This is a genomic window from Pseudoxanthomonas sp. 97-1-1, from assembly GCF_057773125.1.
In genome coordinates this window covers 1349972-1407473 of record NZ_JBYMTJ010000001.1, presented here as the reverse complement: position 1 = coordinate 1407473, position 57502 = coordinate 1349972, and the positions used below count along the sequence as shown (strand labels likewise).

The following is a 57502-nucleotide window of genomic DNA, read 5'->3' as shown; positions in this document are numbered from 1 at the left end:
CTCGTCCAGTCCGCCCGGGTCGACTCACAGTAACGCCTATACTTCACCCGTCTTCGTGGTTGGATGGAGTGGAGTGATGGGAAACCTGCGCGTCGTCCGGTCGTCCGGAGAGCGGATTCATGAGTGAGGGCGACATCCTCGTCGCCCGCGGGCGCCAGAGTATTCCGGCATCGCGTCTGGCCCGCCTGTGGCGCGCGCCCATGGCCTGGTGGCGCGATGTACCCATCGCCGACCCGGTCGACAGGCGCAATGCGCCGATGCTGCAACTGATCTCGTCGCTGCTGGCGGTGCTGCCTGCGCTGGCGTGGGCGTATCGTGCCTTTGCGGTCGATATCCCATGGCGGCCGGGCGAATTGACCAGCATGGCGCTGAGCCTGTCGGTGTGCGCCGCTGCCGCCATCAGCTTCGCGCTGATCCGGCATGGACGTTTCGCGTGGGCTTCGCGGCTGTTGCTGGTGGTGTTCGCCGCCTCCGTGGTGCCTGCCTATCTGGCCACCGGGTTCGGTGCCCAACGCTTCGAGCAGCCCGTGCTGGTCATCTGGATGGCGATCGCGGGGCTCGTGGTGGGCAGGGCGGCGCTCTGGCTGATGTTCGCCTGCATCGTGGCCGCGTTCTTCCTGGGCATCTCGGTGGATGTGTCCCGCCAGGGCGACGCCGCCGCGCTGTACGGCGACGCCGCGTTCAGTGCCGCCATGTTCCTGATGATCGCCATCGTGCTCGACCGCAGTTCGGCCGCGTTGCGCCAGAGCCTGGGCGAAGCCACGGAGCGAGGGAACCAGCTCGCGGCGGCAAACCAGCGCCTGCTGCAGGAGATCAACGAACGCGAGCTCGCACAGGAGCAACTCATCCACGCCCGCAAGGTCGAGGCGGTGGGTCGACTGGCGGGAGGTGTGGCGCACGATTTCGGCAACATCATGGCCGTGATCAGCGGTTATGCGCGCAAGGGCCTCAGGGCGGGCCAGGTCGAAGACGGCAGGACATCATTCGAAGGCATCGAGGCGGCGGCGCGCCGGGCGACGCTGCTGACCCACAAGCTGATGACGTTCGCGCGCCAGGACGACTACGCGGAAGAGACCTTCGATGCCGCCAGCGCCCTGGCGGACGTCCAGTCCATGCTGCGCCAGTTGCTCAAGCCCGAGGTGGAACTGCGGTTCGCCCTGGGCGATGCCCCATCGCCGATCCGGATGGACAGGGACCGGTTCGAGCTCATGGTCCTCAACATCGCGGCCAACGCGGATCATGCAATGCCCCATGGTGGCGTCTTCTCCATCGGCGTCGCGCAAGGTGACGACGGTGGCAGCGTGCTGGAGTTCGCCGATACCGGCGCCGGCATGGGGGAAGAGGTGCTGGCGCGTGTCTTCGACCCCTTCTTCACCACCAAGCCGGCGGGCGAGGGCACCGGTCTTGGCCTATCCGTCATCCGCGACCTGGTGACACGGGCAGGCGGTGCGATCACGGCACAGAGCCAGGTGGGCGTCGGGACCACGTTCAGGGTCGTACTCCCCGCAGCGGCAGGATGAAATGCCTGCCGGGGCGATCCCGGCAGGTGCTGGCCCCGGCCAGTGGGATCCGGGCCGGACGTCGCCCCTGAAAGCCGCGGAACGTCTTCACCCGTTGTCCAGCAGGCGGGGCAATCCGGAGGCCGCGGCGTCGGCTGCATTGCTGACCAGTGCGAAGCTGGTGTCGCGCACCGACCAGTACCGCGCCAGCAGGTCGCCATCGCGGCGCTGGCCTTGACCACGCAACTGGCCGCGCGGACGCAGGTAGAAGCCCACGCGTGCGCCCGATCCATCCTGATAGACCAGCATCGCGGCGGCGCCCTGTTCGGTGGAGAGCAATCGCCCGCCCATCAACCGGTAGCCGGCCGCGCGCAGGTCGGGCACCCGTCCCGCTTCGCCGAAATGGCGGTGCAGCCAGCGCTGCAGATCGTCGGCGCGGCTGGCATCGAACTCCATCGGCGGCGCATCGGCATCCACGTATTGGCGATACGCGGCGACGGCATCCGCCATCGGCAACGCGGCCTGCCCCGGCCGCATGTCGCGCGCCTGCCAGCCCGCGCCGCCACCCACGCCGAAGGCCAGCAGCATCGCCGCCGCGATGCCCAGGCGGGCACGCCTGCGCGCGCCGAGCCGGCGGCGCACCTGGGCCGGTTCCAGCGCCGCGTTCGAGCTCCAGTGCTCCGGGTGTGCATGCAGGGTGCGCAGCCGCTCGGCATCCTGCTTCCAGCCTTCCACCTGGACGGCATGCGCCGGGTGGGCGGTGAGCCAGGCTTCGACCTGGGCCCGGCGTGCAGGGGGGAGCCTGCCATCCACGTAGGCATGCAGCTCGCTGTCGTCGGGGGAGGGGTGCAGTGCATCGATGTTCATCGCAGGGCCCTCAGCACGGGAGCGGCAGGGTCGTTTTCGTCGTCCATCGCACGCAATGCCTGCCGCGCCCGCGACAGGCGCGACATCACCGTGCCGATGGGAATGCCGAGGACTTCGGCCGCTTCGCGATATCCCAGGCCCTCCACGCTCACCAGCATCAGCAGGGCGCGCTGGTCCGCTGGCAGGCGCGTGAACGCGGACAGCGACGTACGAGCGTCGAAGACCTGATCCGGCATTGGCGGGCGATGCGCGTCCTCGGTGGCGAACAGGGATGCGATGCGCTTCCAGCGCGCCGCGCGCCGATGGTCGTCGACGAACTGGCGGTACAGCACCGAGAACAGCCAGGGCTGCAAGGCGGCTTCGTCGCGCCGGGTGTCGCCGCGGGTCAACGCGCGTTCCAGCGTGGCCTGCACCAGGTCGTCGGCCGCTGCGGGGTCGGTCGCCAGCGAGCGTGCGAACCGGCGCAGGCGTGGGATCAGCACGCGCAGGGTGTCATCATCCAGTGGCGGTGAAGCAGGCATGGGGAAGCACGCGGTGCGGGGTCCGGGATGGGACGCATGGGCAGGCCGGATTATTCCGCATGGCCCGTGACGAGGGGGCGCGACACCCGCGGCAGCGGGAATAAATCGCGCCACGCGGCGTCCTACCGTCATCCCACGCTGCAGGAACTGCCCATGTCGAGCCCTCCCCCCGATCCGCTCCCGCCGACAACCTCCACCGCGCCGTGGCCGGCCCTGGTCGCCATCGCCACGCTCCTCCTGGTCCTGGCCGCGGCGTTCGCCTGGGTGGGAGGCTGGATCGGGAGGGATCGCCTGACAGCGCCGCGCCTGGTGGATGCCATCGAGGGCGGCAAGCCCTACCCCGGCTTCCGTCGCGCGCACAGCAAAGGCGTCTGCGTGGCCGGCTATTTCGAGCCTTCAGCGCAAGCCGCGCGGCTGTCGCGTGCGCGGGTGTTCCATCAGTCACGCACGGCGGTGCAGGGCCGGCTGTCGATCGGGGGCGCCGATCCGCATGCGCCCGACGCGCAGGCGCGGGTACGCAGCCTGGCGCTGTTGCTGAAGACCGACGATGGACAGGAGTGGCGCATGGCGATGAACAGCTTCCCCTTCTTCGCCGTGGCCACGCCGGCCGGATTCCACGCGCAGTTGCTGGCATCGCGTCCGGATCCGGCAACGGGCAAGCCGGATCCGGCCAGGATGGCGGCGTTCCTTGCCGAGTATCCGGAGGCGAAGCGGTTCCAGGCGTGGGCGAAATCCGCCGCCTGGTCGAGCAGCTGGGCGAACACGGCCTACAACGGGGTCAACGCGTTCCGTTTCATCGATGCCGCCGGACGCGAACGCTTCGTGCGCTGGTCGATGCAGCCACAGGCGCCCTTCGAACCCCTGGGCGATGCAGAACGCGAGCACGCCGATGCGGACTATCTGCATGAGGATCTCCAGGCGCGCCTGCAGCAGGGTCCGCTGCGCTGGAACCTGGTCGTCACCGAGGCGGCAGCCGGCGATCCGGTCGACGATCCATCGCAGGCCTGGCCCGAAGACCGCCCGCAGCACGTGGCCGGCGTCCTGGTGCTGGAGCGCAGCCAGCCGCAGGCCACCGGCCCGTGCCGCGACGTGAACTACGACCCGACGGTAGTGCCGGAAGGCATCGCGCTTTCCGGCGATCCGATCCTGGCGGCGCGCGCGGCGGCCTATGCGGTGTCGTTCAACCGTCGAGAGCGCGAGACCGCCCGGGGCGATGACGGGGAGGCCGCGCGATGAATCGCCACGGACATTTCGATGCGCTTGCCCGTCTGCTGCATTGGGGCATGGCCGTCCTGATCCTCTCGATGCTGTTCATCGGCGTGGGCATGGTCGCCTCGTTGGCACTGCGCCCCGTGCTGATCGATCTGCACCGGCCGCTCGGCATCGCCATCCTGCTGCTGGCGCTGGTGCGGCTGTACCACCGTTGGCGCAGTCCGCCGCCTCCGCTGCCTGCGGACCTGCCACGTCCGCAGGTGATCGCCGCGAAGGCCTCGCACGGGTTGCTCTACGCGTTGATGCTGGCCATGCCGCTGCTGGGCTGGGCGACGGTGTCGGCAGGCGGTTATCCGGTGCAGATGGTCGGCACGCTGGCGTTGCCTGCGCTCGTCCCGCACGACCCGACGCTCTACGCCTGGTTGCGCGGCGCGCATGGCGTGCTTGGTTACGCGCTGTTCGCACTGGTGATGGCGCACCTGGGCGCCGCCCTGTATCACGCCTGGGTACGTCGTGATGGCGTATTCGAAGCGATGGCGCGGAGTGGTGCGCCACGGACGGTGCCGGCACGGGACGCGACGGCCATGCGGGAATCCGATGTCGCGGAAGACTGAATTCCCGCGTGGCGCCGCCATCCGGAGGGCAGCGCAGGTCCGGGATTCATGACCAGCACGCGGGCGATGGCCCCGATGCTTCGCATGCTCTCCGGAACAGCCGACCGGGCGTCACGCGTTGATGCCCATGCGCGGCATGGCAGGTACAAGCCGGTGTCTGCCCTTGTGTGCGGATTGAACGGATGGATGAGACCGCTTGTTGCAGGAAGGCGTCGGGCTGTACGAAGATGTCCCGCGTGATCCTTCTCAAGCAAAAAGTGCGTCCGCAAGCGAGTCACTGACGTCTCATGCGCGGATGAATGTCGGAACACGCAACGGCCCGCCAGATTCATCCGGTTGCAGGCCTACCAATCCCTGGTGAATGGTCAGCAGCGACAGGATGGGCTGAACGTGCGTATTCCGCGCCTGGAGCGGGCGGAGCGGACTTTTCGCTGGCCTGTGCTCCGCGCCATCGCCCCGCCTTCCGGTCCATGCATGCAAGCGATGTCGCGAATCCGTTGGAAAACCGGCACCCTGCTGCTGATCCCGTGCGCCGCCGCGATGGCGGCGGATGAGCAGCGGGTGGCTGCAGCGACGCTTGACCGCATCGTGGTCACCGCCACGCGCCTCGAATCGGTGGATGCCTTCGACGTGCCGGCCTCCGTCGATACCGTGGTGTTGGGCGATGGCGGTGCGCGGCCTCTTTCCGCATTGTCGGAAGCGCTGGACGGCATCCCCGGATTGCGTGCGCGCGAACGGCAGAATCTGGCGCAGGACACGCAGCTTTCGATCCGCGGCTTCGGCGCGCGCTCCACCTTCGGCGTGCGCGGACTGCGCCTGTACGCCGATGGCGTGCCCGCGACCATGCCCGACGGGCAGGGCCAGGTATCCCACTTCAACATGCAGGGCGCGGATCGCGTGGAAGTGCTGCGTGGTCCGTTCTCCGCCTTGCATGGCAACTCTTCAGGCGGCGTGATCCAACTGTGGAGCGACATTCCCGGGGAGGGTCATGAGGCCCGAGTGCAGGCAGGCGCGGGCAGCCACGGCAACCGCGTGCTGGGTGCACGGGTGCGCGGTGCCGGCGATGTGGCGGGTTACAGCGTGGCGGCGTCGATGCTGGAGACGGACGGCTACCGCGCGCATAGCGCCGCGCGCCGCGAATCGCTGAATGCGAAAGTCCGGTTGAAGCCCGGCCGTGCCACGCTGGACCTGGTCCTCAATCATTTCGACGCGCCCGACGCCAAGGACCCCCTCGGCCTCACGCGTGCGCAGGCGTGGCAGGATCCGCGCCAGGCAACGTCGGTGGCGACCCAGTTCGACACGCGCAAATCCGTCCGGCAGGACCAGCTGGGCACCGTGTACGAATGGCCTTTCGCCAGCGGACACCTGTTGCGGGCGATGGCCTATGGTGGACGCCGCGACGTCGAGCAGTATCTCGCGTTGCCGGGCGCGGCGCAGGCCAATCCCCTCAACGCCGGCGGCGTGATCGATCTCGACAACGACTACGGCGGAGCCGACCTGCGCTGGTCATGGACGGGCGAGCTTGCCGGGCGTGCGTTCGAGGTCAGCGCAGGCGCGAATGCCGATCGGCAGCGCCAGCATCGTCGCGGCTACGAGAATTTCGTCGGCCCGGCGCTGGGCGTGCGGGGCGCGTTGCGTCGCGACGAGCGCAACCAGGTGTGGAATGTCGACCAGTACGCGCAAGCCTGGTGGCAGTTCGCATCCCGCTGGTCCGTGCTGGCCGGCGCGCGCCACAGCCGCATCGCATTCCGCTCGCGGGATGCCTACATCACGGCTACCAATCCCGACGATAGTGGCCAGGTGACGTACGAGCGCACCATGCCGGTGGCGGGGCTGGTGTACGCGCCCATCGATGCGCTGCGGTTGTACGCATCGACCGGGCGCGGCTTCGAGACGCCGACGTTCAACGAGATCGGCTATCGCGCCGATGGCGGGGCCGGGCTGGCGTTCGATCTGCGACCGGCGATCAGCCGGAACATGGAGCTGGGGATGAAGTGGCGTGGCGGGCAGGGCGCCCGCATCGACGCTGCGCTGTTCCGCGCCGATACGGACGACGAGCTGGCGGTCGCACGCAACGTGGGTGGCCGGAGCAGCTACCGCAACGCCGGCGCTGCACGGCGCCAGGGCGTGGAACTGCAGGCGGGCCTGCAGCTGCACGCCGCCTGGCAGCTGCAGCTGGCCTACACGTGGCTGGACGCGACGTTCCGCGACGGCTTCCCCATCTGCACCTCGAGCGGTTGCACCACGCCGGGAGTGCAGGTCGCGGCCGGCACGCGCATCCCCGGGGTCGCCCGGCAGCAGGCATCGGTGCGCCTGGGCTGGCAGGGCGGGCAGTGGAGCGCGGCCGCCCAGCTGCTGGGTGTCGGCGCCGTCACGGTGAACGATACCGGCAGCGAACGCGCCCCCGGCCATGGCCTGCTGAACCTCGAACTCGCGCGCGATTGGCCGGCGGGCAGCGGGCGCCTGCAGGGCTTCGCCCGCATCGACAACGCGCTGGACCGTTTCCATATCGGTTCCGTCATCGTCAACGAAGGCAACGGCCGCTTCTATGAGCCCGGGGCCGGGCGCACGTTCACCGTGGGGCTGCGCTGGCATTGGGCGGACCGCTGACGGCGCATCGGTCTCCTGGCGCGCCTACGCCGATCGATGGGGAAGATGGACACTGGCGCGCAGGCCCCCGTCGCGGCGGTTCGACAGCGTCACATCGCCACCGTGGGCGAGCACGGTGGATTTCACGGATGCCAGGCCCAGCCCGATGCCGCCCGTGCTGCGGTTGCGTGAGGCATCCCCGCGCACGAAGGGCATGAACAACTGCTCTTCCTGCGTGGAATCGATGCCGGGCCCCTCATCGTCCACCTGCAGGCGATAACCTTCCGGCTCCGCCGTCAGCGTGAGCTGCGCGCGTTGTCCGTACTTGAGCGCGTTGTCGACCAGGTTGGCGACCATGCGCCGCAGCGACAACGGGTCGCCTTTCATCGGCGCGGGCGGGCCGTCCGCAAGCTGCACGTCGTGCCCGGTATCGCGCAGGTTGTCGACCACGCTTTCCACCAGCAGGCGAAGATCGAGTGATTCTTGCGCGCGCAGACGATTCTGGTCGTGGATGAACTCCAGCGTGGCATCGATCATCTGCGACATCTCGTTGATGTCGGCGGATGCCTTGCCGCGCGCATCGGGAGGCAGCGCATCCAGCCGGAACGCCAGCCGTGCGAGTGGTGTGCGCAGGTCATGGGCGATGGCGCCCGCCATCTCGCTGCGTTCCTTCAGCAAGCGGTTCAGTCGCGCCTGCATGGCGTTGAAGGCGGTGGCGGCGCTGGCGATCTCGCTGGGACCCGTGAGGGGGAGGGGCGGGGCATCGGCGTCACGGCCCATCCGGTTGGCAGCACGCGTGAACTGGTGGATCGGTGACGCCAGCGCACGCGAGAACCACCATGCCAGCGGCGTCAGCGCCAGCACGCCCGCGAGGAACAGGGTGCCCAGCCTTGCGATGAAGGCAGCACGATTGCGCGTGTTCTCGACGACCCGCCAGCGCCCGTCAGCCTGACGGTAGGCCGCTACGAAATCGCCGCGAAGGGGAGCGTCGGGGTGCCAGTTGGGCGGGAACGGCGGCGGGCCGCCTTTCACGTCGACGGCTCCCTGCGCTCGTCCTTCCCCCGGCATGCCTCCGGGCGGGGGAACGGGAGGTGCTGACGCAGGCGGCGCGGGAAACGGCGCGAGCGAGAAGGGTGGCCGGGGGCCTTGCAGGTGGAAGAAGCGCACCCGTTCCACTTCGCTGCCCAGCCATTGGGCGAGCAGTGCGGAGAACGGCGGCGAGGCGCGGTAGCGCGCAGCGTCGGGCGACGGCGCCTGGTCGGCGTAGGAGACCTGCAGGTCGGGGCTGGTTGCGGGCATGCGCGAAGACAGCAACGCCGTCAGCTCGCTCAAGGCGATGCCATCCGCGGGCGGCCGGTACAGCAGTACCGCCATGCCGACGGTATACGCGACCACCAGCGCGACAAGCAGGAGGAGGAATGTCCGTGCGAAAAGCGGCAGGCGCCGACGGTTCGTCATCGGCGCACGACGGAAGGCAGCAGCATGTAGCCCTCGTTGCGCACGGTGCGGATCATTTCCGTGCCGCCACGCTCGTTGAGCTTCCGGCGCAGCCGACTGACCTGGCTGTCGATGGCCCGGTCGTATACGTCCACGTTGTGGCCGCGCGCGTAGTCCAGCAACTGGTCACGGCTGAGCACGCGCTGCGGATGTTCGATGAAGGTGCGCAGCAGCGCGAACTCGCCATCGGAAAGATTGATGTAGGTGCCCGCAGGATCGCGCAGTTCACGGCGGGCCACATCCAGGCTCCAGCCATCGAAACCGAAGACGGTAGCGCCGTTCGGGCCGGTACCGCCATCGCCGGCGGGAGACCGACGGCGCAGAAGCGCGCGCACGCGGGCCAGCAGTTCGCGCGGATTGCACGGTTTGGCGAGGTAATCGTCGGCGCCGACTTCCAGGCCGATGATGCGGTCGGTATCCGTGCCGAGCGCGCTGAGCATGATCACCGGAGGGCCGGACTCGCTGGCCAACCGGCGTGCGGCGACCAAGCCATCCTCGCCCGGCATCATCACGTCCAACACGATCAGGTCGGGTCGCCGCCGCGCAATGGCATCCCGCATCGCGGCCGTATCGCCCACCTCGTCCACGCGATAACCGTGCTCGCGCAGGAAGCCGCCAATCAGCGTGCGCAGTTCGGGGTCGTCGTCGACCACCAGGATGTGGGAGCTCAGGTCCATGGCGCGGGGGCGTGCAGCGTCCGTGAGAAGTATGCGTCATTCCCCGGTCCTTCCCGACACAGGGGAAAAGAGCCGCCATGAGGGATGGCGGCAGGGGATTTCCAGGGGAGAGTACAAGGTTGGTCTGTCGCCAACGCCACCGCAGGGTGCAACGCGTTCTTCGCGCCGGTATGTCGTCGTGTGTCGCGACGTGGCACTGCCCCCGGCACGGGATGACACATGACGACATAGTCAGGCGACACGGCGCGTCCATCCTCACCACTCCCCGCCGTCGATGTTCGCCCATGCCATCCGTTCCGCCTTGCAGGGCCAGGTGGCGGCGGCCGCAGTTCCATGCGTGCGACGGATTCATCCGCTGCGGAGCCTGCAGACACCATGCCCGCCAACCCCCTTCTCAAGGAGCTTCCTTGTTGCTCGCCACGCCCTCCCGCGCCGCCCTGTTGGGCTTGCTGGCCTTCGGGCTCGCCGCCTGCTGCTCGCCGCCGCATCTGCATCGTCCACCGCCGCCTGTACCTTTCGGTCACGACGGACCGCCACATCATCCGCATGCGGATGGGTATAGCGTGCCGCCGATGCCGGATCCGGAGCTCAGGGACGCGATCGCGCGCTGCGCCGACGAGCTCGACCTGCCGTTTCCTGCCGCGGATGCCTCGCAGGAACCGCCCCTGCTTGATCCGGAGCAGCACGACCTGCTGGACGCATGCCTGGAAGACCAAGGGTATCCACCACCCCCGCCGGCAAAGAGCCACTGGGACGACCCGGTTTGATCCTGCCGCTGCATAGGCTGTCCGGCTTGCCCCGGCCACCACCGCGTGAGCTCCTGCATTGACTGGCGCAACCGCGACAGGTCCGCGACCGCGCGCCGCAGGCCACGTGTGGCAGGTGCCGGCCGATGCCAAGGACCGCCTGATTGCGTGCCTGGTGAGCGTCATCGTCCTGGCGCTGACCGCACGCGTGCTGATGCTGCACCGCCCTGTCGTGCGTGCGGAGGCATCCGAATCCACGCTGCAGATACGCTTCATTGCACGCGCGACCGTGACACGGGCCCCGCGCGCGTCAGCGCGTCCGTTCCGCCCGGACCAGGACGAGCAGGGCCTGCCGTCGGCGCTGCGCAGGACCGCGTCACCGGCCACGTCCTCGGTGCGGGTCCATGCGGACCAACGCGTCCCACTCGTGCTGTACGGACGCGATGGACGCTTGCTTCTGCCGGAAGATGCGGCAGGGCGCGCCGTGCCGGTGCGGCCGCCACCGGGCGCGGGAGAAGGTGTGGCGCGCAACAACGCGCCGGGTCCCTTCGACCGTCGCAATCCCGTTGATTACCGGGAGACCCGGTTCGACAAGGCCTGGCTCGGGAAAGGCACTGCCGGAGACAGCCTGCTGGAGAACGCGCACGGAACCGTCACCGGAACGGTGGTCATTCCGTTGGGGACGCGCGATCAGCCCGCACGCGCGCGCCCACCACCTGAGGTCCGCTTCAATCCCGCATACCACGAGCGAGTGGCGGATCTCGGCAGCGAAGCAACAGGAGACGCCTACAAGGCGGCGCCCATCGCGTCCGAACCGGCTCCTGGCCTGGAAGGGGCCGCGAGCCGCGCGATCAGGGCGCAATTGGCGGCACTCGGTGCGGATTTTCCGCATTGCCGGAAGTCGCTGTATGCAGAACTGCTGCGGCCCATCCAGCAGCACCTGTCGCAGTTGGAGCGCGTGGAGCATGCGTTCGCGAACGGAGCCGACCCGACACGCGTGGAACACCTGTTGCCACGGGAGGCCGACATGGCCTACAACCTGGCGCGCCGCGCCGCTTGGCATGCGCGCGCGATGTTGTCGTCGTGCCCGCGCTGAACGGGATGCCCCGTCGAGCGTTTATCGCAGGCGGAAGTTCATGGCGTGGCGGCGCGCGTGCTGCCGGATCGCGACGCATGCGCAGGCGATGGGCGTTCCAACGCGACGTGGCGCATGATGTCGATGAAGGGCGCCACCCAGTACACATCCGGATGGGCAGCCAGGTGCCGCAGCAACGCTTCGTGTGCGTCGTTGGAGACGGCCAGGTGGTCGCCGCCGATGCCATGGAAGGTGAAGTTGACCATCGTGCCCCGTCGCGCGGCCTCTTCGACGCGTGCGATCAGCGCTTCGCCGGTCACCTCGACCGGAACGTCCACCGGCACCGCCATCGGATCGAGTGTCGCCATGTCCGCGACCACGCCACCCTGCCCCAGCTTGATCGCCACGAATGCCGATGCGACGGCGTCGACATAGTTTCCGTCGCGCGCCTGCGTATCACCGCAGGGCACGGTCATGGTCCGTTCGTGCCGGCCATCCAGTGCGGTCAGCATGACATTCGCCAGCAGCACCTGGTCGCGCATCTGCGCCACGGTGACGCTGTCGAGATCGCGGTGTGCCTCCACCCAGTCGCGATCAGGCCGGGCGCCCGAGCATTGGTGGAACAGGCTGTGGTTCCCGAGCTCATGGCCGTTGCGGGCGGCGGCCACCCACTCCCGTTGCCGCGTACGCAGCGTGTCGGAGGACAGCGTCAGGTAGAACGTGCCCTTCAGGCCGTGGCGGTCGAGTGCGGGGATCGCATTGTCCAGCTGCGACGGGACCGCATCGTCGTAGGCCAGGCTCACGGCAGCACGACGTCCGTCGGGCCACACGAAAGCATCCGCGGCGGAGGTGGGTGCGCCCGGCAGCAGCAACAACAGGACAAGCAACGGACGCATGTCGGACTCCCCGCAGCGGTGTGGTCAGTTCACCAGTGTCTGGATTGCGCGTGGCGGGATGGTCACCATCGCCGACGCCTGGCCCACGTAGAAGTTGTACGTGATTTCCTTGTCGGTGGGATTCATCACCACCGTGGCCAGTTGCCCGTCCGGATTGACGAAGGCGGTCGCGAGCAGCGTGCTTCGGCTGGTGGCAGCGCTGACGCGGCGCGCCTGCGGGCGGATGAACTTCGAGAAATGACCGATGTAGTAGTAGCTGGGCGTGTAGATGAGCTCCCCCGTGCGGGTGTCCGCATGCAGCGGGGCGAAGCAGTAGTTGCCCACGTGGTTGGGGCCACCCTTCTCGTCCAGCAGCATGTTCCAGTCGGTCCAGCCGACAGCGCCGTTGTTGAGATCGTGGATCATCGAAGTCCCGTAGCGTTCGGCATTCGGCCAGTGCTGGTAGCGCGCGGGGTCGAACTTCTCGACCGCCGCCTCGGTCAGCAGCACCGGCTTGTCGGGAAACGCCTGCGTCACTGCCGCCACATTGCGGTACATCGGGTCGAAACCCGCCCACGTCTCGTACCAGTGGAAGCCGAGGCCCCAGGCGTACTTCGCCGCCTCCGGGTCGCCGAGGATCACCTGGGCGCGGTACAGCATCATGTCGCGGTTGTGGTCCCACACGATGATCTTCTTGTCGGCATAGCCGGCCGCGTGCATGGTCGGGCCGAGGTGCTGCTTGAGGAAATCCCGCTCTTCCTCGGCCGTGTACAGCATCGATTCCCAGGTCTGCGTGGCCATCGGCTCGTTCTGCACGGTGATGCCCCAGATCGGCACCCCTTCCTTCTCGTAGGCCTGGATGAACCTGACGAAATAGTTCGCCCATGCCTGCCGGTACTCGGGCAGCAGCGCGCCGCCGCGCAGCATGTGGTTGTTCGTCTTCATGAAGGCGGGCGCGCTCCACGGGCTGGCGAACAAGGGCAGCTTGCCGCCGGAGGCCGCGATGGCCTGCTTGATCATCGGCAGGCGAGCCTGGCGGTCATGATCGATCGAGAACGTCTCCAGCGCCTTGTCGCCTTCCTTGATGTACGTGTAGCTGGCCGAGCTGAAGTCGGAGCTGTGGATGGTGGTGCGCGCCAACGAATAGCCGATGCCTTCCCGCGTGTCGTAGTAGGCACGCATGAACTCGGCCTGTTTCGCGGGCGGGAGCGTGGCGTAGACCTCGGCGGTCGAGTCGGTGATGGCGCCGCCGATGCCCAGCAATGACTGGAACCGCACGGCGGGATCCACGAAGACCGATGTCTCCACTTCCGTCAGCGTGTGTCCCGGCTTGAGCACGGCAGTGCCCGACTCGCTGAGGCGCTGGCGGGAGTCCTGGGCGGTCGTGTAGATGGTCACCTTGGAGGCGGGTTGCATGGAGGTCTCCGGGGGTCCGGCGGCACCTGCGCCCACCATTCCGGCAGCCATGGCAACGCCGAGCGTGGCGGCGGAGAACAATCGGATGGAATGCATGTCGGTGCCTCTTGGAGAAGAGTGCAGCCGAGCGCCCCGCTGGACGGCATCGGATGCACGGTAGTTGACAGCGCTGTCATAGCGTTGCTACATCTTGCTGTCAACCGATTGTGCGTCGGTTGCCGGAAAGACGGGATGCATAGCGCGTTCTTTGTGCGTGCGCATCGGATGTGTGTTGCCATGCAGCAACGGTTTGCGCGTGATCGCCGCCTGTCACTGGTTTCCACCCGCGGGGTTTGCGGCATGTCGTACCTGCCGCCGGTCGCGCCGTGCGGTATCCAAGCGGCGGGCATCGCTGTCAGAATCCGGCGTCGTGCCGGGAGGGTGGGCGGAGTGGATCAGGAGCATCCCAATGCGTAGTCGGATCGAAGACGTGGCCGCAGTGGCAGGCGTGTCCATGAAGACCGTGTCGCGCGTGCTCAACAACGAGCCGAACGTCCGCGAAGAAATGCGCCAGCGGGTCATGAAGGCGGTCGACCAGCTGCAGTACCGTCCCAACCTGTCGGCGCGCAGCCTGGCCGGGCAGCGTTCGTATGTCATCGCGCTGGTCTACAACAACCCGTCGCGCAACTACCTGATGGAGATCCAGAGCGGCATGCTGGATGCCTGTCGCGACAACCACTACAACCTGGTGCTGGCGCCGGTCGGCGCGCCGAAGCAGCGCAAGGCCGACGACCTGAAGGTGGTGTTCGAGCACTTCGCGCCGGACGGCGTGGTGCTGATTCCCCCGCTGACGGACGACCCCGTGGTGCTGGAATTCCTCGAACAGCACGAGGTGCCGTTCGCGTGCATCGCGCCCAAGCACCCGGACGATCGCATCGGCGTGATGATGGACGAGACCGCCGCCGTGCGCGAACTCATCGCAGGGCTGGTGGCACAGGGCCATCGCCGCATCGGCCATATCAAGGGCCCGCCTGCGCATGGCGCCTGCCAGTGGCGTTACAAGGGCTACAAGGACGCGTTGCGTGCGTCGGGCCTGGAGTACGACGCGGATCTGGTGGTGCAGGGCGCCTTCTCGTTCGAGTCCGGCATCGAGGCCGGCAATCGGCTGCTCGACCTGCGCCGGCCACCGACCGCCATCTTCGCGGCCAACGACGACATGGCCGCCGGCGTCATCCGTGCGGCGTGCGAGCGCGGGCTGGCGGTACCGCGCGACATCTCGGTGTGCGGCTTCGATGACACGCCCATCGCGCGCCATATCTATCCTGCGCTGACGACGGTGCGTCAGCCCACGTCGGAAATGGGCAGGCTGGCCACGCTGCAGCTGCTGGCGCGCATCCGCACGGCCGACGCGGGGAGCATGGTGCACGTCGAACATGAAGTGCTGTTCCGCGAATCGACACAGCCACCCGCGCGCCGCTGAAGCGGGCGCGTTCCTCATTTGCATCGGCCCTGGATTCCAGTGGCGCTACGCCCGTCCGGAAGGATGGATGCCGCGCGCGCATTCCATACCAATAGAAAACCTTCCGTGTGGTTGCGCAGGTTTTTTTCAGTTTCCTTGCGGCGACACGCAGGAAAGAAAACGGTTTCAGCTGCGACGCAGCATGAAGAATAGTGCTTGAAACAAGCCTTTTTCTTCAAATCACTAGTCGAATCACAGAAAGTTGACAACGCTGTCAATCGCGCGTCCAATTCGGCCCAACGTGAAAGGGGACAGGGGCCTCGAGCACACACACCAACGCCATTCGTGAATTTCCGGAGAGGGGAAAGTCCATGAAGCAAGTGCAATCCGTTCCAAGGAAGCGGGTGCTTACATCCGCATTGTTGCTCGCACTCGCAGGGCCCGCGTGGGCCCAGCAGGTCGAGACCCAGGGCAATGCCGATCCGGCGCCCGCAACCACCGGTGAGGTGGATCCCGCCACGCTGGATACCGTCGTGGTCAAGGGCATCCGCGCGAGCCTGGAATCGTCGATGAACCTCAAGCGCGATGCGCAGGGCGTCGTCGATGGCATCGTCGCCGAGGACATCGGCAAGTTCCCCGATACCAACCTGGCCGAATCGCTCCAGCGCATCAGTGGTGTGTCGATCGATCGCACGTCCAGCGGCGAAGGCTCCAAGGTCACCGTGCGCGGCATGGGCCCGGACTACAACCTGGTGCTGCTCAACGGTCGCCAGATGCCGGCGTCCAACCTGGGCAGCGGTGGTGCGGGATCCTCGACGTCGCGCTCGTTCGACTTCGCCAACCTGGCCAGCGAATCGGTGTCCGAGATCCGCGTCTTCAAGACCGGTCGCGCCGACAATCCGACCGGTGGCATCGGCGCCACCATCGACGTGCGGACGGCGCGCCCGCTGCAGGCCGAACCGGTCGCGACGTTCGGCCTGAAAGCAGTCAACGACAGCTCCAACGGCAACCTGCCGAAGACCATGCAGGGCAACGATTTCACCGGCGAGATGTCCGGCATCTTCAGCCAGACCTATGCCGATGGCCGTTTCGGTATCGCGCTCAGCGGCAGCTACCAGGAGCGCGATTCCGGCTTCAACCAGGCGTCGGTGGCCGATGGCTGGCTGACGTTCTACGGCGACAACTCGAACAGCTGGCAGCGCCTGCCGCTGCCCGGCGAGACGTACTACGACCGCATCGACAATCGCCCTGGACCGGACGATGTCTACGCGCGTCCGCAGAACACCGGCTACAGCGTCAACGGCGTGCAGCGCCAGCGCACCAACGGCCAGGTGACGCTGCAGTGGGCGCCGACCGACAACGTGACGACCACCCTGGACTACAACTACATCGAGAACAAGGTGCAGCAGCAGCGCAGCGAGCTGTCGGTGTGGTTCAACTACGGTCCGGGCGACAGTTCATGGACGGATGGTCCGGTTGCCGCGCCGATCATCTATTCCGAAGACATGACCAACGCCGACCTTTCGATGGGCGGCATGCAGTTGGCGACCAAGACCACCGGCGATTCGTTGGGCTTCAACGTCGAGTGGGAAGTCAACGACAACCTCAACCTCGAGTTCGACTACCACAATTCCACCTCCGAATCGAAGCCGGACAGTCCGCTCGGATCGGCCGGCGTGCTCGGCGTAGCTGCGTATGTGCGTGGCACCACCACCGTCGACTATAGCGGCGAGATCCCGATCGTCAACGTGCAGTTGCCGCCCGGCCAGACCGAAGTGCTTGCATCGCAGGCGCTGGTGACCGGTTCGGTGTTCCAGAACAGTTACAACAAGTCCGAGGTCGAACAGCTGCAGGCCAAGGGCCGCTTCGAGTTCGGTGACTACTCCGGACTGGACTTCGGCGTGTCGGCCATCGATGTACAGAACCGCTCCGCGTCGTCCGTGATGCAGCGCGATACCTGGGGTGGCGTCGGCACGCCGGCGGACTATGACGACAGCATCTGGTACGTCGATCACATGTCGCGTTACTTCGAGGCCTTCGGTAACCACAACAACCCGAACTGGACTGATGCGTTCCTGGTGTTCGACTTCGAGCGCCTGCGGAGCCGTGCGGGTGAGGTCGTGGGGCCGGGGCCGAACTTCGATCCCGCGTGCCCGACGTGCTACCAGATGCCGACCGAGTTCACCGACGACATGCGTACGACGGAGAAGTCGAAGAGTGCCTATGTGCAGTGGACGACGATGTTCGACTGGTCCATGCCGCTGCACGTGGCCCTGGGTGTCCGCTACGAGAAGACGGAAGTCGTCTCCACTGCACTGGAGCGCGTCGGCGAAACCATCACCTGGGTGGCCGCCAACGAACTTTATGTGGACTACGCGGGCGAGCGCGCCTTCGCGCGGCGCGAGGGAGACTACGATTACTTCCTGCCTAATCTGGACCTGAAGCTGGATCTCAGCGACAGCATGGTGCTGCGCGGCAGCTACAGCCAGACCATCGGCCGTCCCGGCTGGGGCGCCATACGTGGTGGTCAGCAACTGGCCAACGTCGTCCGGATCACCGGCGGTGACGGCAGCCGCGGTGATCCGGCGCTGGAGCCGCTCCTGTCTGACAACTTCGATCTGTCGTTCGAGTGGTACTACAGTCCGGGGAGCTACTTCTCCGTGGGCTACTTCCGCAAGGACATCGACAATTTCATCAGCGACACGATAGTTCGTGAAGAGCCTTTCGCGCTCCACACGCCGGTGGGTGGTACGTACTGGAACAACGCGCTGGCGGCTGGCTGCCTGCCGACGGATGGCGATTGCATCCGTACCTACATCTTCACCAATCACGCAAACGATCCTGGCGTCGATGTTGCGAGAGGTCGCATTACCGGTCAGCCTGGTGATCCCATCGCCGGGTTCAACATCACCGTTCCAGCCAACCAGCGATCGGACACGCTCGATGGTTTCGAGATCAACGTCCAGCACCTGTTCGGCGACAGCGGCTTCGGCCTGGCGGCGAACTACACCAAGGTGGATTCGGGCCTGACCTTCGACAACACCGACCTGGGCGACCAGTATCCGCTGGTCGGCCTGAGCGATTCGGCCAACCTGGTGGCGTTCTACGACAAGGGGCCGTGGCAGGTCCGCGCGGCATACAACTGGCGCGACGAGTTCTTCAACGGTGTCGGCGGTCAGGGCAACAACCCGAACTACGTCGAAGAGTACGGCCAGTTCGACATGAACGTGAGCTATCAGGTGACGCCACAGCTGACGATCAGCCTGGAAGGCATCAACCTCACCGACGAGACGATGCGTACCCACGCCCGTCACGAGAACATGGTGCGGTTCGCCACCCAGACCGGCCCGCGCTACATGTTCGGCCTGCGGTACAAGTTCTGACCGCAGCGGTGCGATCCAGGGACGGAGTCGTCGGCAGGTCCGGCGGCTCCGTCTTTCTTTGCCCCATGTGATCGGGCACGATGCCACGGGTTGCGCTGTTCCGCCCGGTAGCCTGCGAGAGCCGATGAGCCAGCACGTCCTGTTGAACAATATCGAGCACCGGACGCTCCGCGTGCGGGCCGGTCATGGTGCCGCACTCGGCGACGCCGTGATGCGGGCGCTGACATTCCCTGCCGAGTTCCGCGACGTGCAGGCGCACTACCCGATCGTGTTCGCGCGCGACGGCGAGGGACGCTTCATTCCGCTGGCACTGTTCGGCCTGCAGGAAGGCGAGAACCTGTTCCTCGACGGGGAGCGCTGGGATGCCACGTATGTCCCGCTGTCCGTCAGGCGGCAGCCCTTCCTGGTCGGGGTATCCGGCGAAGAGCGTTTGCTGCATGTCGATCTCGAGCACCCGCGCGCCCGCGACGGAGGCGGTGAGCCGCTGTTCCATGACCATGGCGGCGCCACGGAGTTCCTGGAGCGTGTGAAGTCCGTGCTGCTGGCGCTGCATGATGGCGTCGTCGCCACGCCCGCCTTCATTGATGCCCTGCTGGAGCACGATCTGCTGGAATCATTCGTGCTCGACGTGAAGCTGGATGATGGCTCGCACAACCGGCTGGCCGGCTTCCATACCATCGACGAGGCGCGGCTGCAGGCAGTGTCCGGGGATGCGCTGGAACGGCTGGCGCGCGATGGCCATCTGCTGCCCGTCTACATGGTGCTGGCATCGATGTCGCGCTTCCGCGATCTGATCGAACGGACCAACCGGCGCCGTGCGTCCGCTCGCTGAGTCCATCGACGAGATCGCTGGCTGCAGTCCGCAGTCGCTGCCGGAGGCTGTGCTGCTGGGGGCACGGCCGGTGGTCCTGCGAGGGCTGGTCTCGACCTGGCCCATGGTGCAGGCGGCACGTGCATCGGCGGTGGCGGGCATCGACTACCTCAAGCGGTTCGACCACGGCGGCATGCCCGTCGTGGCCACCGTTGCTCCACCCGAGGTGAAAGGACGCGTGTTCTACAACGAGGACCTGAGCGGCTTCAACTTCCGTCGTGAACAGGTGCCGCTGTCCGTCGCGCTCGACACGCTGCGCAAGTATCTCGATGCAGCAACGCCACCTTCCATCTATGTGGCCTCCACCACGCTCGACACCTTCCTGCCGGGCTTCCGTGCCGAGAACGACGTCGATCTCCGTCCGCGCGATCCACTGGCCAGCATCTGGATCGGCAACCGCAGCCGGATCGCTGCGCATCAGGATGTGCCGGACAATCTCGCTTGCGTCGTCGCGGGTCGCCGCCAGGTAACGCTGTTCCCGCCGGACCAGTTGGAGAATCTCTACATCGGTCCGCTGGATCACACGCCTGCGGGGCAGGCGGTGAGCTTGGTGGATTTCTCTGCGCCTGACCTCGCGCGTTTCCCGCGCTTCGAGGAGGCGCTGAGGCATGCACGCACCGCAGTGCTCGAACCGGGCGACGCGGTGTTCATTCCCAGCATGTGGTGGCACCACGTGGAGGGCCTGGACGCGTTCAACGTGCTGGTGAATTACTGGTGGCGGCAGTCGCCCGCGTGGATGGACACGCCGATGAATGCGCTGATGCTGGCCATCATGAGCGTGCGCGACCTTCCCGCGCACGAGCGCGCGGTGTGGAAGGACGTGTTCGACCACTATGTTTTCGACTACGACGAGGAACGGGATGCCGGCCATGTGCCCGAAGCGGCACGGCGTGTGCTCGCGCCCCTCGACGAAGCCCGTGTCCGCCACCTGCGCGCGCTGCTGCAGCAGCGCCTCAACCGTTGAGTGAACCTGCATGCAGACGTCGCAACCGATGACCAGTCCCCGCACCGTCAAGCGTGTCGTCATCGCCGGTGGCGGCACCGCCGGCTGGATGGCCGCTGCCGCGCTGTCCAAGACGCTGGGCAAGACCCTGGACATCACCCTGGTGGAGTCGGAAGAGATCGGGACGGTCGGTGTGGGCGAGGCGACGATCCCGACGCTGGTGGTCTTCCATCGCCTGCTCGACATCAAGGAGCAGGATTTCATGGCGGCGGTGCAGGGTACCGTGAAGCTGGGCATCTCCTTCGAGAACTGGAAGGACGTCGGCCACCGCTACATCCACTCGTTCGGCACCAGCGGCAAGGACCACTGGTCGGCGGGCTTCCAGCATTTCTGGCTGCGCGGGAGGGCCGAAGGCCTGGCGAGCGAGTACAGCGACTATTGCATCGAACTGCAGGCCGCGCTGCAGGACCGCTTCTCCCATCTGCCGCGCTACCATGTCAATTACGCGTACCACATGGACGCGGCGCTCTACGCCCGCTTCCTGCGGGGATTCAGTGAGCGCCACGGGTGCAAGCGCGTCGAGGGCAAGATCGTCGATGTCGGCACCGATGCCGAAGGCGGCATCTCCTCGATCAAGCTGGAGCGCGGCGAGGTGATCGAGGGCGACCTGTTCATCGACTGCACCGGCTTCCGTGCGCTGCTGATCGGCAAGACGCTGGGCGTGGGTTACACCGACTGGTCCCGGTGGCTGTTCAACGACAGTGCACTGGCCACCCAGACCACCGCGGTGCGCGATGCCGTGCCCTACACGCGTGCCATCGCCGGGACGGCAGGGTGGCAATGGCGCATCCCGCTGCAGCACCGGGTGGGCAACGGCATCGTGTACTCCAGCCGCCACATCAGCGACGACGAGGCGCGCGAGCAGTTCCTGTCCAGTGTCGAGGGCGAGGTCATCAAGCAGCCATGGCCGATCCGGTTCAAGCCGGGGCAACGGCAGCAATGCTGGGCGAAGAACTGCGTGGCCCTGGGGCTGGCCGGCAGTTTCATCGAGCCGCTGGAATCCACCACCATCCACCTGATCCAGCGCGGCATCGTGCGCTTGCTGCAGACCTTCCCGCATACGATCACGCAGCCGGCGATCGACGAGTACAACGCCCGTCTGGACGAAGAGCTGCAGCACGTTCGCGATTTCGTGGTGATGCACTACGCGGTCAGCGATCGTCGCGACACGCCCTACTGGCGCGACATAGCGGAGATGGAAATCCCCGCGACGCTCCGGCACAGGATCGAACTCTTCCGCGAGACGGGCACGGTCTTCCACGTACCCGGTGAGTTGTTCGGCGAGAATTCGTGGATACAGGTCATGCTGGGACAGGGCGTGATCCCGAAGGGCTATCACCCGACCGCCGATGTCATGTCGAAAGAGGATCTCCAGCGCTTCCTCGACGACATCCGCAGCAACGTGCTGGGTACGGCACGGCAGATGCCCGCCCACATGGATTACCTGCGCAGCTATTGCCCCGCGCCCAAGCCGTGAAACACGGAGCCGGCGGCATGGCCTAAGCTGCCGGCATGGGCGATCCACGACTCCAAGCCTTCCTGACCGGGCACCGGCGCTTGTTCGTCCTGACCGGTGCAGGTTGCAGCACCGGCTCCGGCATTCCCGACTACCGTGATGAGCACGGCGCCTGGAAGCGCACGCCGCCGGTGACCTATCAGGCGTTCATGGGCGACCATGCCACGCGCCAGCGCTACTGGGCGCGCAGTCTGCTCGGTTGGCCGCGCATCGCACGCGCCCGGCCGAACATCGCGCATCACGCACTGGCGTCGCTTGAAGCGCGCGGCCTGTCGGAAATGCTGCTGACACAGAATGTGGACGGCCTGCACCAGGCGGCCGGCAGCCTGTCGGTAGTCGACCTGCACGGTCGGCTCGACCAGGTGGTGTGCATGGGGTGTGGCGCGGGTTCTGCGCGTGCGGAAATGCAGACCCGCCTGGCGTCCGCGAATCCCGACTGGGTGGCGCTCGATGCTGTCGCGGCACCCGACGGCGATGCCGACCTGGACGGGCGCGACTTCAGCGCGTTCCACGTACCCGCCTGCGAAGCGTGCGGCGGACTGCTCAAGCCCGATGTGGTGTTCTTCGGCGAGAACGTGCCGCGTGCGCGCGTCGACCATGCCATGGCGCATCTCCGGCGCGCGGATGCGATGCTGGTGGTCGGCTCGTCCTTGATGGTCTACTCCGGGTTGCGCTTCGTGCATGCCGCCGTGCGTGCGGACATCCCGGTGGTCGCCGTCAATCTGGGGCGGACGCGCGCCCATGAGTTGCTGCGGTTCCGCGTGGCGGCCCCTTGTGGTGACGCACTGGGCTTCCTGCTGGAAGACCAGGCGCGCCTTTCGCTCACTCCATCGATGGTTGCAGGCTGATCCAGCGTTCCAGCGAGTGCGGGGACAGGGGACGCGAGACGTAGTAGCCCTGCAACAGATCGCAGTTGAGCGAGGCCAGCACGGCGCGTTGCGCCGCATTCTCGACACCCTCGGCGACCACCTTCAACGCCAGGCTTTCGCCGATGCGCAGGATGGACGTGGTGAGTGCACGGGCGGACTCGCTGTGCTCCAGGTCGCGCACGAAGCTCATGTCGAGCTTCAGTTCGCTGATGGGCAGGCGGTGGAGATGGCTCAGGCTGGAGTAGCCGGTGCCGAAATCGTCGATCGACAGGCTCACGCCCATGCGGTGGATCGCATCGATGTTGGCCAGTACCTCGGGTTTCTGCGCCAGCATGACGCTCTCGGTCACTTCCACCATCAGCTCGGACGGGGAAAGCCCGCATTTGCCCAGCACATTGCCGATGAAGGTCGGCAGGTCCTGCTGTTCGAAGTTGATCGCCGACAGGTTGACCGAGACGCGCGGCACCGGCACGCCGCGCCGCCGCCAGTCCGCCATCTGGGTGCAGGCTTCTTCCAGCGTCCACCGGCCCAGCTCGTCGATCAGGCCGCACTCTTCGGCCATCGGCACGAAGGTGGCGGGCGAGATCTCGCCGATTTCCGGATGGCGCCAGCGCAGCAACGCTTCCACGCCATGCAGGCGGGCATCGTCATCCAGCGCGACCTGCGGCTGGTAGTGCAGGCGCAATTGGCCGCTGCGTACCGCCTCGCGCAGCGCATTCTCCAGTGCGAGCCGCTCCTGCATCGCCTGGTTCATCTCCAGGCTGTAGAACACGATGCGCGCGCCGCCCTCGGACTTGGCGCGGTACATCGCGATATCGGCATGGCGTACCAGCGAATCCACATCCCAGCCATCGGCGGGGAACATCGCCACGCCCACGCTGGCCTGCGGCGTCAGCATCATCCGGCCTGCGCTCACCGGTTCGGACAGCCGGGCCATCAGGCGATCGGCCAGGTTGGCGGCTTCCTCCGCACTGCGGTCGGGAACGGCCAGCACGAATTCATCGCCGGCCAGTCGCGCCACCACGTCGCCTTCGCGCAGCTCGCTGCCCAGGCGTTTGGCCAGCTCGCGCAGCAACGCATCGCCAGCCGTGTGGCCCTGGGTGTCGTTCACGATCTTGAAGCGGTCGATGTCGATGAACAGCAACGCCACGGCGCTGTCGCGTCGCGCGGCGCCCAGCAGCATCTGCTCGACCTTGCTGTTGAACAGCGCACGGTTCGGCAGGCCGGTCAGAGTGTCGAAGAACGAGAGCTGGTGCATGCGCGCACGTGCGCGCTCGCGCTCCATCGCCAGCGCGCACAGATGCAGGCAGACATCGACCACGCGCTGGTGGAAATCGTCGGGCGCCCTGTTTTCCCAGTAGTACAGCGCGAACGTGCCCAGCACGCGGCCATCATGGGCCTTGATCGGACTCGACCAGCATGCACGGATGCCCAGTGCGAGGAACGGGGCGTTGTACGCCTGCCAGCGCGGGTCGCGTTCGATGTCGCTGCATTCGACGGGCTGCCCGCTCCAGGCGGCCGAGCCGCAGGCGCCGACCATCGGACCCGCGAGCTCGCCGTCGATCAGCGCGCCGATGGCGTCGGGCAGGCTGGGAGCCGCGAGCGGGCGAAGGCGGCCGTAGTCGTCCAGCGCGATCACCGACGCCACGGCTTCCGGCATGACCTTTTCGACTTCGCGGCAGACCAGCGTCAGCACCTCCTGCAGCGGCTGCTCCCGGACGATGGCGCCCAGCACCTTGCGGTGCAGCTCTTCGTGCAGTTTGCTGTGGGTGATGTCGGTATAGACGCCGAGCAGGTAGCGGACGTTGCGCTCGGGGTCGAAGACGGGATTGACGACCGCAGAGATCCACAGCGGCACGCCGCTCTTCGCGTAGACCAGCAGTTCGGTGCGGTAACCCTGTTGGACATTCAACTGGCCGCGCACCCATTCGACCGTTTCCGGATCGGTGTGCGGGCCGGCCAGGAAATCGCTGGGGCGGCGGCCAGCGGCTTCCTCCAGCGTGTAGCCGAGCATGCGCGTGAAGCCCTGGTTGATCCAGGTGATGTGCGCTGCGTCGTCGCAGACGACGACCGCGTTGTCGCTGTGGTCGATGACCCAGGATACGTCGGGCGCGCCATTGGCGAAGTGCGGCGGCATGGCGATGGCAGTGGGCCTCACGGTCAGTTCTTCCCCAAGAACGGTTTCCGCCTGATGGACCGGGTTCGCCACGGCACTCCCTGCTCAGCCATCCCCGAAACGGGGAGATACGATGCGGTATCGGCCCCTGATCGCCGCACTTTACCTGAAGTTTCACGTGGCGCGGGGGTCGACCCACCTGCAAACGCTTACAGCCCGCCCGCCAGGCCGCAACCCGCCTTCGATGCCGCCATCGCGCGCATTCGCAGGGCAACTCCCGAGCGGAAGTGCCGGGTGCGAGGAGCGGTGTCGAGGGTGGGCATGGCCTGACGCACCGTCGTCATGATCGCCGCCTAGGCTTGCCGCCCGCATGACAGGGGTGGACATGAAAGCGAAACGGACGTGGATGGGGGGCGGGTTGCTGCTGTGCCTGGCAGGGTGCCAGGGCGCATCCGCGCCCGACGCGGAACAAGGCGGAGCAGCACTGCCGGTCGCGGTGGACACTCGGCCGGACGCAGCGGCGCCCGCAACGCACTACGCGCGGGCGACACAGGCACTGGCGGAAAACCGGATGCTTGTCCCGGCGGGAGACAACGCGGTGGAACACTACCTGGCGGCGCGCGCCGAAGCGGCGGAGCGCGTACGTGCGCAGGCTGCGCTGTCGGAACTGCAGCCTTATGTGCTGATCGCCGCCGAACAGGCGATCGCGCGTGGCGATGCAGGGGAGGCGCAGCGCCTGCTGGGTCTGATCGAACGCATCGATGGGCGGGCGCCTGCGCTGCCGCGACTGGGCGCCGGGGTGGCGGCATTGCTGCGCGAGCAGGCGTTGCAGGCTGCCGCAGCTGACGCGGCGGCAGCACTGCCGGCCATATCCCCCGCGTCCTCGACCCTGGAGGCATCGCCGGCACAGACAGCGCGTGCGCCCGCGCCTGCGCCTGCGCCCGCAGTCGCCGCCGCACCGGTTGTCCGCGCACCCGATGTCGCTCCTTCGCCTGCGCCGCTCCCTGCGCGACAGGAAGAAGCACCGGCCACCAGCCCTTCCGTTGTGCCGTCGCGCGTCGTGCAGGAGAACCGGGCGCCGCGCCTGCTGCAGGACGCACAGCCGCGATATCCGCTGCCTGCGCTGCGCGCGCGCGTGGAAGGGCAGGCGGAAGTCGCTTTCACCATCCAGCCCGACGGCAGCGTGCGCGACGTGCGCCTGGTGTCATCGACGCCTGCGGGCATGTTCGATGCGCCCGCGCTCGCGGTCGCGCAACGTTGGCGTTTCGAGGCGACCGGCCAGGCGCATGCATCACGCCGCACGGTGCGCTTCCGGTTGCCTGCCGCAGGGGCCAGCGACGGCTGATTGGTGTCCGCCCGCGTCTGCGGCGAGAATGGCGGCATGACGACCTCCTCCGCTTCTCCGATCCTCGATACCGTCGAACAGGAAACCGGCCCGGCGCCCCGGTGGTCCGTGCTGTGGTTGCACGGCCTGGGTGCCGATGGCCACGACTTCGCCCCGATCGTGCCCGAACTGGTGCGCCCGGAATGGCCGGCGCTGCGTTTCGTCTTCCCGCATGCGCCCGTGCGCGCGGTGACGATCAACAACGGCGTCCGCATGCGTGCGTGGTACGACATCGTGGGCATGGACTTCCCCACTCGGGCGGACAGCGCCGGCATCGAGGAGTCGCTGGTGCAGGTGGAGGCATTGATCGCGCGCGAGCAGGCGCGGGGCATCGCGCCGGAGCGGTTGCTGCTGGCGGGATTCTCCCAGGGCGGTGCCATCACCCTGGCGGCCGGCCTGCGCAGGCAGGTGCCGTTGGCGGGGCTGATCGCGCTCTCCACCTACCTGCCGGGCGCGGCGCAGGCTGCCACGCACCTGGTGGCTGCGGCCACCGCGCAACCGGTGTTCATGGCGCACGGCACGGGGGATCCGGTGATCCCGCTCATCCATGCCGAACAGAGCGCCCGCGCACTCGGTGACTTGGGTTTCGACGTGCAATGGCACCGCTATCCGATGGCACACCAGGTGTGCGCGGAGGAAATCCGTGACCTGGGTGACTGGATGAGCCGGCGGTTTGCGTTGTAATCCCCACGCGCCCCCCGAAGGATGACGCATGGCGCCGCCATGGGTAACCTAGGACGCGGGGGATCACGCCAACGTTCACCGAGGACGCCTTTGCCGTGAAAGTGGTTATTGCCGACGACGAACCCCTTGCCCGCGAGCGCCTGCGCGCGTTGCTGGCCGAGCATCCCGGCATCGACGTGGTCGCCGAGGCCGAGAACGGCCTGGACGCGTTGCAGGCCTGTTCGCAGCATCGCCCCGACATGGTCCTGCTGGACATCGCCATGCCGGGCGTGGACGGACTCGAGGCCGCCCGCCATCTGGCCGCCTTCGACCCGCGCCCCGCCGTGGTGTTCTGCACGGCCTACGACGAACACGCGCTGTCGGCTTTCGAGGCCGCCGCCATCGATTACCTGATGAAGCCGATCCGCGCCGAGCGATTGGCCGCCGCGCTCGAACGCGCGCGCACCTTCATCGCCGGACGCGAGACCCAGGCGCCGGCGTCATCGAGCAGCCAGCCGCGGACCCACCTGTGTGCACGCCTGCGGGGCAGCCTGCGGCTGATTCCCGTGGATGAAGTGCACTACCTGCAGGCGGAGGAGAAGTACGTGGTGGTGCACCACGCGCGCGGCGAGGACCTGATCGAGGAATCGCTGAAATCGCTGGAAGAGGAATTCGGTGGACGCTTCGTGCGGATCCATCGCAACTGCCTGGTCGCGCGCCACGAACTGGTCGAGATCAAGCGCATCGGCGATGGCCATGTCCAGGCCATCCTGCGCCATGGCAAGGAGCCGCTGGAAGTGAGTCGCCGCTGCGTGGCGGGCCTGCGCGAGACCGTCAAGGCGCTCTGAACGCGCGCGGACGTGGCGCCATGCGGGATAATGCCCGCATGACCCTGCTGCGCATCGCCACCCGCAAGAGCCCGCTCGCCCTCTGGCAGAGCGAACACGTCGCCGACCGGCTGCGCGCCGCCCATCCCGGGCTGGCGGTCGAGCTGGTGCCGATGAGCACGCGTGGCGACGAGGTGCTGGACCGCTCGCTGGCCGCCATCGGGGGCAAGGGCCTGTTCCTGAAGGAACTGGAGCTGGCCATGCTGCGCGGCGAGGCGGACTGCGCCGTGCATTCGCTGAAGGATGTGCCGATGGAGCTCGAAGGTCCCTTCGCGCTGCCCGCCATCCTGCCGCGCGCGGATCCGGCCGACGCCTTCATCTCCCATCACTACGACGGCATCGCCGCGCTGCCCCATGGCGCCCGCGTGGGAACGTCGTCGCTGCGCCGGCAGGCGCAGCTGCGCGCATTGCGCCCGGACCTGCAGCTGCTGGACCTGCGCGGCAACGTCAATACGCGACTGGCCAAGCTGGATGCCGGCGACTACGACGCGATCGTGCTGGCGTGCGCCGGGTTGCAACGCCTGGGGTTCGCTTCGCGCATCCGCGTGCGGCTGGATGCGCCGCGCTGGCTGCCGGCGCCCGCGCAGGGGGCCATCGCGGTGGAGTGCCGGGCGGAAGATCCCGTCACGCATGCGCTGTTCGCGGCGCTGGACGATGCCGCGACGCGCGTTTGCGTGGAGGCGGAGCGTGCCATGAACCGGGCACTGCACGGCAGCTGCCATGTTCCGGTGGCTGCGTTTGCGCAGCGCACGGGCGATGCGCTGTCGCTGTCGGGACTGGTGGGTTCGGCGGAGGGGCAGGTGATCCGCGCGGAAGATACCGGCCCGGCCGGCGATCCCGAGGCGCTGGGGCAACGCGTCGCGGCCCAACTGCTGGCGCAGGGCGCGGGCGCGCTCCTCGCCTGAGCGGCGCGCGCGGTTACTTGAAGCGGTAGACCACGTTCATCGTGGTCAGGGTGTCCGTCTTCTTGATGTCGGGTGCGACATCGCTGTTGTGTCGCGCCTGCCAACCCGCCTTCAGCGCGAGGTGCGAGTTCATCGTGACCGAGACGCCCAGGTCGTTCTGCGCGAAGGTGTTGTATTCGCCGGATTCCACCAGCAGCTTGTTGACGATCTCGGTGTTCTCGCTCAGCGCGTAGCGCAGGTCGATCAGGCCACGGCCGATGAAGCCGGCTTCGGTGCGGTCATCGAGCGTGTCGTACGCGCGGCGATAACCGGGACCGACCTGCAGGTCGAGGTGGCCGCGTTGCCCCTCGAGGACGCGGTTGCCGTAGCTGAGGCTGACGGACTGCTGCCGGCTGTAGGTGCCGAAGTCGTCTTCTTCGTGGCGCACGGCGGTGTTGAGCGTGCCGCGTTCGTCCATCAGGTAGGCGCTGTTGGCGTTGACCGTGTAGCGGTTGGCCGTGGTGCGGCTGTCGCGGATGACGCTGCCGTCGTCCTGGGTCCGGGTGTATTCGGAGCGTGAGTGCAGGCCGAACAGGCTGGCGCTGTGGCGCCATGCGCCGCCGTCGGTATAGGTCAGGTCCAACCGTCCGTTGAAACTCTCGGTGTTGCTGTTGCCGCTGGTGGCGGCGATGCCCAGTTCACCGCCACCGGTGAGCGTGGGCGTCGGCGGTGCCGGCTCAGGTGGCGCTTCGGGAATGGGGCGCACCGCCATGGCGATGACCGGCAGCGCCGCACTGCCCTGCTTGCCGAACCCCTTGCCTGCATGGATGGCTTCCCCCTTCTCGTTACGCGGCAGCACCACCTCGCCAGCCAGGGCAGGCGCAACGTTGCCGGCGATCAGGACGAGTGCCAGCAAGGAGGGAGGCGTCGGGCGTGACATGGCGGGTCTCGAGGAAATGGAGAGGGAATGTAAGCGGTTACATGGTAGATGTGAGCCGACGGCGCCACAACCCAAGTGCTTGTTCCGATTCAGGTTTGCGACATGCATTCTGCCACGGAGACGCGCTCGATTCAGGATGCGTGTCACGGTCGCCAGCATTCCTGCGCCGGGACGCGTCATCTTCCCGTCGTGACCCTCCGCCTCCACTCAAGGCGGCGCGTCGATGCTGATCGCCGGGTCGTCGTAGCGTGAATACGTCAACAGCACCGTGTAGGCGCGACCCTCGTCGTCGCGACCGCTGTGGCGCAGTTGCAGCGGCAGACCGCCGGGACCGATCCAGTAGTCGAACGCCACCGCTTCCGGGGCGTCGTGGCGTACGCGGTAACGCCGGGCAGGGTGGCCGGCGATGGTGTCGTCGCCGACGTGTTCGGCGGACAAACCCTGCCCGGCCTGCTGGAATGCGAGCGGGTCGCGCCACGGGGCGAGCGTCTCCGGAGGCAGTGGCACCTGCGTGCGTCGGCCGTTCACCTGCATGTACAGCACATTCCCGATCACTGTCTGCGTGCCGCCGGGCAACGCGATCCTGTAGCGGTCCGGCGCCACGTAGTCCATCTCGCCGGTCATCGGCCGGGCGCCCTCCACCTGCATCCGTGCGTGGAAGCGGCGGGCGGCCAGGAACCGCTGCATCGACGCCTTCACGTCCCGTACGGCGTCGCGCGCGGGGACGACGGGCGGTGTGGGCGGGGCGGCGGCGGGCGCTCCGGTATCGCCGTTCGGGGAGGGCTGGCAGGCGGCCAGTGCGAACAGCAGGGGCAGGACGGCGCGCGGCGACATGGTCGGCATGCTCCCGGGAAGAGGCGGCGCCTTGGGTCCGTGCGTTGAGGGCGTCGCGGTGGCGAAGACACGCCACGGCACCAGGCACCGCACGGGCCCAAGGCGCCGTCGGCGCTTGTCCCCTGTGTCTCTTCCAACGGCAGGCAGGCGACGAAAACGGCCAACCGTCGGCGATAATCCGGCCACGCCCCCCGCTGCCACGCTGCCCATGGACAAGATCGAACGCATCACCGCCCTGCACCGCATCCTGAAGGCGGCGCGCTATCCGGTCACGGTGAAGCGGCTGCAGGAGGAGTTGGGGTGTTCGCGCGCCACCGTCTACCGCGACCTCGCCTACCTGCGCGATGCGCTGATGGCGCCGATCGAAGGTGATGGCGAAGCGGGCTTCCGCTACCACGCGGCCGAGAGCGATCGTTTCGAACTGCCGGGGTTGTGGCTGAGTTCGGAAGAACTGTATGCGTTGCTCGCCGCGCAGCAGTTGCTGGTCCGCACAGGCGGTGGCGTGCTCTCCGGGGCACTGGCGCCGCTGCAGAAGCGCATCGAAGGCCTGCTGGCCGACCATGCGGGCGTGGACCACTGGCCCGTGGATCGCGTGCGGGTGATCCCGCACCGCGGTCGCACGCTGGATGAAGCCAGCTTCCGCACCGTGGCGTCGGCCGTACTCGAGCGCAAGCAACTGCAGTTCGAATATCGCGCGCGTTCCACCGACGAGCGCACGCGACGCGCGGTATCGCCGCAGCGCATCACCCACTACCGCGACAACTGGTATCTCGATGCGTGGGACCACGAACGCAACGCGCTGCGCAGCTTCGCGGTGGATCGCATCGGCAACGCGCGACTGGGCGACGAGCCGGCACGCGACCTGCCGAACGAGGAGCTGAACCAGCATCTGGCGTCGAGCTACGGCATCTTCTCGGGCGAACCGAAGGGCTGGGCCACCATCCTCTTCAGCGCCAAGGCCGCACGCTGGGTCGCCGACGAGCAGTGGCATTCCAAGCAGCAGGGCCGCCACCTGCCGGACGGCCGTTACGAACTGAAGATTCCCTACAGCGTCTCGCGCGAGCTGTTGATGGACATCCTGCATTACGGCGCGGATGCGGAGATCGTCGAGCCCGCCGTGCTGCGCGAGCAGGCCAAAACGCTGCTGGAACTGGCGCTGTCGAACTACGGGAAGAAGTAGTTTCGCGGCGGGGCGCAGGGTTATGGGAGCGACGTGAGTCGCGACGGTGGAGGACGGGTCCCGGATCCCGGGCAAGCAGGGGTGGGCGAGGGAGCTTTGATTGCCCGCACGAGGCGACACGCCCGGCCCCTCTGATTTCCATCGCGACTGACGTCGCGCGCAGGGATTCCTGCAGCGGACCTCTCTACGGCTCCTTCGGCTCGCCGAAGCCCGGCTTCCCCACCTGCGCCGGCGCCTGGGGCACGCGGACCAGCTGGCGGGCGTTGATACCGTGGTCGCGCGCCTTCTTCACCAGTTCCTCGTAGCGCACGTCGTCCATGAGCGGATCGCGGGCCATGATCCAGCCCATGTCGCGGCCGGGGTAATCCGCCAGTGCCCATGAGTAGTCGGGCGCCACTTCGACGATGCGCCACTTGGCGGGCACCACGCCGACGAACCACAGCGTCCATTCGCGGTTGCCGAACTCCCCCTTGACCGACGCGCGTGCCTCGCGCAGTTGCTCGGGCTCGCTGAAGCCTTCGCGGTAGTGGTACGCCACGCCGACCTTGTCGGTGTCGCGCAGCGTGTACTCGTAGCGCGCCGCCACGTGCCCGCGCTCGGCGAAGTAGGGGATGTGCGCGACGACATGCCAGGTGCCCATGAAGCGGGGCAGGTCCACCGCGTCGGGTGCCGCGCGCGCCGGGCCGCGGCTGGCACAGCCGCCCGCCAGTGCCAGCAGCAGCGCGAGCAGTGCAATGCGGACCACGCGGATTGGCAACGCCATGGGCATGTGGGACTCCCTTCTCCCTGTCATACGGACACGCTAGTCATCAGGATGCGACGGAGATGTTAACCGGTGATGTCGCAACCCGTGAGATGCCACTGCGTGAATGTGACGTCGTACTGACATCACACAAGGGAATCCTCCGCCATGTCCATGTCCTCGCTTCAGGTTTCGCAAGCGGTCCGCCATGACCGCCCCGATGTCCATCTGGATCGTGTCCTGCGCCGCGTGGTGCTGTCGGGCGTTGCGCTGGTGTTGCTGCTGCCGCTGGCCCGCGCCAGCACCGACTGGTTGGGCTGGCTGCCCCTGTGGCTGGTCGGGATGCCTGCCGTGGCCTGGTGGGCCCTGCACCGGTTCCGGCTTCCGGTCCGTGGGGCCAGGGCGCATCGGACGGCGCGCCGTCGTCGCAGCCCGCAGGCGCGCCGCATCCGCGACAGGGGCAACGCTCTGCCCCGGGCGGCCTGACCTTCGGCAGGGGGTGCCCTCCGGGCCTTGTGCTAGCGTGCCATGTTCATGAAACGCACCTCCGGAGCCGCACCCGATGCCCAGACTCACCCATGCCTGCCTGGCCGCAGGCCTCGCTGTCGCTGGCGCGCTGTCAGCCCCTGCCCATGCCAAGGAGGCTGACGTGACGAACGATCCGTATGCCTGGCTGGAGGACGTCGAAGGGCAGAAGCAGCTGGACTGGGTGAGGGGTGTGAACGCCAGGGCCGAGGCCGAGATCGCCTCGACCCCGGCCTTCAAGCAGCTGGAATCGGATATCCGCGCCATCCTCGATTCCGACGCCAAGATCCCGGGCGTGCAGAAGATCGGCGAGTACTACTACAACTTCTGGAAGGACAAGCAGCACGAGCGCGGCGTCTGGCGCCGCACCACGCTGGCCGAGTACCGCAAGGCCCAGCCACAGTGGGAAACCGTGCTGGACCTGGATGCGTTGAACAAGGCCGAAGGCAAGAACTGGGTCTGGCACGGTGCCGACTGCCGCAAGCCGGACTACGCGCGCTGCCTGGTCGCGCTGTCGCGCGGCGGTGCCGATGCCGACGAGACCCGCGAGTTCGATCTGGTCAACAAGAAGTTCCTGACCGACGGCTTCTACCGCCCCGAGGCCAAGGGTGCGCTGGGCTGGAAGGACGCAGACACCGTCTACGTCTACAGCGACTTCGGCGCCGGCAGCCTGACCAGCTCGGGTTACCCGCGCATCGTGAAGGAATGGAAGCGGGGCACGCCGCTCGCATCGGCCGCCGTCGTGTACGAAGGCACCGCGGAGGACATGTACATCGCGGCCTACCATGACGACACGCCGGGCTTCCAGCGCGATTTCGTCAGCCGCACCATCGCCTTCTACAACGACGAGCTCTACCTGCGTCGCGCCGACGGCACGCTGGCCAAGATCGATGCACCCAATTCCGCCAACAAGGGCGTGCACAAGGAATGGCTGACGCTGGAACTGCGCGAGCCGTGGACCGTCGGCGGCAAGACCCATGCCGCGGGCAGCCTGCTGGCCGCGAAGTTCGATGACTTCATGGCCGGCAAGCGCGACTTCGACGTGCTGTTCGCGCCGACCGACAAGACCTCGCTGGCCGGCTTCACGTGGACGAAGAACCACCTGGTGCTCAACGTGCTGGAGGACGTGAAGAACCGCCTGAGCGTGCTCACGCCGTCGGCTTCGGGCTGGAAGACCAGCGCCTTCGTCGGCGCGCCGTCCTTCGGCACGATCGGCGTCAACGATGTGGACAGCGACGACAGCGACGCGGTGTGGCTGACGGCCACCGATTATCTGACCCCGACCACGCTGTCGCTGGCCGAGATCGGCAAGCAGCCGGAGCAGCTCAAGTCGATGCCGGCCTTCTTCAATGCGGAAGGCAAGGTCATCGAACAGCACTTCGCCACGTCGAAGGATGGCACCAGGGTGCCGTACTTCCTTGTGCGCCCTGAAGGCCTGAAGTACGACGGCAGCACGCCGACCCTGCTGTACGGCTACGGCGGCTTCGAGATCTCGCTGACCCCCGGCTATTCCGGCGGCGTCGGCAAGGGCTGGCTGGAGAAGGGCGGCGTCTATGCCGTCGCCAACATCCGTGGCGGCGGCGAGTACGGTCCGCGCTGGCACCAGGCCGCGTTGAAGGCCAACCGCCACAAGGCGTACGAGGACTTCGCTGCGGTCGCGCAGGACCTGATCGCCCGCAAGATCACCTCGCCGAAGCACCTGGGCATCCAGGGCGGCAGCAACGGTGGCCTGCTGACCGGCAACATGCTGACGCAGTATCCCGAACTGTTCGGCGCGGTCGTCGTGCAGGTGCCGCTGCTGGACATGAAGCGCTACAGCCACCTGCTGGCGGGCGCCTCGTGGATGGCCGAGTACGGCAACCCCGACACCGCCGACTGGGAATTCATCCAGACCTTCTCGCCGTACCACCTGTTCGACGCGAAGAAGGACTATCCGCCGACCCTGTTCATGACCTCCACCCGCGACGACCGCGTCCACCCGGGCCACGCCCGCAAGATGGCCGCCAGGATGCTGGAAGCGGGCAAGGACGTGCGCTACTACGAGAACATCGAAGGTGGCCACGGCGGTGCGGCGAACAACGCCCAGGCCGCGCACATGAGCGCGCTGGCCTACACCTTCCTCTGGCAGCAGCTGGCCAAGTAACGGTACACAGCCCCTTCCTCCGCTTGCGGGGGAAGGCGGGGATGGGGGGCTCTTGGCGCGGTAAGTCAACGAGCTTGCTCCCACCCCAACCCTCCCCCGCAAGCGGAGGAGGGGGCAGACCGCTTCCCATTGCATCCCGCATCCCCGGACCCCATCCATGAAACCGACTTCCCTGCTGCTGGCCGCCACTGTCCTGATGAGCACCCCGATCACCTCCACCCTCGCCGCCACCGCCACTCCGCCCGACGTGGCGAAGAAGCCGCACGTGGTGAAGGCGCCGCATGGCGCCGAACGCAACGACGAGTACTACTGGTTGCGCGACGACAAGCGCGAGAACAAGGAAATGCTGGCGTACCTCAACGCCGAGAACGCCTACACCGACTCGGTGATGGCGCCGTTGAAGCCGCTGGAAGACAAGCTCTACGACGAGGTCGTCGCCCGCATCAAGCAGGATGACGCCAGCGTGCCGTATCGCGAGCGTGGCTGGTGGTATTACGCCCGCTTCGTGACCGGCAAGGACTACCCGGTGCATGCGCGCCGCAAGGACGGTCCGGGCCTGGATGCAGTATCCATCCAGGCGGCCAACGCCGCAGGGGACTTCGCCGGCGAGCAGGTGCTGCTGGACGTGAATGCGCTGGGCGAAGGCAAGGACTACTACAACGTCGGCGACTACGAGGTCAGCCAGGACAACCGCCTGCTGGCCTATGCCGACGACACCAATGGCCGCCGCCAGTACACCATCCGCTTCAAGAACCTCGAAACCGGCGAGATCCTGCCTGACACGATCACCAACGCCGAGCCCAACCTGGTCTGGTCCGACGATGGCCGCACCCTGTTCTACGTCGACAAGGATCCGGAGACCCTGCTCAGCAAGCGCGTGAAGTCGCACGTACTGGGCACGCCTGCCGCGCAGGACAAGCTCGTCTACGAGGAAGAGGACGACAGCTTCTACATGGGCATCGGCCGCAGCCGCGACGACAAGTTCATCTGTATCAGTGTGGAGAGCACCGTCTCCTCGGAGATGCGCTGCACGCCGGCTGCCAGCCCGGGCGTGTTCACCGTGCTGGCGCCGCGCGAGCGCGATGTCGAGTACCAGGCCGACCACCTCGGCGACCGCTGGGTGATCCGCACGAACGCCAATGGCGCCACCAACTTCAAGCTGGTCACCGCGCCGACCGATTCGGTCTCCCGCAAGGACTGGAAGGACTGGATCGCACACCGCGATGACGTCTTCATCGAGGGCTTCGAACTGTTCGACGGCTTCAGCGTGGTGGCCGAACGCGCCAACGCACTGGAAAGCCTGCGCGTGATCAAGGCCGACGGCAGCAGCGACTACGTCAAGGCCGACGAGCCGGCGTATTCGATGGGCCTGTCCGCCAATCCCGAGACCGGCACCGACTGGCTGCGCTACAGCTACACCTCGATGACCACGCCGGCCACGACCTACGAGATCAACACGAAGACCGGCGAACGCCGGCAGCTGAAGCAGCAGCCCGTGCCTGGCTACGACGCCTCGAAGTACGTCACCGAGCGCGTGTGGGCGCCGGCGCGTGACGGCAAGACGAAGATCCCGGTGACGCTGGTGTACCGCAAGGACGTTGCCCGCGACGGCAAGGCGCCGATGCTGCAGTACGCCTACGGCAGCTACGGTGCGTCGATGGACCCCAACTTCAGCATCACCAATGTCAGCCTGCTGGACCGTGGCGTGGTCTATGCGCTTGCGCACATCCGCGGCGGACAGGAAATGGGCCGCCGGTGGTACGACGACGGCAAGCTGTACAACAAGGTCAACACGTTCACCGACTTCATCGACGTCACCGACTACCTGGTCAAGGAAGGCTATGCAGCCAAGGACCGTGTGGCGGCGATGGGCGGCAGTGCCGGTGGCCTGCTGATGGGCGCGGTGTCGAACATGGCGCCGGAGAAGTACAAGGTCATCCTGACGCTGGTGCCGTTCGTCGACGTGGCGACCACGATGCTGGACCCCAGCATCCCGCTGACCACCAACGAATACGACGAGTGGGGCAACCCGGAAGAGAAGGGCTACTACGACTACATCCTCACGTACTCGCCCTACGACAACCTGCAGGCGAAGGCCTATCCCGCGATGTTCGTCGGCACCGGCCTGTGGGACTCGCAGGTGCAGTACTGGGAGCCGGCCAAGTACGTGGCCCGCCTGCGTGACCTGAACACCGGCACGGACCCGGTGGTGTTCCGCACCAACATGGAAGCCGGCCATGGCGGCAAGTCGGGCCGCTTCCGCCAGTACCGCGAACGCGCCGAGATGTTCGCCTTCATGCTGGACCAGCTCGGCGTCGCCTCGAAGTAAGCGACAGCACGCGCAGGAAAAGAGCCGGGGAGACCCGGCTCTTTTCGTTGCGGACCATGGCGCATCCCCGGCGCTGCCCATGTTCCAGGGCCGGAAAGCGTCGATGGCGCGCCGCGTTTCCCGCCGCGCCGGGCGTGTTCGCGCCCGGTGGTGGATTTGGGGTACAAGGGCGCCGTGGAAGACAAGTCTCCTTCGCTGCCCGAGCCCGCTGCCCGGCGTCCCGCGCGCTTCCGCTGGGCGTGGTGGCTGCTGGCGTATGCCAGCCTGGGCCTGGGCATCCTCGGTGTGTTCGTGCCGGGGTTGCCGACCACGGTGTTCGTGCTGATCGCCGCGTACGCGGCGTCGCGCGGCTCGGAGCGGCTGCATCGCCGCCTGATGACGCATCCGCGCTTCGGCCCGATGATCCATGACTGGCATCTGCACCGTGCCGTATCGCGACGCGCGAAGTGGATGGCCACCTGGACCATGCTGGCCAGTGCGGCGATCCTGCTCGCACTGATGCTGTGGATCGGCTCGCATCGATGGTGGATGGTCGCCCTGCCGGTCGCCTGCATGGCGACGGTCGCGGCGTGGCTGTGGATGCGACCGGAACCCCCGCGCACGCGGTGAAGGCGCGGCGCATTCATCGGCCTGTGGCTATACTCGCGGCATGAACCGGAACGCCCGTCTTTTCGCCGCTGCCGCCCTGATGGCGGCCCTGTCCGCCTGCGGAGCCAAGGGCCCGCTGTTCCTGCCGGAGAAGCCCGTCGAGGAAGCCCCCGTGGCCCCCGCCGCGTCGCCTGAAACGCCGGCCACGGACACCTTGCCTGCCGAGCCGCCCATCGATCCGGCCACGGTGCCGGCCACCGACGGGAATGGCTGAGCCCCTCCACGCACGGTCCACGCCGATGCGCTTCACCAAGATGCACGGCGCCGGCAACGACTTCGTTGTGCTGGACCTGCGTGATGGCGCGCCGCCACCGGATGCCCGGCTGGCGGCGCAGCTGGCGGATCGCCATGTCGGCGTGGGATGCGACCAGATCCTGACCGTCGAACCGCCGCGCAGCGCAGGTGCGGTGGCCGCGTATCGCATCTGGAACTCCGACGGTTCGCCCTCGCAGCAATGCGGGAACGGCGCCCGTTGCGTCGCCGCCTGGCTGGTCCGCGACGGCGCGGCGCGTGGCGACACCTTCAACGTGGACAGTCCGCTGGCCACGCACGCGGTGGAGCGCATCGGCGACGACCGCTACGCGATCGCGATGGGCGTGCCGGAATTCGTGCCGGCGGACATTCCGCTGCACGGCTTCGACCATGTCCAGCCGGAGTACGACGCCGACGTGGACGAAGGACTCCGCCTGCGGTTCGGTGCAGTGTCGATGGGCAATCCGCACGCGGTCATCGAAGTCCCATCCGTCGATGCCGCGCCCGTGAAGCATTACGGCCCGTTGCTGCAGCGCTCGCGCCACTTCCCGGAGTCGGTCAACGTCGGTTTCGCCGAAGTGGTCGCGCGCGACCGCGTGCGCCTGCGCGTATACGAGCGCGGCGTCGGCGAAACCCTGGCCTGCGGCAGCGGCGCCTGCGCGGCGGCGGCGGTCCTGATCCGGCGCGGGCGCGTGGATCGTGACGTGGCCATCGCATTGCCCGGTGGCGAGCTGCGCATCCGCTGGCCGTCCGACGACGCGCCGGTCATCATGTCCGGGCCGGCGGCATTCGTATTCGAAGGGGAATGGAAAGCATGAGCGACACGCAAGAGAAGCTGGGCGCCCACGAGATCGCAGCATGGCTGCGACGGCACCCCACTTTCCTGAAACAGTTCCCCGACCTGGCGCTGAGCCTGGTGGTGCCGCGCGATGAAGGCCCCACCGCGTCGCTGGCCAGCTACCAGTTGGACGTGCTGCGCGACAAGAACCGCGAATTGTCCAAGCGCCTCGGCGACCTGTTCGCCAACGCACAGGAAAACGAGCGCCTGGCCGTGCGTACCCATCAGCTTGCCCTCACCCTCATGAAGCAGGGCACGGCGGCTGACACGCTGCGGGCGATGGCGGCCTCGCTGGCCGAGGATTTCAACGGCGACCGCGTCAGCATCGTGCTGCTGCAGCCCGTCGATGGCCTGGTGGAGAACGACTGGTTGCAGATCGTGCCGGCCGACAATCCGCACATGTCCCCGTTCCGCGACTGCCTGCGCGATGGCGAGCCGATCTGCGGCCGCCTGCAGCCCGAGAAACACGTGCTGCTGTACGGCGCGCGCGCCGAGGAAGTCGCCTCGTCGGCGTTGCTGCCGCTGCCCGGCATCGGCCTGGTGGCCGTGGGCAGCCGTGACGGCAACCGCTTCTATCCCGGCATGGGCACCCTGTTCCTGCGCATGATGGGCGAGACGCTGGTGACGGCATTGAAGCGGTTCGATGGCTGAGGCGAGGCGATCGCCTCATGCCGTCGTTCCGGCGAAAGCCGGAATCCATTCCGTTCCTGCTCTTGCGGCGGGCTGCCTGAAGCAAACACACAGGCAACATGGATTCCGGCTTTCGCCGGAATGACGGGGAGGGAAGGACCATGTCCGTCACCGACTTCCTGGCCCATCTCGAAGTCGAGCGCCGCGTCTCCGCGCATACGCTGGATGCGTATCGCCGTGATCTCGCCGCGCTGACGGAGTGGGCGCACGCACAGGGCATGCTCGATCTTGCGGAGGTGCAGGCGGAGTTCCTGCGTGGCTTCGTCGCGGCCGAGCATCGTCGTGGACTGTCACCGAAGAGCCTGCAGCGGCGCCTGTCGGCCTGCCGCAGTTATTACCAATGGCTCCTCAAGCATGGCCGCATCGCGGCCAGCCCCGCAGCCGCGCTGCGCGCACCCAAGGCGCCACGCAAACTGCCGCAGGTGCTTGATGCGGACGAGGCCGTCAGGCTGGTGGAAGTGGCCACCGATGCGCCGCTGGGCAGGCGTGACCGCGCGTTGCTCGAACTGTTCTACTCCTCTGGCCTGCGCCTGAGCGAACTGTGCGCGCTGCGCTGGCGCGACCTCGACATGGTGGGTGGCATGGTCACGGTGTTGGGCAAGGGCAACAAGGAACGCAAGGTGCCCGTGGGATCGCATGCACGCAACGCGCTCGCCGAGTGGCGGCAGGAACGGACGGTGGGCAACGAGGCGTTCGTGTTCCCGGGGCGAGGGGAGGGGCCGATCTCGCAGCGCGCCGTGCAGATCCGCATCAAGCAGCTGGCGCAGCGGCAGGGCCTGTTCAAGCACGTGCACCCGCACATGCTGCGGCACAGCTTCGCCAGCCACATCCTGGAATCGTCCGGCGACCTGCGTGGCGTGCAGGAACTGCTGGGGCATGCCGACATCGCCACCACGCAGATCTACACGCATCTCGATTTCCAGCACCTGGCCAAGGTGTACGACGCGGCGCATCCCAGGGCGAAGCGCAAGCGCTGATCCCCTGTGGGAGCGACGTGAGTCGCGACGCAGCAGGCACCTCCCGGCGCGTTGTCCGATGGTGGCTGCAGAGACGGGTCCGTGATGGTCCGGGCCGTGCGGTCGCAACTCACGTCGCTCCCGCAGGAGATCAATCAAGTCGAAGGTCATGCTTGAACCGGGGACCGGCGTCCCCACCTCTGGGGGAACACCCCGGAGGCCTCCATGGACCCCAGCCAGAACCCGAACGTCTTCCACGCCACCACCATCCTTTGCGTACGTCGCAATGGCCACGTCGCCGTCGCCGGCGACGGGCAGGTGACGCTGGGCCACACCGTGATGAAAGGCAATGCGCGCAAGGTGCGCCGGCTCGGCCGCGACGGCCAGGTGCTGGCCGGTTTTGCGGGCGCCGCCGCCGATGCCTTCACGCTGTTCGAGCTGTTCGAGGCCAAGCTGGAAAAGCACGGGCAGCTGACGCGTGCCGCCGTGGAATTGGCGAAGGACTGGCGCACCGAGCGCCGCCTGGGCAAGCTCGAAGCGTTGCTCGCCGTCGCCGACAAGGAGACGTCGCTGATCATCAGCGGCACCGGCGACGTGATCGAGCCGGAGGACGGCATCATCGCCATCGGGTCTGGCGGGTCGTACGCGCTGTCCGCCGCCCGCGCGTTGCTCGCGCACACCGAACTGGACGCGAAGTCCATCGCCGTTGAAGCGCTGAACATCGCCGGCGACATCTGCATCTATACCAACCGCAACGTAGTGGTCGAAGAGCTCTGACGCTCCCGCCATCCGCGTGCCCCGGCCATCGCGGCCGGGGCTGAAGCCCCTCCTACAGAATCATCGCCATGACCGAAAACACGTCCTCCACCATGACCCCGCGCGAGATCGTGCAGGAACTCGACCGCCACATCGTCGGCCAGCACGCCGCCAAGCGCGCGGTCGCCATCGCGCTGCGCAACCGCTGGCGCCGCATGCAGCTGGATGCCGGCCTGCGCAACGAGGTGATGCCGAAGAACATCCTGCTGATCGGCCCGACCGGCGTAGGCAAGACCGAGATCGCGCGCCGCCTGGCCACGCTGGCCAACGCGCCGTTCGTGAAGGTCGAGGCCACGCGCTTCACCGAGGTCGGCTACGTGGGCAAGGATGTCGAGCAGATCGTCCGCGACCTGGCCGACACGGCGGTGAAGATGTACCGCGAACAGGCCAAGGCGCGCATGCGTACCCAGGCCGAGGACCGCGCCGAGGACCGCATCCTGGATGCGCTGCTGCCGCGACGCGAAGGCGCCGGCGGCGGGTTCGGCTTCGGTGCGAACACCACCACGGTCGACATCGGCGCGGAGCCGTCGTCGAAGGAATCCGAAACCCGGCAGAAGCTGCGCCGGCAGTTGCGCAACGGCGACCTGGACGAACGCGAGATCGAGCTGGAGCTGGCCGCCAATGTCGGTGTCGACATCATGACGCCCCCCGGCATGGAGGAGATGGGCCAGCAGCTCCGGCAGATGTTCTCCAACCTGGGCGGCAACAAGACCCACAAGCGCACGGTGACGATCAAGGCCGCGCGCCCGCAGCTGGTCGAGGAAGAGGCCGCCAAGCTGGTCAACGAGGACGACATCCGCGCCGCCGCCATCGAGGCCTGCGAGCAGCACGGCATCGTCTTCATCGACGAGATCGACAAGGTCGCCAAGCGCGGCGGCAACATGAGCGGCGGCGACGTCAGCCGCGAGGGTGTCCAGCGCGACCTGCTGCCGCTGGTGGAAGGCAGCAACGTGTCGACCAAATACGGCACGGTGAAGACCGACCACATCCTGTTCATCGCCTCGGGCGCGTTCCATCTGGCCAAGCCCAGCGACCTGATCCCGGAACTGCAGGGTCGCTTCCCGATCCGCGTCGAGCTCTCGGCCCTGAGCAAGGAAGATTTCATCCGCATCCTCACCGAGCCCAAGGCCGCGTTGAGCAAGCAATATGTCGAGCTGATGAAGACCGAAGGCGTGGCGCTGCGCTTCAGCGACGATGCCATCGACCGTCTTGCCGAGATCGCCGCGCTGGTCAACGAACGCCAGGAAAACATCGGTGCGCGGCGCCTGCATACCGTACTGGAGCGCCTGCTGGACACGTTGAGCTACGAGGCGCCTGATCGCGATGGCCAGAGCGTCACCATCGACCGAGCGTATGTCGATGCGCACCTCGGCGAGCTGGTGCAGGATCCCGACCTGAGCCGCTACATCCTCTGACGCCACGAACCCGCCGCAAGGCGGGTTCTTCGTTTACGGGAGGGGAGTCCGGGCCGTCGGTTACAATCCTGCTCCGTCCGAACGATGTCGTCCTTCCCATGAGCACGCTGCCGCCCTGCCCGCAATGCCGATCCGAGTACACCTACGAGGATGGCGTGCAGCTGGCCTGCCCGGAATGCGGCCATGAATGGTCCGCCGGCACAGCCCTCGCAGACGATGACGCGCGCGTCATCAAGGATGCCAACGGCAACCCGCTGCAGGATGGCGACACCGTCACCGTCATCAAGGACCTGAAGGTCAAGGGTTCTTCGCTGGTGGTGAAGGTGGGCACCAAGGTCAAGAACATCCGCCTGGTCGATGGCGACCACGACATCGACTGCAAGATCGACGGCATCGGCGCGATGAAGCTCAAGTCGGAGTTCGTGCGCAAGGCCTGATCCTGCGCCGCGCAGGCTTCAGTCCTCGCCGATATCCTCGTTCCACACCTCGGGATTGGCGCGGATGTAGTCGCCCAGCAGGTCGATGCATTCCCGGTTCTGCAGATCGATGACATTGACGCCGGCTTCGCGGAGCCAGTCGATGCCGCCCTGGAAATTCACCGATTCGCCCACCACCACGGTGCCGATGTTGAACTGGCGCACCAGTCCGCTGCAGTACCAGCAGGGTGCGAGCGTGGTGACCATGATGGTGTCCTGGTAGCGCCGCTGGCGACCAGCCTTGCGGAAGGCATCGGTCTCGCCGTGCACGGAAGGATCGCCTTCCTGCACGCGGCGGTTGTGGCCGCAGCCCAGCAGTCGACCGTCGTCGTGGTACAGCGCGGCCCCGATCGGAATGCCACCTTCGGCCAAGCCCTGGCGCGCTTCGGCGATGGCGGTTTCGAGGAGGGCGCGGTAGTCGGGCACGTGGCTCATGAAGGGGTCGTCGTCGGCATGCAGCGTGACGCTGCTCAAGAATCCAGCATCACACATCCCCGAATGTGATGCCACTCACGGCGCGCATGATGCGTGCGCACTACAACGCCTCACGCGCGCGCGGCGCGCATCCGCATGACGATGGAGTGGGGGAGTGGACATGGAGACGCGAGCGGCGAAGGGTCGCAGGTGGACGATCATCGTGCTGGCGATGCTGGGTCTTGCCGGGATGGGTGATGTCCGCGCGCAGACCATCGAACAGGGGCTGCTGCAACTGGAGTGGGGCGATCCCGCGCGGCCGGCCCCCGGACAGGCACGCCTGCAGCCCCGCTTCAACGCGCATCTGGTGAAGGACGATGGCAGCCGCATCGTGCTTGACGCGGCGCAGGCACGCCTGGCAGCAGGCGATCTGTATGTGCTGGCCAATCGCCGCGTAGCGGTGGCGTTCGCGGCACAGGGGCGCGTGATGTCGTCGGCGCCGGCCATCCAGGCCATCGTGCCGGCGGATCGGGTCACGCAATCGGCGCCCGTGCATCCCGCCAACGCGCGCGTGATGGCCGCAGCGCCCGTGGGTGGCAACACGCGCTGGGTCACGCTGATGTGCAAGTTCAGCGACATCGATGCCGAGCAGAAGAACAAGGCGTTCTTCGATTCCCAGTACGGCGAGGCGGTCGGGCAGCTAGGCCACTACTGGCGCGAGGTGTCCTACAACAAGATCGACCTGACGGGCAGCAGTGCGTACGGCTGGTTCACACTGCCGCAGCCCCGCAGCCATTACGTCACGCAGGAGAACGGCAAGGACAAGGCCGATCTCAGGAAGCTGTTCGCCGATTGCGGTGCGGCGGCGGACGCGACGGTGGATTTCAACAGCGTGCAGGGCGTGAACATGATGTTCAACGGCAATCTGGATGGCTATGCCTGGGGTGGCGGGAGCTGCGCGCCGCTGGAAGGCAGGACCAACTTCTGCACGCGCGTGACGTGGAATCCGCCCTGGTCCTTCAGCAACCTTGCGCCACTCGCGCACGAGATGGGCCACGGTTACGGCTTGCCGCATTCGGACAACTCCGACGGTGACGACGACACCTACGACAATCCGTGGGACGTGATGAGCGATGGCTGGGCCAATGCAGTGGGCGACGCCACGTACGGCACGCGCCCCAAGCACATCAACATGTTCCAGCGGCACCGGTTGAACTGGGTGGACACGGCGCGCCAGCGGGTGATCGCGCTGGGCGACCTGGCCACGCGCGACATCGCGCTGGACTATGCCCACCTGCCAACGTCCGGCGATGTGCAGATGCTGGTGCTGTCACTGTCGCCGCAGGCGGATCCGTACGCGACCATCGTCTACACGCTGGAGGCGCGCAGGCGTCAGGGTGCCTACGAGAATGCACTCGCCGGCGACGCCGTGATCATCCACAGGGTCGAGCGCTCGGGTACCGCATACAGCGTCGATGCCGACGTGCCGGCGGCCAATCGCGCGAACAACGAAGGCTCCATGTTCAAGGTGGGCGAGCGCTGGGTTACGCCCGAAGGGTCGCATGTGGTCACCGTCAAGGCGCAGACGGCGACCGGCTTCGTGTTGACGATCGGTCCGCCGCGCGTCATGAGCAGTCCGCTGCCCGCACTGGTGAGGACGACGCCCGTGACGTCCTCATCCGCGTCATCCCCGGTCGTCGCGCCGGTGAGCGGCAATGGCGTGCGCGCGATGCCACCTGCCCGTTGCAGTTCCGCGCGTACGGGAAACTCGCGCGCGGCGGTGTGCACACTGCGCGAGCGCTGAGCCGTAGGGGATCTCCCGACACGCTCCGGCATTCCCTGACGCGGCGCCAGTGCGCGGCGTTGTCCGCGAACACGATGAGGTTCGCGTTCGATTCCTGCACTGCATCGCAGTTCGGAACATCCGTGTCGCGAATGGGCGCATTCGCCGCGAAACCGGCTCAAGACTCGCGCAAGCCAGCCGACACCCCCCATGGCGGTGTCATGTCGGCCCGCCGATCGTGAGCGGGGTCGCGCGTGTTCAAACACCGATCGGCCGATGCACGGCAGATGAGCGTTCGGGCGCTCATCACCGGATGTGTATTGGCATTGGCAGGCACTCTTCCGGCCTTTCCGCTGCGGGCGGAAACCGTCGTGCAAGGCATCCTGCAACTGCAGTGGGCGGACCCTCCGCGCGCGCTGCCTGGCCGGGTGCAGGCAGCGCCGCAGCTGGACGTATGGCTGGAAACCGGTCCTGGCCAGCGCATGCCGCTGGATGTCGTGCAATCCCGGCGCGCGGCCGGCGACCTGTATGCGCTGGCGAACCGCCATGTCGCGGTGTCGTACCAGGCACCGGCCACGAAGGTGATGTCGTCCTCGTCTGCACGCTCCGTGATCGACACCATCGTGCCCACCGGACGGGTTCCGCAACGGGCGACATCGGTAGGCGCGGATGGGCGCGTGATGGCCGCGGCGCCCGTGCTCGGCGCGACGCGCTGGGTGACGCTGATGTGCAAGTTCGCCGACATCGAAAGCGAGCAGAAGCCACGCGCGTATTTCCAGGAGCAGTACGGCAACGCGCCGGGCCAGCTGGGCCACTACTGGTCGGAGGTGTCCTACGGCCAGGTCAACCTTGCGGGAAGCACCGCGCACGGCTGGTACACCTTGCCGCAACCGCGAGCCGCGTACCTGACCACCACCAACGGCAAGCAGAAGGCCCAGCTGTCCACGCTTTTCGCCGACTGTGCGGCGGCGGCGGATGCCGAGGTGGACTTCAGGAACATCCAGGGCGTCAATCTGATGTTCAACGGAGAACTGGATGGCAATGCATGGGGTGGCGGCGCCTGCGCGACGCTCGACGGCGTATACACCTGCACGCGGGTGACATGGAGTCCGCCCTGGTCGTTCATCAACCTCGCTCCGCTCGCCCATGAGATGGGGCATGGCTACGGGTTGCCGCATTCCGACAATTCCGACGGTGACAGCGACACCTACGACAATCCGTGGGACCTGATGAGCGATGCCTGGCGCAACGCCACCAGCGATACGACCTATGGCCTGCTGCCCAAGCACATCAACATGTACCAGCGCGAGCGGCTGGGCTGGTTGCCGGCGTCGCGCAAGCGCACCATCGCCGCCGACAACCGCGAGACGCAGGAGTTCGTGCTGGATGCCGCCAGTCTGGTGCAGACGACCAATGCGCAACTGGTCGTGCTGGCCATGCCGTCGCAACCGGATCCGTACAAGACCGTGATCTACACGCTGGAAGCGCGGCGGCGCACCGGGACCTACGAGGCCAAGCTGGCCGGTGACGCGGTGATCATCCACAAGCTGGAGGATTACGGCATCGCCTACAGCGTCGACCGTGATGTTCCCGCCGCCACCCTGTCGAGCAATGAAGGCTCGATGCTGAAGGTGGGCGGTCGCTGGAACACGCCCGACGATCTGCATTGGGTCGAGGTGGTGTCGGCGACGGCGAATGGCTTCGTGGTGCGCGTCGGGCCACGACCGCGCTCGATGAGCTCGCCGGCGCCCGTGCTCGTGAGGCCGGCCACGGTCGCGGCTTCTTCGTCGCCGCCGGTCAGCCAGCCACCACGCGTGACGCCGGTGGCCGTCGCGGCCGGCAGGGCCCGCAGGCGCGGCTGCGACGTCCTGCCCAGGGCGCTGCGCCTCCAGGCCGTGTGTGCGCTGATGGAGCGTTGAGCACTCAGGCCGGGGTCGCCCTTGGATACGGGGTGGATGCCCTGGGCGTGGGCTGGCCCGGCCGGTAGTGCGATAATCCGGTGATGAGCGAATCCCCCTACGAACGCGGCACCACCCATTTCGGCTTCCGCGATGTCGCCGCCAAGGACAAGCAGAAGCTGGTGGGCGAGGTCTTCACGTCGGTCGCCGGCAACTACGACCTGATGAACGACCTGATGAGCCTCGGCATCCATCGGGTGTGGAAGCGCTACTTCGTGGGCACCTGCCAGGTGAAGCGCGGCGACCGCGTGCTGGACCTCGCGGGCGGCACGGGCGACATCGCCGCATTGCTGAAGGACCGCGTGGGCGACACCGGGCAGATCGTGCTGGGCGATATCAATGCCGGCATGTTGTCGGTGGGCCGCGACCGCATGACCGACCGCGGCCTGGTCCAGGGCCTGGAGTACGTGCAGTGCAACGCCGAGGCGCTGCCGTTTCCCGATGCCAGCTTCGACCTGGTGACCATTGCCTTCGGCCTGCGCAACGTCACCGACAAGGACGCCGCGCTGCGCGACATGCACCGCGTGCTGAAGGTCGGTGGCCAGGCGCGCGTGCTGGAGTTTTCCGAAGTCACGGTGGACTGGTTCAAGCCCGTGTACGACTTCCACTCGTTCAAGGTGTTGCCGAAACTGGGGAAACTGTTCGCGCAGGACGCGGACAGCTACCAGTACCTGGCCGAGAGTATCCGCAAACATCCGCCGCAGGCCGAACTGCAGGGCATGATGGATGCTGCGGGCTTCGCGCGGACGAGCTACAAGAACCTCTCCGCCGGCATCGTGGCCATCCATACCGGTTACAAGGTCTGACCCACGCTGTGCAGGACCCCGCAGGAGCGCCCACGGGGCACTTCTGCAACGGAAACGGGTCGATCAGGAAGGTGGCGCGGTAAACTGCCCGCTTCCCCCGATCGCTGGAAGTCCCCTGATGCGTTCACTGGCTTTGCTGTTGTCCTGCGCCGCCGTGCTGGTGGCCGGTTGTTCCAAGGAACCCGAATCCGCCCCCGTGGCCGCCACGCCCAAGCCCGCCATCGAGAAGGCCGTCGACCGCGACGAGCATTCCTATGCCGAACCGCAGAAGGTTGCCATCGCCGACCTGGCGCTGGACATCGCGGTCGACTTCGACACCAAGACGATCGGAGGCACCGCCACCTACACCCTGGACTGGAAGGACAAGGCCGCCACCCAACTGGTGCTGGACACGCGCGACCTGACCATCACGAAGGTCGAGGGCGAAGCCGACAACGCCTGGGCGCCGCTGCAGTACGCACTGGCCACGAAGGATCCGGTGCTGGGCAGCAAGCTGACCATCGAGACGCCCGCGCGCAACACCAAGGTCAGGGTCACCTACACGAGTTCGCCGGAGGCCTCCGGCCTGCAGTGGCTGACACCGGAAATGACCGAAGGCAAGCAGCTGCCCTTCATGTTCAGCCAGTCGCAGCAGATCCACGCGCGCAGCTGGGTGCCGCTGCAGGACACGCCGCAGGTGCGCTACACCTACAGCGCGCACGTGACCTCGCGTCCGGACGTGATGGTGCTGATGAGCGCCGACAACGATCCGGCCGCCGTGCGCGACGGCGACTACACCTTCAAGATGCCGCAGAAGATCCCGTCGTACCTGATGGCGATCGCCGCGGGCGACCTGGTCTTCAAGCCGATCTCCGCCCGTAGCGGCGTATGGGCCGAACCGGCGATGGTCGACAAGGCCACGAAGGAGTTCGAAGACACCGAAAAGATGATCGCCACCACCGAGCAGCTGTACGGCCCCTACCGTTGGGACCGCTACGACATGCTGGTGCTGCCGCCGTCGTTTCCCTACGGCGGCATGGAGAACCCGCGCCTGAGCTTCATCACGCCCACCGTGATCGTCGGCGACAAGACGCTGGTCTCGCTGATCGCCCACGAACTGGCGCACAGCTGGTCGGGCAACCTGGTGACCTTCTCCAGCGCCAAACACGGCTGGTTGAACGAGGGCTTCACCAGTTACGTCGAGAACCGCATCGTCGAATCCCTGTATGGCAAGGAACAGGCCAGCATGGAATACGCGATCGCGCGCAACGGCCTGAAGAAGGAAATCGGCACGATGCCGGAGGCCACCCAGGCGCTGGCAGTGAAGCCGGGCACGAAGCTGGATGCCGACGACGCGCTCAGCGCCGTGTCCTACGACAAGGGCGCCTGGTTCCTGCAGATGCTGGAGGAGCGTTTCGGCCGGCAGGAGTTCGACGCCTTCCTGCGCGGCTACTTCGATCACTTCGCTTTCCAGAGCATCACCACCGAGCAGTTCCTGGACTACGCGAAGAAGAACCTGTTCGACAAGCATCCGAACCTGGTCAGCGATGCCGAGATCCAGGAATGGATCTATGCGCCGGGCATCCCGGCGCGCGCTCCGCAGGTGCAGTCGCGCGGCTTCTCCAGCACCGACACCGCACGCATCGCCTGGCAGGGAAGCGGCCAGTTGCCGAACCCGCAGGTCACCGGCACCTGGATCACCCAGCAGTGGGTGCACTTCATCGAGGGCATGGGCGACAAGCTGACCGTGGAGCAGCTCAAGCAGCTCGACGACGCGTATCACTTCACGGGTACCGCCAATGGCGAGATCGCGATGCGCTGGTATCCGCTGACGATCCGCAGCGGCTACGTGGGTGCGCGTCCGGAGATCGCCAGGTTCATCGAGCGCGTCGGTCGCCGCAAGCTGATCATGCCGATCTACGAAGAACTGGCGAAGACACCGGACGGCCTGGCCTTCGCACGCGAGAGCTTCGCGCGCGCCAGGCCGGGCTATCACCCGATCACGACGGGTTCGGTCGAGGCGACGCTGGCGAAGGCACCGGCGGGCCCGTAAGGCATGCCGCTCCGCCTGACCCGCGCACGGACGGTCGCCCTGGGGGCGGCCGTTCTTGTCTGTGCACTGGTGGCGTGGGTATGGCGGGACCCGATGGCGCCGCTGCGTGCCGTCATGGCCCTGCAGGGAGCGTGGGTCGGGCTGTCCGAGAAACGCATCGTCATCGGCGACCACCGCTGGGCTTACGACGAGCGCGAAGCGGCGTCGGACGATGCCCCGACGGTGGTCATGGTGCATGGCTTCACCGGCAGCAAGGAGAACTGGTATCCGCTCGCGGCGCGGCTGCGCGGCCGGTACCGGCTCGTCATCCCCGACCTGCCGGGCTGGGGCGAGAGCCAGCGTGTCGCCGGGGCCGACTACGGATTCTCCGCGCAGGCCGGGAGGCTGTCGGCGTTCCTGGCGCAGGTCCGGCGCGATGGCAGCCCGATCGTGCTGCTCGGCCATTCGATGGGCGGCGGCATCGTGGCGATCACGTCGGCCCGGCATCCGGAACTCGTCGCGCGCGTGGGCCTCATCGATGCGGCGGGCGTGCGGTTCGCCGACAACCGCTTCGGCATCGAGGTGCTGGCCGGGCAGAATCCGTTCGCCGTCCACGATGCCGCGTCGCTGCAGCGCTACCTTGATACCGTCTTCCACGATCGCGGCGTGCAGCCGTCCATCCCGTGGCCGGCATCGCGGGCGGTGATCGACTGGCGTATCGCGCAGGCGCCATTCGAGCAGCAGGTGCTGGACCGGATCGGCCGCAGCGACGAACGTTTCCTGCCCGGCGAAGCGGCTGCGGCGATCCGCCAGCCGGCGCTGCTGCTGTGGTGCCGGCAGGACCGCGTGATCGATCCCAGCGCGATGGCGCTGTATGCCGCGAAGATGCCGCAGGCCATGCAGGTTTCACTCGATGGTTGCGGCCACATGTCCATCATGGAAAAACCCGACGAGGTGGCGGCCGCAGTCGCCCTGTTGATCCAGCGAGGCGTACCCCGATGAAGAAGCACGCAATGAAGTCCCTCCTGCTGGCGATCGCCTGCCTGGCCGTCTCGGCCTGCGGCGATCGCGAAGCCGAACGCGCCGCCGCCGCCGCAGCGCAGGCCGCCGCCGTCGAGCAGCAGGCGGCCGAACTGGCGAAGAAATACGACAGCGCCGTAGCCTCCAGCGACTGGGACATGGCGCGCATCCACGGCGTGGCGCTGCTCGACCAATATCCGCAGAGCGAGGCGGCTGCCCGCATCGGCCCGGGCCTGGATGACGTGAAGGGAAAGGCTGAAGCCGCGCGCGAGCAGCGCCGGATGGAAGCCCTGTGGGATTACTCGCAGGTCGGCACCGACGGCGGCACGCAGCGTTCGGCCGCGCTGCTGAGCAAGGAGCCCGTGGATGTGGACGGCAGCGGGGCCAAGCCGGTGCAACTGGTGTTCCGCGACCATCCCACCTGGAAGCGCAGCAGCTACCTGGTGCTGCAGGCGAGCGACTTCGCCCGGGCCTGCTACAGCCGCTGCCAGGTGTCCGTGGTCGCCGACGGCGCGGCGCCCCGGCGCATGTCGGCCAACCGTCCGGATACCGATGAAGCCACCGCGATGTTCATCGACGACGAGAAGGCCCTGTGGCGGCTCGCGCGCAAGACGAAGGTGCTGGAGATCGAGTTCACGGTGAGGGATGGCGGCACGCACAAGGCCGTGTTCGAAACGGGCGGCCTGGACGGCAGCCAGATGCCGGGATGGGACTGAGGCCGACGGCGCTACGCCACCACCCGGTTGCGCCCCGTCGCCTTGGCGCGATAGAGCGCCACATCGGCCTGGCTGAGTAGCCGTTCCAGCGCATCGGCACTCTCAGGACTGGAGGGCGCGGACACGCCGACGCTTACCGTGATGTCGAGGACGCGTCCGTCGTCCAGCGGCATGGGTTCGCCTGCGAGTTCGCGCAGGCGCTCGGCCACGGCGATGGCCGACACCGCGTCGACCCCCGGCAGCAGGACGGCGAACTCCTCGCCCCCCAGGCGACCGAACAGGCCGTCTTCTCGCAGGTGCGAGCGCATCCGTTGCGCGAAAGTCACCAGCACGGTGTCGCCCGCGGCGTGCCCGTATCGGTCGTTGACCGACTTGAAGTGGTCGATGTCCAGCATCATCGCGGCAACGGGTTGGCCATGCCGATGGGCGTGCGCCATCAGGTCGCCGCCGCGGCGCAGGAAGGCGCGACGGTTCAATGCGCTGGTCAGCGCATCGTGGTCGGCGGTGTGGTTGAGGGTGGCGAGCAGGCGGTTGCGCATCGCGTTGACGCTGGCGACCGTGAGGGGTGCCACGGCCAGCAGGGCCATGCCCATGCGCAACGAAATGACCGGCTGCACGCTGGTCTCCTGCAGTTGCAGATCGATCAGGCCCGTCGCGATCGCGATCAGTGTCCACATGCACAGCAATGCCGTGATCACCGCCGTGGTGAACAGCCGATACGCCAACGCGCACCACAGCAATGCCGGCACCGGGAACGCGATGGCGCCGGGGCCGCCGATGGCCACGCCCAGCAGGATTGTCAGCGCCAGCGCGACGAGCGGCATCAGCAGCAGGGGCCGCTGGCGTGCGCGGTCCAGTCCGTCGCGGAGTTCGCGAAGCGCTTGCCCGGGCGCGGGAGCCAGCAGGACGACCGGCAGGACGGCGACGTAGCTGACCAGTTCGGCGGAAAACCAGAAACCGCTGGCGGTCAGGAAGCCCATCCGCATCATCGCGTGGGAGGTCAGGCTGCCCACCAGGCTCGCGCCCACCGCCGCCGTTGCCGATACCGCCAGCACCCACAGCATGGACAGCGGATGCTGCAGGCGGAGGTCTTCCTCGCGGATGTGCCGGAACACGAGATACCCGGCCAGTACGCCCGCCAGGTTTGCCGCCGTCAGGCGCACGGTGGTGGGCAGCGAGGTGCCGGTGAGCAGGTCCGCCGCGACATAGCCCAGCGCCGCCGCAGCCCAGCCGGCGGGTGATGCCAGCGCCGGACGGCGCGCGAACAGCCCCAACAGCAATGCATTGGTCAGCCAGAACGCGGCCAGCTGCTTCTCGGGACGGGTCAGGATGCCGAGGCCGCTGGCAAGGAAGACCACCACGGCGACCAGCAGGGCCTGGCATGACAACCGACGGAACAGGGCGATGGCGGGCACGGGATCGCTTGGATCCCGTGGAATGGGTTGGCGTTGCTGCCCGACCATGCTGCCCCTGCCTGATTGCTGACGGCGCGGGGACCGGCGCCTGCGCCATCCCCCGGTCTTACCTTACGCATTGCGCATCGGCAGCGCGAGTGTGCCGGCGGGCCGGAGGCGTGTCAGCCGCAGCCAAGGCCACGGCGGGAAGCGGGGCTGCGCTGGTTGCGGTTACAGCGAATAGCCGAACTGCTGCTTGAACTGTTCGTTGAACTCGTCGTAGTCGAAGCGCTGGTTCTGGGTGCCCGGGTGCTCGACCTTCAAGGCCCCCATCAGGTTGCCCATGCGGCCGATGGTCAGCCAGTCGTAGCCCTTCTCGATGCCGAAGATCAGGCCGGCGCGGAAGGCGTCGCCACAACCGGTGGGGTCGGTCACGCGGCGCTCGTGCGCCGGCGGGATGTCGTAGGTCTTGTCCGGCGTATGGATCTGCGAGCCATGCGGGCCGCGGGTGGTGATGTAAGCCTTCACGCGCTTGACGATGTCGGCCTCGTTCCAGCCGGTGCGTTCCTGCAGCAGGTTGGACTCGTAATCGTTGACGGTCACATAGTCCGCCAGTTCGATGAAGTTGCGCAGTTCCTCGCCGTTGAACAGCGGCATGGCCTGGCCCGGGTCGAAAATGAAGGGAATCCCGCCTTCCGCGAACTCGGCCGCGTTCTGGATCATGCCCTCGCGTCCGTCCGGGCTGACGATACCGAAGGTCACCCCGGCCACGTCCTTCACGTGGTTCTCGTAGCTGCGCATCATCGCGCCCGGATGGAAGGCGGTGATCTGGTTGTTGTCGTGGTCGGTGGTGATGAACGCCTGCGGGGTGAACAGCTCGTCGATCACCTTCACCTTCTCCAGGCGGATGCCCTGCTCGGTGAAGTGCTCGCGATACGGGCCGAAATCCTGCCCCACCGTGGCCATCGGGATCGGATCCCCGCCCAGCAGCTTCAGGTTGTAGGCGATGTTGCCCGCGCAGCCGCCGAATTCGCGGCGCATGCGCGGCACCAGGAACGACACGTTCAGGATGTGCACCTTGTCCGGCAGGATGTGGTTCTTGAACTGGTCCGGGAACACCATGATGGTGTCGTAGGCAAGGGAACCACAGATCAGTGCGGACATCGGCAGACTCGGTTGGAGGCGGATGCGGCCGTCCCGGGCCGCAGGAAAATCGGGACGTGCGCCCCATTCCCGGTGCGCCGGTGCGAAGGTTACCGGCTGGGGCCGGTGCCGACCAGCCTTGATCCGGCGCTGCCGGCCGCGCGGTCGCCAGGACCATGCGTGCGGGCGGACGCAGCGAACAGCGGTTTTCCCCGTGTATTCACGAGATTTTTCCTTGCCCGCACCATGCCGGATTGTTAGGCTAGCTGACTTCGTTTTTTGCCCAAAAAATCGCCATTTCAAGGCGATCCGCCCCCAGCAGGAACCCGTCCCCCGATGTTCAAGAAGCTCCGCGGCATGTTCTCCAACGACCTGTCCATCGACCTGGGCACGGCCAATACCCTGATCTACGTGCGCGGGCAGGGCATCGTGCTGAACGAACCCTCGGTCGTGGCGGTGCGCCAGGACCGTGCCATCGGAGGTTCGCGCTCGGTCGCGGCGGTCGGCGCGGAGGCCAAGCAGATGCTCGGCCGTACCCCGGGCCACATCACCACCATCCGCCCGATGAAGGATGGCGTGATCGCCGACTTCACCTACACCGAGGCGATGCTGAAGTACTTCATCAAGAAGGTGCACAAGTCGCGCTTCCTGCGCCCCAGCCCGCGCGTGCTGGTGTGCGTGCCGGCAGGCTCCACCCAGGTGGAGCGCCGCGCCATCAAGGAGTCGGCAGAAGAGGCCGGCGCGCGTGACGTATACCTGATCGAGGAGCCCATGGCGGCCGCGATCGGTGCCGGCATGCCGGTGACCGAGGCGCGCGGTTCGATGGTCATCGACATCGGCGGCGGCACCACCGAGGTGGCGGTGATCTCGCTGAACGGCATCGTCTATTCGCAGTCGGTCCGCATCGGCGGCGACCGCTTCGACGAGTTCATCACCAACTACGTGCGCCGCAACCACGGCATGCTGATCGGTGAGGCCACGGCCGAGCGCATCAAGCTGGAGATCGGCTGCGCCTACCCGCAGGCCGAGGTGCAGGAGATGGAGATCTCCGGCCGCAACCTCGCCGAGGGCGTGCCGAAGATGATCAAGATCAACTCCAACGAAGTGCTGGAAGCCCTGCACGAGCCGCTGTCCGGCATCGTCAGCGCGGTCAAGCTGGCGCTGGAGCAGACCCCGCCGGAACTGTGTGCCGACGTCGCCGAGCGCGGCATCGTGCTGACCGGCGGCGGCGCCCTGCTGCGCGACCTCGACCGCCTGATCAGCGAGGAGACCGGCCTGCACGTGCAGGTGGCCGACGACCCGCTGACCTGCGTGGCCCGCGGCGGCGGTCGTGCGCTGGAGCTGGTGGACATGCACGGCAACGAGTTCTTCGCGCCGGAATGAAGAACGGAAAGGGGAACCGGGAGTCGGGGATGGGCGTGTCGCCTGTCCGTGTTCCTGGTTTTCCCGGCCCGCGTCCGCTTCCGCAGCCGTTGCCGGAGGCGCACGATTCGAGACGCTGTCCACGCGCGTTTTCCCATTCCCGATTCCCCCTTCCCGACGCCCGGCCCTGATGCCTTCCTACGCCGGTCCCCCCGTTGCCTCCCGCCCCGGTGAAGTCGCCAGCACGCTCCGGTTGCTGGGCTATCTGGCGCTGACCATCGCGCTGGTGATCCTGGACCATCGTGGTGGCTGGCTGTCGCAGGTGCGTGCGCAGGCCAACGTGGTCACGCAGCCATTGTGGTGGCTGGCTGGCCTGCCCGGCCGCGTGACCACCCGCGTACAGGACGATGCCGCGACGCGCAGCGGGCTGCAGGAAGAGAACGCACGCCTGCGCAACGATGCGCTGGTCGCCAACGCCCGGCTCGCCCGTCTGCAGACGGCGGCGGCCGACAACGCGCAGTTGCGCGCGCTGCTGGGCGTGAAGACATCCCGCGGACTGGACGTGCAACTGGCCCCCATCCTGGACATCGACCTGGCACCCGGCCGCCAGCGCCTGGTGCTGGATGCGGGCAGCCGCGCAGGGGCTACCGTCGGCCAGTCGGTGATCGACGCGGGCGGCCTGATGGGCCAGATCATCGAGACCACGCCTGCCCATGCCACCGTGCTGTTGCTGACCGATCCCGACCACGCGGTGCCGGTGGTGATCGCGCGCAACGGCGTGCGGCTGATCGTCTATGGGCGCGGCCGCAGCGATCTGCTGGAACTGGCCGATGTGCCGCTGAACAGTGGCGCGCAGGTGGGCGACCTGCTGGTGACCTCCGGCCTGGGCGGCCGCTTCCCGGCCGGGTTCCCGGTCGGCACGATTTCGGCCCTGCGTCCGGATGACAGCCACGCGTTCCTGATCGGCGACGTCACGCCGGCCGCACGCCTGGACCGCGGCCGCGACGTGCTGCTGCTGAAGTCCGCACCGCCACAGCCGTTGCCGCCGGCCGATCCGGCGCGGTTCCTGCCCGAAGCGTCGTCGCCCGTGGAAGGCGCGACCCAGCCCGAAGGCGTGCCGGCGTCCGCACCCGCGACCCAAAGCCCGTCTCCCGGGGGGAGAGGGGTTGGGGTGAGGGGCAACGAAGGCAGTGTAGGCGCCGCCGAACAAGCCTCTGCCGCGCCCGCGACGGTTTCTCCGCGAGCGCCGAACACTGCGAACGTCCCGACCCTCACCCCAACCCCGCTCCCGGTGGGAGAGGGGCTCAACCGCAGCGTTGAGCGTTCGTCATCCCGTCCGACCGCGCAGGAGCCGCAACGATGAGTCGCTCGCGTGCGGGCTGGCTGATGCCGGTGAGCATTGTCATCGCCCTGCTGCTGGGCCTGCTGCCGTTGCCCGACCTGCTGCAGCCGCTGCGTCCCTACTGGCTGGCGCTGATCGTGGCCTACTGGGTGATCGAGGCGCCGGAC

Annotated in this window: 51 protein-coding genes (2 of these 51 cut by a window edge); 38 read left to right on the top strand and 13 right to left on the bottom strand. The window is 67.4% G+C overall.

Annotated elements, in window-relative coordinates:
- Together AC3DET_RS06640 and AC3DET_RS06635 are read left to right on the top strand one after the other, a co-directional pair.
- Window positions 1–33: the final stretch of an OmpA family protein gene (locus AC3DET_RS06640; protein ID WP_488391091.1), read on the top strand. 987 nt of this gene lie to the left of the window's left edge; the window shows 33 of its 1020 coding nt (coding positions 988–1020); its start codon lies beyond the left edge, outside the window; it ends in the stop codon at window positions 31–33.
- Between the two features lie 86 nt (window positions 34–119).
- Window positions 120–1520, top strand: coding sequence for a sensor histidine kinase (locus AC3DET_RS06635; RefSeq protein ID WP_488391090.1), 1401 nt, complete (start codon window positions 120–122; stop codon window positions 1518–1520).
- An 87-nt stretch (window positions 1521–1607) separates the two neighbouring features.
- Here AC3DET_RS06635 and AC3DET_RS06630 read toward each other — a convergent pair whose 3' ends face one another.
- A complete protein-coding gene (locus AC3DET_RS06630; RefSeq protein WP_488391089.1) occupies window positions 1608–2366 on the bottom strand; it encodes an anti-sigma factor family protein in 759 nt (252 codons plus the stop codon).
- Window positions 2363–2887, bottom strand: coding sequence for a sigma-70 family RNA polymerase sigma factor (locus tag AC3DET_RS06625; RefSeq protein ID WP_337730799.1), 525 nt, complete (start codon window positions 2885–2887; stop codon window positions 2363–2365). Before AC3DET_RS06625 ends, AC3DET_RS06630 begins: the two co-directional genes overlap by 4 nt.
- A 153-nt stretch (window positions 2888–3040) precedes the next feature.
- On the opposite strand from AC3DET_RS06625, the gene AC3DET_RS06620 reads away from it, so the two are divergent.
- The 3 genes from AC3DET_RS06620 (at window position 3041) to AC3DET_RS06610 (ending at window position 7323) form a co-directional block, all read left to right on the top strand.
- Entirely contained in the window at window positions 3041–4123 is a 1083-nt protein-coding gene (locus AC3DET_RS06620) for a catalase family peroxidase (protein WP_488391088.1), read from the top strand.
- On the top strand, window positions 4120–4713 hold the full coding sequence (locus AC3DET_RS06615) for a cytochrome b (RefSeq protein ID WP_337730797.1): 594 nt from the start codon (window positions 4120–4122) through the stop codon (window positions 4711–4713). The genes AC3DET_RS06620 and AC3DET_RS06615 overlap by 4 nt, the downstream gene beginning before the upstream one ends.
- A gap of 483 nt (window positions 4714–5196) precedes the next feature.
- A complete protein-coding gene (locus AC3DET_RS06610; protein WP_488391087.1) occupies window positions 5197–7323 on the top strand; it encodes a TonB-dependent receptor family protein in 2127 nt (708 codons plus the stop codon).
- 24 nt (window positions 7324–7347) lie between these two features.
- Here the strand turns inward: AC3DET_RS06610 and AC3DET_RS06605 are convergent, their stop codons facing one another.
- Both AC3DET_RS06605 and AC3DET_RS06600 read right to left on the bottom strand, forming a co-directional pair.
- Complete coding sequence (locus AC3DET_RS06605; protein ID WP_488391086.1) at window positions 7348–8760, bottom strand: ATP-binding protein; 1413 nt, start codon at window positions 8758–8760, stop codon at window positions 7348–7350.
- A complete protein-coding gene (locus tag AC3DET_RS06600) occupies window positions 8757–9476 on the bottom strand; it encodes a response regulator (protein WP_337730795.1) in 720 nt (239 codons plus the stop codon). The genes AC3DET_RS06605 and AC3DET_RS06600 overlap by 4 nt, the downstream gene beginning before the upstream one ends.
- Window positions 9477–10039: 563 nt before the next feature.
- Here AC3DET_RS06600 and AC3DET_RS06595 point away from each other — a divergent pair.
- Window positions 10040–10243, top strand: a complete 204-nt coding sequence (locus AC3DET_RS06595; RefSeq protein ID WP_488391085.1) for a hypothetical protein — start codon at window positions 10040–10042, stop codon at window positions 10241–10243.
- A gap of 58 nt (window positions 10244–10301) precedes the next feature.
- Window positions 10302–11318 (top strand): hypothetical protein, encoded by a 1017-nt coding sequence (locus AC3DET_RS06590; protein ID WP_488391084.1) that lies wholly within the window; start codon window positions 10302–10304, stop codon window positions 11316–11318.
- Between the two features lie 38 nt (window positions 11319–11356).
- Here the strand turns inward: AC3DET_RS06590 and AC3DET_RS06585 are convergent, their stop codons facing one another.
- Window positions 11357–12193: a polysaccharide deacetylase family protein gene (locus AC3DET_RS06585; protein WP_488391083.1), complete on the bottom strand. Its 837-nt coding sequence runs from the start codon at window positions 12191–12193 to the stop codon at window positions 11357–11359.
- A 24-nt stretch (window positions 12194–12217) separates the two neighbouring features.
- On the bottom strand, window positions 12218–13684 hold the full coding sequence (locus AC3DET_RS06580) for a glycoside hydrolase family 30 protein (protein WP_488391082.1): 1467 nt from the start codon (window positions 13682–13684) through the stop codon (window positions 12218–12220).
- A gap of 352 nt (window positions 13685–14036) precedes the next feature.
- Between AC3DET_RS06580 and AC3DET_RS06575 the strand changes: the two genes are divergently transcribed.
- The 6 genes from AC3DET_RS06575 (at window position 14037) to AC3DET_RS06550 (ending at window position 22647) form a co-directional block, all read left to right on the top strand.
- Window positions 14037–15047: a LacI family DNA-binding transcriptional regulator gene (locus tag AC3DET_RS06575; protein ID WP_192200010.1), complete on the top strand. Its 1011-nt coding sequence runs from the start codon at window positions 14037–14039 to the stop codon at window positions 15045–15047.
- Window positions 15048–15397: 350 nt separating this feature from the next.
- Complete coding sequence (locus AC3DET_RS06570) at window positions 15398–18409, top strand: TonB-dependent receptor (protein ID WP_488391081.1); 3012 nt, start codon at window positions 15398–15400, stop codon at window positions 18407–18409.
- Window positions 18410–18533: 124 nt separating this feature from the next.
- Window positions 18534–19241: a SapC family protein gene (locus AC3DET_RS06565; RefSeq protein ID WP_488391080.1), complete on the top strand. Its 708-nt coding sequence runs from the start codon at window positions 18534–18536 to the stop codon at window positions 19239–19241.
- The gene (locus AC3DET_RS06560) at window positions 19225–20244 is read left to right on the top strand and encodes a cupin-like domain-containing protein (RefSeq protein ID WP_488391079.1); all 1020 of its coding nucleotides are present in this window, start codon (window positions 19225–19227) and stop codon (window positions 20242–20244) included. The genes AC3DET_RS06565 and AC3DET_RS06560 overlap by 17 nt, the downstream gene beginning before the upstream one ends.
- A 10-nt stretch (window positions 20245–20254) precedes the next feature.
- On the top strand, window positions 20255–21760 hold the full coding sequence (locus tag AC3DET_RS06555) for a tryptophan halogenase family protein (RefSeq protein WP_488391078.1): 1506 nt from the start codon (window positions 20255–20257) through the stop codon (window positions 21758–21760).
- A gap of 35 nt (window positions 21761–21795) precedes the next feature.
- The gene (locus tag AC3DET_RS06550; RefSeq protein ID WP_488391077.1) at window positions 21796–22647 is read left to right on the top strand and encodes an NAD-dependent protein deacetylase; all 852 of its coding nucleotides are present in this window, start codon (window positions 21796–21798) and stop codon (window positions 22645–22647) included.
- On the opposite strand, the gene AC3DET_RS06545 is transcribed toward AC3DET_RS06550, so the two are convergent.
- The gene (locus AC3DET_RS06545; RefSeq protein WP_488391076.1) at window positions 22622–24826 is read right to left on the bottom strand and encodes a sensor domain-containing protein; all 2205 of its coding nucleotides are present in this window, start codon (window positions 24824–24826) and stop codon (window positions 22622–22624) included. The genes AC3DET_RS06550 and AC3DET_RS06545 overlap by 26 nt on opposite strands.
- A 343-nt stretch (window positions 24827–25169) precedes the next feature.
- On the opposite strand from AC3DET_RS06545, the gene AC3DET_RS06540 reads away from it, so the two are divergent.
- The 4 genes from AC3DET_RS06540 (at window position 25170) to hemC (ending at window position 28623) form a co-directional block, all read left to right on the top strand.
- Window positions 25170–26129 (top strand): energy transducer TonB, encoded by a 960-nt coding sequence (locus AC3DET_RS06540; RefSeq protein ID WP_488391075.1) that lies wholly within the window; start codon window positions 25170–25172, stop codon window positions 26127–26129.
- Between the two features lie 36 nt (window positions 26130–26165).
- The gene (locus AC3DET_RS06535) at window positions 26166–26852 is read left to right on the top strand and encodes an alpha/beta hydrolase (RefSeq protein WP_337730781.1); all 687 of its coding nucleotides are present in this window, start codon (window positions 26166–26168) and stop codon (window positions 26850–26852) included.
- Between the two features lie 95 nt (window positions 26853–26947).
- Window positions 26948–27679 carry a LytR/AlgR family response regulator transcription factor gene (locus AC3DET_RS06530; RefSeq protein ID WP_337730780.1) on the top strand — a complete coding sequence of 244 codons (732 nt, stop codon included), beginning with the start codon at window positions 26948–26950 and terminating at the stop codon, window positions 27677–27679.
- Window positions 27680–27717: 38 nt separating this feature from the next.
- Entirely contained in the window at window positions 27718–28623 is a 906-nt protein-coding gene (gene hemC / locus AC3DET_RS06525) for a hydroxymethylbilane synthase (protein WP_488391074.1), read from the top strand.
- Between the two features lie 13 nt (window positions 28624–28636).
- On the opposite strand, the gene AC3DET_RS06520 is transcribed toward hemC, so the two are convergent.
- Together AC3DET_RS06520 and AC3DET_RS06515 are read right to left on the bottom strand one after the other, a co-directional pair.
- Complete coding sequence (locus tag AC3DET_RS06520) at window positions 28637–29374, bottom strand: DUF481 domain-containing protein (protein WP_192201204.1); 738 nt, start codon at window positions 29372–29374, stop codon at window positions 28637–28639.
- A 375-nt stretch (window positions 29375–29749) separates the two neighbouring features.
- Window positions 29750–30376, bottom strand: coding sequence for a hypothetical protein (locus AC3DET_RS06515; protein WP_488391073.1), 627 nt, complete (start codon window positions 30374–30376; stop codon window positions 29750–29752).
- A gap of 208 nt (window positions 30377–30584) precedes the next feature.
- Here AC3DET_RS06515 and AC3DET_RS06510 point away from each other — a divergent pair, with 208 nt between their 5' ends.
- Window positions 30585–31556 carry a helix-turn-helix transcriptional regulator gene (locus AC3DET_RS06510; RefSeq protein WP_337730776.1) on the top strand — a complete coding sequence of 324 codons (972 nt, stop codon included), beginning with the start codon at window positions 30585–30587 and terminating at the stop codon, window positions 31554–31556.
- A 184-nt stretch (window positions 31557–31740) separates the two neighbouring features.
- Here the strand turns inward: AC3DET_RS06510 and AC3DET_RS06505 are convergent, their stop codons facing one another.
- Window positions 31741–32319: a lipocalin family protein gene (locus AC3DET_RS06505; RefSeq protein ID WP_488391072.1), complete on the bottom strand. Its 579-nt coding sequence runs from the start codon at window positions 32317–32319 to the stop codon at window positions 31741–31743.
- Between the two features lie 147 nt (window positions 32320–32466).
- On the opposite strand from AC3DET_RS06505, the gene AC3DET_RS06500 reads away from it, so the two are divergent.
- From AC3DET_RS06500 to AC3DET_RS06450, 11 genes are all read left to right on the top strand, one after another.
- Complete coding sequence (locus AC3DET_RS06500) at window positions 32467–32784, top strand: hypothetical protein (protein ID WP_488391071.1); 318 nt, start codon at window positions 32467–32469, stop codon at window positions 32782–32784.
- Window positions 32785–32860: 76 nt separating this feature from the next.
- A complete protein-coding gene (locus AC3DET_RS06495) occupies window positions 32861–34966 on the top strand; it encodes a prolyl oligopeptidase family serine peptidase (protein ID WP_446537922.1) in 2106 nt (701 codons plus the stop codon).
- A 157-nt stretch (window positions 34967–35123) separates the two neighbouring features.
- On the top strand, window positions 35124–37295 hold the full coding sequence (locus AC3DET_RS06490) for a S9 family peptidase (protein WP_488391070.1): 2172 nt from the start codon (window positions 35124–35126) through the stop codon (window positions 37293–37295).
- A gap of 174 nt (window positions 37296–37469) precedes the next feature.
- Entirely contained in the window at window positions 37470–37904 is a 435-nt protein-coding gene (locus AC3DET_RS06485) for a YbaN family protein (protein WP_488391069.1), read from the top strand.
- 40 nt (window positions 37905–37944) lie between these two features.
- A complete protein-coding gene (gene lptM, locus AC3DET_RS06480; protein ID WP_192200024.1) occupies window positions 37945–38157 on the top strand; it encodes an LPS translocon maturation chaperone LptM in 213 nt (70 codons plus the stop codon).
- A complete protein-coding gene (gene dapF, locus AC3DET_RS06475) occupies window positions 38150–39013 on the top strand; it encodes a diaminopimelate epimerase (protein ID WP_488391068.1) in 864 nt (287 codons plus the stop codon). The genes lptM and dapF overlap by 8 nt, the downstream gene beginning before the upstream one ends.
- Window positions 39010–39684 (top strand): DUF484 family protein, encoded by a 675-nt coding sequence (locus AC3DET_RS06470; protein ID WP_488391067.1) that lies wholly within the window; start codon window positions 39010–39012, stop codon window positions 39682–39684. The genes dapF and AC3DET_RS06470 overlap by 4 nt, the downstream gene beginning before the upstream one ends.
- Before the next feature lie 98 nt (window positions 39685–39782).
- Window positions 39783–40700: a tyrosine recombinase XerC gene (xerC, locus tag AC3DET_RS06465; RefSeq protein WP_488391066.1), complete on the top strand. Its 918-nt coding sequence runs from the start codon at window positions 39783–39785 to the stop codon at window positions 40698–40700.
- 204 nt (window positions 40701–40904) lie between these two features.
- Window positions 40905–41456, top strand: coding sequence for an ATP-dependent protease subunit HslV (hslV, locus tag AC3DET_RS06460; protein WP_337730769.1), 552 nt, complete (start codon window positions 40905–40907; stop codon window positions 41454–41456).
- Between the two features lie 68 nt (window positions 41457–41524).
- Window positions 41525–42910, top strand: a complete 1386-nt coding sequence (gene hslU / locus AC3DET_RS06455; RefSeq protein WP_192200029.1) for an ATP-dependent protease ATPase subunit HslU — start codon at window positions 41525–41527, stop codon at window positions 42908–42910.
- A 98-nt stretch (window positions 42911–43008) separates the two neighbouring features.
- Complete coding sequence (locus AC3DET_RS06450; RefSeq protein ID WP_337730767.1) at window positions 43009–43347, top strand: zinc ribbon domain-containing protein YjdM; 339 nt, start codon at window positions 43009–43011, stop codon at window positions 43345–43347.
- A gap of 18 nt (window positions 43348–43365) precedes the next feature.
- Here the strand turns inward: AC3DET_RS06450 and AC3DET_RS06445 are convergent, their stop codons facing one another.
- Window positions 43366–43821, bottom strand: a complete 456-nt coding sequence (locus AC3DET_RS06445) for a nucleoside deaminase (protein WP_488391177.1) — start codon at window positions 43819–43821, stop codon at window positions 43366–43368.
- 160 nt (window positions 43822–43981) lie between these two features.
- Between AC3DET_RS06445 and AC3DET_RS06440 the strand changes: the two genes are divergently transcribed.
- From AC3DET_RS06440 to AC3DET_RS06415, 6 genes are all read left to right on the top strand, one after another.
- Window positions 43982–45604 (top strand): metallopeptidase domain-containing protein, encoded by a 1623-nt coding sequence (locus AC3DET_RS06440; RefSeq protein WP_488391065.1) that lies wholly within the window; start codon window positions 43982–43984, stop codon window positions 45602–45604.
- 350 nt (window positions 45605–45954) lie between these two features.
- On the top strand, window positions 45955–47502 hold the full coding sequence (locus AC3DET_RS06435) for a metallopeptidase domain-containing protein (protein ID WP_446537913.1): 1548 nt from the start codon (window positions 45955–45957) through the stop codon (window positions 47500–47502).
- A gap of 83 nt (window positions 47503–47585) precedes the next feature.
- Window positions 47586–48347, top strand: a complete 762-nt coding sequence (gene ubiE / locus AC3DET_RS06430; RefSeq protein ID WP_142123235.1) for a bifunctional demethylmenaquinone methyltransferase/2-methoxy-6-polyprenyl-1,4-benzoquinol methylase UbiE — start codon at window positions 47586–47588, stop codon at window positions 48345–48347.
- A gap of 118 nt (window positions 48348–48465) precedes the next feature.
- A complete protein-coding gene (locus tag AC3DET_RS06425) occupies window positions 48466–50379 on the top strand; it encodes a M1 family metallopeptidase (protein ID WP_488391064.1) in 1914 nt (637 codons plus the stop codon).
- Between the two features lie 3 nt (window positions 50380–50382).
- Entirely contained in the window at window positions 50383–51360 is a 978-nt protein-coding gene (locus AC3DET_RS06420) for an alpha/beta fold hydrolase (protein WP_488391063.1), read from the top strand.
- 11 nt (window positions 51361–51371) lie between these two features.
- Entirely contained in the window at window positions 51372–52094 is a 723-nt protein-coding gene (locus tag AC3DET_RS06415; RefSeq protein WP_488391062.1) for a hypothetical protein, read from the top strand.
- 11 nt (window positions 52095–52105) lie between these two features.
- On the opposite strand, the gene AC3DET_RS06410 is transcribed toward AC3DET_RS06415, so the two are convergent.
- Window positions 52106–53509, bottom strand: a complete 1404-nt coding sequence (locus AC3DET_RS06410) for a GGDEF domain-containing protein (protein WP_488391061.1) — start codon at window positions 53507–53509, stop codon at window positions 52106–52108.
- A 210-nt stretch (window positions 53510–53719) separates the two neighbouring features.
- A complete protein-coding gene (locus tag AC3DET_RS06405) occupies window positions 53720–54652 on the bottom strand; it encodes a carbohydrate kinase family protein (RefSeq protein ID WP_192200038.1) in 933 nt (310 codons plus the stop codon).
- Between the two features lie 315 nt (window positions 54653–54967).
- Between AC3DET_RS06405 and AC3DET_RS06400 the strand changes: the two genes are divergently transcribed.
- From AC3DET_RS06400 to mreD, 3 genes are all read left to right on the top strand, one after another.
- A complete protein-coding gene (locus AC3DET_RS06400) occupies window positions 54968–56014 on the top strand; it encodes a rod shape-determining protein (protein ID WP_055937350.1) in 1047 nt (348 codons plus the stop codon).
- A 169-nt stretch (window positions 56015–56183) separates the two neighbouring features.
- Window positions 56184–57356 (top strand): rod shape-determining protein MreC, encoded by a 1173-nt coding sequence (gene mreC / locus AC3DET_RS06395; RefSeq protein WP_488391060.1) that lies wholly within the window; start codon window positions 56184–56186, stop codon window positions 57354–57356.
- Window positions 57353–57502 carry the beginning of a rod shape-determining protein MreD gene (gene mreD, locus AC3DET_RS06390; RefSeq protein WP_192200040.1) on the top strand. It continues 336 nt past the right edge of the window, so the window shows 150 of its 486 coding nt (coding positions 1–150); the start codon lies at window positions 57353–57355; its stop codon lies off the right edge, out of view. The genes mreC and mreD overlap by 4 nt, the downstream gene beginning before the upstream one ends.

Coding starts and splice junctions, on each gene's coding strand:
- AC3DET_RS06635 (WP_488391090.1), top strand. CDS start 120: ATGAGTGAGGGCGACATCCTCGTCGCCCGCGGGCGCCAGAGTATTCCG.
- AC3DET_RS06630 (WP_488391089.1), bottom strand. CDS start 2,366: ATGAACATCGATGCACTGCACCCCTCCCCCGACGACAGCGAGCTGCAT.
- AC3DET_RS06625 (WP_337730799.1), bottom strand. CDS start 2,887: ATGCCTGCTTCACCGCCACTGGATGATGACACCCTGCGCGTGCTGATC.
- AC3DET_RS06620 (WP_488391088.1), top strand. CDS start 3,041: ATGTCGAGCCCTCCCCCCGATCCGCTCCCGCCGACAACCTCCACCGCG.
- AC3DET_RS06615 (WP_337730797.1), top strand. CDS start 4,120: ATGAATCGCCACGGACATTTCGATGCGCTTGCCCGTCTGCTGCATTGG.
- AC3DET_RS06610 (WP_488391087.1), top strand. CDS start 5,197: ATGTCGCGAATCCGTTGGAAAACCGGCACCCTGCTGCTGATCCCGTGC.
- AC3DET_RS06605 (WP_488391086.1), bottom strand. CDS start 8,760: ATGACGAACCGTCGGCGCCTGCCGCTTTTCGCACGGACATTCCTCCTC.
- AC3DET_RS06600 (WP_337730795.1), bottom strand. CDS start 9,476: ATGGACCTGAGCTCCCACATCCTGGTGGTCGACGACGACCCCGAACTG.
- AC3DET_RS06585 (WP_488391083.1), bottom strand. CDS start 12,193: ATGCGTCCGTTGCTTGTCCTGTTGTTGCTGCTGCCGGGCGCACCCACC.
- AC3DET_RS06580 (WP_488391082.1), bottom strand. CDS start 13,684: ATGCATTCCATCCGATTGTTCTCCGCCGCCACGCTCGGCGTTGCCATG.
- AC3DET_RS06575 (WP_192200010.1), top strand. CDS start 14,037: ATGCGTAGTCGGATCGAAGACGTGGCCGCAGTGGCAGGCGTGTCCATG.
- AC3DET_RS06570 (WP_488391081.1), top strand. CDS start 15,398: ATGAAGCAAGTGCAATCCGTTCCAAGGAAGCGGGTGCTTACATCCGCA.
- AC3DET_RS06565 (WP_488391080.1), top strand. CDS start 18,534: ATGAGCCAGCACGTCCTGTTGAACAATATCGAGCACCGGACGCTCCGC.
- AC3DET_RS06555 (WP_488391078.1), top strand. CDS start 20,255: ATGCAGACGTCGCAACCGATGACCAGTCCCCGCACCGTCAAGCGTGTC.
- AC3DET_RS06550 (WP_488391077.1), top strand. CDS start 21,796: ATGGGCGATCCACGACTCCAAGCCTTCCTGACCGGGCACCGGCGCTTG.
- AC3DET_RS06540 (WP_488391075.1), top strand. CDS start 25,170: ATGAAAGCGAAACGGACGTGGATGGGGGGCGGGTTGCTGCTGTGCCTG.
- AC3DET_RS06535 (WP_337730781.1), top strand. CDS start 26,166: ATGACGACCTCCTCCGCTTCTCCGATCCTCGATACCGTCGAACAGGAA.
- hemC (WP_488391074.1), top strand. CDS start 27,718: ATGACCCTGCTGCGCATCGCCACCCGCAAGAGCCCGCTCGCCCTCTGG.
- AC3DET_RS06520 (WP_192201204.1), bottom strand. CDS start 29,374: ATGGCGGTGCGCCCCATTCCCGAAGCGCCACCTGAGCCGGCACCGCCG.
- AC3DET_RS06515 (WP_488391073.1), bottom strand. CDS start 30,376: ATGTCGCCGCGCGCCGTCCTGCCCCTGCTGTTCGCACTGGCCGCCTGC.
- AC3DET_RS06510 (WP_337730776.1), top strand. CDS start 30,585: ATGGACAAGATCGAACGCATCACCGCCCTGCACCGCATCCTGAAGGCG.
- AC3DET_RS06505 (WP_488391072.1), bottom strand. CDS start 32,319: ATGGCGTTGCCAATCCGCGTGGTCCGCATTGCACTGCTCGCGCTGCTG.
- AC3DET_RS06500 (WP_488391071.1), top strand. CDS start 32,467: ATGTCCATGTCCTCGCTTCAGGTTTCGCAAGCGGTCCGCCATGACCGC.
- AC3DET_RS06495 (WP_446537922.1), top strand. CDS start 32,861: ATGCCCAGACTCACCCATGCCTGCCTGGCCGCAGGCCTCGCTGTCGCT.
- AC3DET_RS06490 (WP_488391070.1), top strand. CDS start 35,124: ATGAAACCGACTTCCCTGCTGCTGGCCGCCACTGTCCTGATGAGCACC.
- lptM (WP_192200024.1), top strand. CDS start 37,945: ATGAACCGGAACGCCCGTCTTTTCGCCGCTGCCGCCCTGATGGCGGCC.
- dapF (WP_488391068.1), top strand. CDS start 38,150: ATGGCTGAGCCCCTCCACGCACGGTCCACGCCGATGCGCTTCACCAAG.
- AC3DET_RS06470 (WP_488391067.1), top strand. CDS start 39,010: ATGAGCGACACGCAAGAGAAGCTGGGCGCCCACGAGATCGCAGCATGG.
- xerC (WP_488391066.1), top strand. CDS start 39,783: ATGGATTCCGGCTTTCGCCGGAATGACGGGGAGGGAAGGACCATGTCC.
- hslV (WP_337730769.1), top strand. CDS start 40,905: ATGGACCCCAGCCAGAACCCGAACGTCTTCCACGCCACCACCATCCTT.
- hslU (WP_192200029.1), top strand. CDS start 41,525: ATGACCGAAAACACGTCCTCCACCATGACCCCGCGCGAGATCGTGCAG.
- AC3DET_RS06450 (WP_337730767.1), top strand. CDS start 43,009: ATGAGCACGCTGCCGCCCTGCCCGCAATGCCGATCCGAGTACACCTAC.
- AC3DET_RS06445 (WP_488391177.1), bottom strand. CDS start 43,821: ATGAGCCACGTGCCCGACTACCGCGCCCTCCTCGAAACCGCCATCGCC.
- AC3DET_RS06440 (WP_488391065.1), top strand. CDS start 43,982: ATGGAGACGCGAGCGGCGAAGGGTCGCAGGTGGACGATCATCGTGCTG.
- ubiE (WP_142123235.1), top strand. CDS start 47,586: ATGAGCGAATCCCCCTACGAACGCGGCACCACCCATTTCGGCTTCCGC.
- AC3DET_RS06425 (WP_488391064.1), top strand. CDS start 48,466: ATGCGTTCACTGGCTTTGCTGTTGTCCTGCGCCGCCGTGCTGGTGGCC.
- AC3DET_RS06420 (WP_488391063.1), top strand. CDS start 50,383: ATGCCGCTCCGCCTGACCCGCGCACGGACGGTCGCCCTGGGGGCGGCC.
- AC3DET_RS06415 (WP_488391062.1), top strand. CDS start 51,372: ATGAAGTCCCTCCTGCTGGCGATCGCCTGCCTGGCCGTCTCGGCCTGC.
- AC3DET_RS06405 (WP_192200038.1), bottom strand. CDS start 54,652: ATGTCCGCACTGATCTGTGGTTCCCTTGCCTACGACACCATCATGGTG.
- AC3DET_RS06400 (WP_055937350.1), top strand. CDS start 54,968: ATGTTCAAGAAGCTCCGCGGCATGTTCTCCAACGACCTGTCCATCGAC.
- mreC (WP_488391060.1), top strand. CDS start 56,184: ATGCCTTCCTACGCCGGTCCCCCCGTTGCCTCCCGCCCCGGTGAAGTC.